The sequence below is a fragment of the Edwardsiella piscicida genome (assembly GCF_001896205.1).
In the GTDB taxonomy this organism is placed as follows: domain Bacteria; phylum Pseudomonadota; class Gammaproteobacteria; order Enterobacterales; family Enterobacteriaceae; genus Edwardsiella; species Edwardsiella piscicida.
Genome location: NZ_MPNU01000001.1, coordinates 1 through 49018, shown reverse-complemented (window position 1 = coordinate 49018; position 49018 = coordinate 1). Strand labels below are relative to the sequence as shown.

44 protein-coding genes, 1 tRNA gene and 1 rRNA gene are annotated in these 49018 nt (G+C 57.6%); 27 read left to right on the top strand and 19 right to left on the bottom strand.

The genetic code is table 11. The annotated features are described in order from the left end of the window. Positions 1-8: 8 nt before the first annotated feature. Positions 9-84, top strand: a tRNA-Thr gene (locus tag BRD58_RS00225). Positions 85-118: 34 nt separating this feature from the next. Next, positions 119-234 (top strand): 5S ribosomal RNA (gene rrf / locus BRD58_RS00220). A 118-nt stretch (positions 235-352) separates the two neighbouring features. Here the strand turns inward: rrf and mobB are convergent. Together mobB and mobA are read right to left on the bottom strand one after the other, a co-directional pair. Beyond that, positions 353-877 (bottom strand): molybdopterin-guanine dinucleotide biosynthesis protein MobB, encoded by a 525-nt coding sequence (gene mobB / locus BRD58_RS00215; RefSeq protein ID WP_069579686.1) that lies wholly within the window; start codon positions 875-877, stop codon positions 353-355. Continuing rightward, entirely contained in the window at positions 868-1452 is a 585-nt protein-coding gene (gene mobA / locus BRD58_RS00210) for a molybdenum cofactor guanylyltransferase MobA (RefSeq protein ID WP_034168319.1), read from the bottom strand. The genes mobB and mobA overlap by 10 nt, the downstream gene beginning before the upstream one ends. A 172-nt stretch (positions 1453-1624) precedes the next feature. On the opposite strand from mobA, the gene BRD58_RS00205 reads away from it, so the two are divergent. Genes BRD58_RS00205 through dsbA form a run of 3 tightly spaced genes read left to right on the top strand, consistent with a single transcriptional unit; the run spans position 1625 to position 3539 of the window. Continuing rightward, on the top strand, positions 1625-1894 hold the full coding sequence (locus BRD58_RS00205) for a YihD family protein (protein WP_012850300.1): 270 nt from the start codon (positions 1625-1627) through the stop codon (positions 1892-1894). Positions 1895-1898: 4 nt separating this feature from the next. After that, on the top strand, positions 1899-2885 hold the full coding sequence (locus BRD58_RS00200) for a serine/threonine protein kinase (RefSeq protein WP_012850299.1): 987 nt from the start codon (positions 1899-1901) through the stop codon (positions 2883-2885). 30 nt (positions 2886-2915) lie between these two features. After that, complete coding sequence (dsbA, locus tag BRD58_RS00195; protein ID WP_015462577.1) at positions 2916-3539, top strand: thiol:disulfide interchange protein DsbA; 624 nt, start codon at positions 2916-2918, stop codon at positions 3537-3539. Positions 3540-3598: 59 nt separating this feature from the next. Here the strand turns inward: dsbA and BRD58_RS00190 are convergent, their stop codons facing one another. Then, positions 3599-4516: an acyltransferase gene (locus BRD58_RS00190; protein ID WP_012850297.1), complete on the bottom strand. Its 918-nt coding sequence runs from the start codon at positions 4514-4516 to the stop codon at positions 3599-3601. Between the two features lie 450 nt (positions 4517-4966). Between BRD58_RS00190 and polA the strand changes: the two genes are divergently transcribed. Both polA and BRD58_RS18395 read left to right on the top strand, forming a co-directional pair. Next, positions 4967-7759: a DNA polymerase I gene (polA, locus tag BRD58_RS00185; protein WP_073381354.1), complete on the top strand. Its 2793-nt coding sequence runs from the start codon at positions 4967-4969 to the stop codon at positions 7757-7759. Positions 7760-7920: 161 nt separating this feature from the next. Then, a complete protein-coding gene (locus BRD58_RS18395) occupies positions 7921-7968 on the top strand; it encodes a spot 42 RNA, inhibition of DNA synthesis (RefSeq protein WP_071892919.1) in 48 nt (15 codons plus the stop codon). A gap of 210 nt (positions 7969-8178) precedes the next feature. On the opposite strand, the gene yihA is transcribed toward BRD58_RS18395, so the two are convergent. Continuing rightward, the gene (gene yihA / locus BRD58_RS00180) at positions 8179-8832 is read right to left on the bottom strand and encodes a ribosome biogenesis GTP-binding protein YihA/YsxC (RefSeq protein ID WP_012850295.1); all 654 of its coding nucleotides are present in this window, start codon (positions 8830-8832) and stop codon (positions 8179-8181) included. 669 nt (positions 8833-9501) lie between these two features. Here yihA and yihI point away from each other — a divergent pair. Genes yihI through hemN form a run of 3 tightly spaced genes read left to right on the top strand, consistent with a single transcriptional unit; the run spans position 9502 to position 11592 of the window. Next, positions 9502-10032, top strand: coding sequence for a Der GTPase-activating protein YihI (gene yihI / locus BRD58_RS00175; RefSeq protein ID WP_015462574.1), 531 nt, complete (start codon positions 9502-9504; stop codon positions 10030-10032). A gap of 6 nt (positions 10033-10038) precedes the next feature. After that, positions 10039-10212 carry a hypothetical protein gene (locus BRD58_RS18145; RefSeq protein ID WP_012850293.1) on the top strand — a complete coding sequence of 58 codons (174 nt, stop codon included), beginning with the start codon at positions 10039-10041 and terminating at the stop codon, positions 10210-10212. Between the two features lie 6 nt (positions 10213-10218). Further along, the gene (hemN, locus tag BRD58_RS00165) at positions 10219-11592 is read left to right on the top strand and encodes an oxygen-independent coproporphyrinogen III oxidase (protein ID WP_015462573.1); all 1374 of its coding nucleotides are present in this window, start codon (positions 10219-10221) and stop codon (positions 11590-11592) included. Between the two features lie 64 nt (positions 11593-11656). Here the strand turns inward: hemN and BRD58_RS00160 are convergent, their stop codons facing one another. The 5 genes from BRD58_RS00160 to glnA all read right to left on the bottom strand — a co-directional run bounded on the left by BRD58_RS00160 (position 11657) and on the right by glnA (position 17944). Next, positions 11657-13315, bottom strand: coding sequence for a putative transporter (locus BRD58_RS00160; protein WP_012850291.1), 1659 nt, complete (start codon positions 13313-13315; stop codon positions 11657-11659). 221 nt (positions 13316-13536) lie between these two features. Continuing rightward, positions 13537-13665, bottom strand: a complete 129-nt coding sequence (locus tag BRD58_RS17770; RefSeq protein ID WP_139263908.1) for a YshB family small membrane protein — start codon at positions 13663-13665, stop codon at positions 13537-13539. 120 nt (positions 13666-13785) lie between these two features. Then, positions 13786-15201 (bottom strand): nitrogen regulation protein NR(I), encoded by a 1416-nt coding sequence (glnG, locus tag BRD58_RS00155; RefSeq protein WP_015462571.1) that lies wholly within the window; start codon positions 15199-15201, stop codon positions 13786-13788. Positions 15202-15238: 37 nt separating this feature from the next. After that, on the bottom strand, positions 15239-16306 hold the full coding sequence (gene glnL, locus BRD58_RS00150; protein ID WP_012850288.1) for a nitrogen regulation protein NR(II): 1068 nt from the start codon (positions 16304-16306) through the stop codon (positions 15239-15241). Between the two features lie 228 nt (positions 16307-16534). Beyond that, the gene (gene glnA / locus BRD58_RS00145) at positions 16535-17944 is read right to left on the bottom strand and encodes a glutamate--ammonia ligase (RefSeq protein WP_012850287.1); all 1410 of its coding nucleotides are present in this window, start codon (positions 17942-17944) and stop codon (positions 16535-16537) included. Positions 17945-18314: 370 nt separating this feature from the next. Here glnA and typA point away from each other — a divergent pair, with 370 nt between their 5' ends. From typA to dtd, 4 genes are all read left to right on the top strand, one after another. Then, positions 18315-20135 carry a ribosome-dependent GTPase TypA gene (gene typA / locus BRD58_RS00135; protein WP_012850286.1) on the top strand — a complete coding sequence of 607 codons (1821 nt, stop codon included), beginning with the start codon at positions 18315-18317 and terminating at the stop codon, positions 20133-20135. A 167-nt stretch (positions 20136-20302) separates the two neighbouring features. Further along, the gene (gene yihX, locus BRD58_RS00130) at positions 20303-20890 is read left to right on the top strand and encodes a glucose-1-phosphatase (RefSeq protein WP_012850285.1); all 588 of its coding nucleotides are present in this window, start codon (positions 20303-20305) and stop codon (positions 20888-20890) included. Positions 20891-21012: 122 nt separating this feature from the next. After that, the gene (locus tag BRD58_RS00125; RefSeq protein ID WP_034168316.1) at positions 21013-21891 is read left to right on the top strand and encodes a virulence factor BrkB family protein; all 879 of its coding nucleotides are present in this window, start codon (positions 21013-21015) and stop codon (positions 21889-21891) included. A 15-nt stretch (positions 21892-21906) separates the two neighbouring features. Continuing rightward, complete coding sequence (gene dtd, locus BRD58_RS00120; RefSeq protein WP_012850283.1) at positions 21907-22344, top strand: D-aminoacyl-tRNA deacylase; 438 nt, start codon at positions 21907-21909, stop codon at positions 22342-22344. A 49-nt stretch (positions 22345-22393) separates the two neighbouring features. Here dtd and BRD58_RS00115 read toward each other — a convergent pair whose 3' ends face one another. After that, on the bottom strand, positions 22394-23626 hold the full coding sequence (locus BRD58_RS00115) for an MFS transporter (RefSeq protein WP_069579559.1): 1233 nt from the start codon (positions 23624-23626) through the stop codon (positions 22394-22396). Positions 23627-23813: 187 nt separating this feature from the next. Continuing rightward, positions 23814-24371, bottom strand: a complete 558-nt coding sequence (locus tag BRD58_RS00110) for a carboxymuconolactone decarboxylase family protein (protein ID WP_012850281.1) — start codon at positions 24369-24371, stop codon at positions 23814-23816. 219 nt (positions 24372-24590) lie between these two features. On the opposite strand from BRD58_RS00110, the gene BRD58_RS00105 reads away from it, so the two are divergent. Then, the gene (locus BRD58_RS00105; RefSeq protein WP_069579557.1) at positions 24591-25190 is read left to right on the top strand and encodes a TetR/AcrR family transcriptional regulator; all 600 of its coding nucleotides are present in this window, start codon (positions 24591-24593) and stop codon (positions 25188-25190) included. A gap of 229 nt (positions 25191-25419) precedes the next feature. Beyond that, entirely contained in the window at positions 25420-26319 is a 900-nt protein-coding gene (metF, locus tag BRD58_RS00100) for a methylenetetrahydrofolate reductase (protein WP_012850279.1), read from the top strand. Positions 26320-26367: 48 nt separating this feature from the next. Here metF and ppc read toward each other — a convergent pair whose 3' ends face one another. Both ppc and argE read right to left on the bottom strand, forming a co-directional pair. After that, complete coding sequence (gene ppc / locus BRD58_RS00095) at positions 26368-29001, bottom strand: phosphoenolpyruvate carboxylase (RefSeq protein WP_069579555.1); 2634 nt, start codon at positions 28999-29001, stop codon at positions 26368-26370. Positions 29002-29236: 235 nt separating this feature from the next. Further along, positions 29237-30388 (bottom strand): acetylornithine deacetylase, encoded by a 1152-nt coding sequence (argE, locus tag BRD58_RS00090; RefSeq protein ID WP_073381351.1) that lies wholly within the window; start codon positions 30386-30388, stop codon positions 29237-29239. A gap of 203 nt (positions 30389-30591) precedes the next feature. Here argE and argC point away from each other — a divergent pair, with 203 nt between their 5' ends. From argC to argH, 4 genes are all read left to right on the top strand, one after another. After that, positions 30592-31614, top strand: a complete 1023-nt coding sequence (gene argC, locus BRD58_RS00085; RefSeq protein ID WP_069579551.1) for an N-acetyl-gamma-glutamyl-phosphate reductase — start codon at positions 30592-30594, stop codon at positions 31612-31614. Positions 31615-31643: 29 nt separating this feature from the next. Then, entirely contained in the window at positions 31644-32417 is a 774-nt protein-coding gene (gene argB / locus BRD58_RS00080; protein WP_034168312.1) for an acetylglutamate kinase, read from the top strand. A gap of 38 nt (positions 32418-32455) precedes the next feature. Then, positions 32456-33673 carry an argininosuccinate synthase gene (locus BRD58_RS00075; protein ID WP_012850274.1) on the top strand — a complete coding sequence of 406 codons (1218 nt, stop codon included), beginning with the start codon at positions 32456-32458 and terminating at the stop codon, positions 33671-33673. Between the two features lie 71 nt (positions 33674-33744). Further along, entirely contained in the window at positions 33745-35127 is a 1383-nt protein-coding gene (gene argH, locus BRD58_RS00070) for an argininosuccinate lyase (RefSeq protein WP_069579550.1), read from the top strand. 26 nt (positions 35128-35153) lie between these two features. Here the strand turns inward: argH and BRD58_RS00065 are convergent, their stop codons facing one another. After that, positions 35154-36602 (bottom strand): dihydrolipoyl dehydrogenase, encoded by a 1449-nt coding sequence (locus BRD58_RS00065; protein ID WP_034168311.1) that lies wholly within the window; start codon positions 36600-36602, stop codon positions 35154-35156. A gap of 87 nt (positions 36603-36689) precedes the next feature. After that, a complete protein-coding gene (locus BRD58_RS00060) occupies positions 36690-37424 on the bottom strand; it encodes a glutathione peroxidase (protein ID WP_069579548.1) in 735 nt (244 codons plus the stop codon). A 146-nt stretch (positions 37425-37570) separates the two neighbouring features. On the opposite strand from BRD58_RS00060, the gene oxyR reads away from it, so the two are divergent. Further along, entirely contained in the window at positions 37571-38494 is a 924-nt protein-coding gene (oxyR, locus tag BRD58_RS00055; RefSeq protein WP_012850270.1) for a DNA-binding transcriptional regulator OxyR, read from the top strand. Here oxyR and sthA read toward each other — a convergent pair. Next, entirely contained in the window at positions 38477-39898 is a 1422-nt protein-coding gene (gene sthA / locus BRD58_RS00050) for a Si-specific NAD(P)(+) transhydrogenase (protein WP_257788778.1), read from the bottom strand. The genes oxyR and sthA overlap by 18 nt on opposite strands. A 225-nt stretch (positions 39899-40123) precedes the next feature. Here sthA and fabR point away from each other — a divergent pair, with 225 nt between their 5' ends. After that, the gene (gene fabR, locus BRD58_RS00045; protein ID WP_012850268.1) at positions 40124-40795 is read left to right on the top strand and encodes an HTH-type transcriptional repressor FabR; all 672 of its coding nucleotides are present in this window, start codon (positions 40124-40126) and stop codon (positions 40793-40795) included. An 8-nt stretch (positions 40796-40803) separates the two neighbouring features. Further along, positions 40804-41214 (top strand): YijD family membrane protein, encoded by a 411-nt coding sequence (locus tag BRD58_RS00040; RefSeq protein ID WP_012850267.1) that lies wholly within the window; start codon positions 40804-40806, stop codon positions 41212-41214. A gap of 49 nt (positions 41215-41263) precedes the next feature. On the opposite strand, the gene trmA is transcribed toward BRD58_RS00040, so the two are convergent. The 3 genes from trmA to BRD58_RS00025 form a co-directional block, all read right to left on the bottom strand. Continuing rightward, positions 41264-42364: a tRNA (uridine(54)-C5)-methyltransferase TrmA gene (gene trmA / locus BRD58_RS00035; protein ID WP_012850266.1), complete on the bottom strand. Its 1101-nt coding sequence runs from the start codon at positions 42362-42364 to the stop codon at positions 41264-41266. Positions 42365-42554: 190 nt separating this feature from the next. Further along, positions 42555-42824 carry a hypothetical protein gene (locus BRD58_RS00030; RefSeq protein ID WP_012850265.1) on the bottom strand — a complete coding sequence of 90 codons (270 nt, stop codon included), beginning with the start codon at positions 42822-42824 and terminating at the stop codon, positions 42555-42557. 31 nt (positions 42825-42855) lie between these two features. Next, on the bottom strand, positions 42856-43989 hold the full coding sequence (locus tag BRD58_RS00025) for a porin (protein ID WP_012850264.1): 1134 nt from the start codon (positions 43987-43989) through the stop codon (positions 42856-42858). A 236-nt stretch (positions 43990-44225) separates the two neighbouring features. On the opposite strand from BRD58_RS00025, the gene aphA reads away from it, so the two are divergent. The 4 genes from aphA to murI all read left to right on the top strand — a co-directional run bounded on the left by aphA (position 44226) and on the right by murI (position 48786). After that, complete coding sequence (gene aphA / locus BRD58_RS00020; protein WP_069579546.1) at positions 44226-44951, top strand: acid phosphatase AphA; 726 nt, start codon at positions 44226-44228, stop codon at positions 44949-44951. Between the two features lie 26 nt (positions 44952-44977). Continuing rightward, entirely contained in the window at positions 44978-45790 is an 813-nt protein-coding gene (locus BRD58_RS00015) for a 5'-nucleotidase, lipoprotein e(P4) family (RefSeq protein ID WP_015462559.1), read from the top strand. Between the two features lie 340 nt (positions 45791-46130). Then, on the top strand, positions 46131-47978 hold the full coding sequence (btuB, locus tag BRD58_RS00010) for a TonB-dependent vitamin B12 receptor BtuB (protein WP_012850261.1): 1848 nt from the start codon (positions 46131-46133) through the stop codon (positions 47976-47978). Further along, the gene (gene murI, locus BRD58_RS00005) at positions 47923-48786 is read left to right on the top strand and encodes a glutamate racemase (protein ID WP_034168310.1); all 864 of its coding nucleotides are present in this window, start codon (positions 47923-47925) and stop codon (positions 48784-48786) included. The genes btuB and murI overlap by 56 nt, the downstream gene beginning before the upstream one ends. The last annotated feature ends 232 nt before the right edge of the window (positions 48787-49018 follow it).

Genomic DNA, 49018 nt, shown 5'->3' with positions numbered 1-49018 from the left:
TTTAGCGTGCTGATATGGCTCAGTCGGTAGAGCGCACCCTTGGTAAGGGTGAGGTCCCCAGTTCGATTCTGGGTATCAGCACCAATTTTTCGGGGTTTTGTTCGGCAAAAAGAATTTGCTTGGCGGCGATAGCGCGGTGGTCCCACCTGACCCCATGCCGAACTCAGAAGTGAAACGCCGTAGCGCCGATGGTAGTGTGGGGTCTCCCCATGCGAGAGTAGGGAACTGCCAAGCATTAAATAAAGCAAAAAAGCCGCTCAATGAGCGGCTTTTTTGCGTCTTGAGTCCAGCCAGATGCTGTGAAAAACCGCCGTTGGCGGTCTTTTTATACACAGACTATTTATTCTTATTCTTATTCTTTAGCTTGTTGCTCTAGCCAACGCTGGATAAAGGCCGCAATTTCATCGGGATCATTAATATCCAAGAACGGAACGGCGCAGTCATGACGACTGTCGCTGGCCAGCGCAATAACGTACTCGTCGATAAGCCCGCCAAAGGGCTTGCCAACCGCATGGCGATAGAGCGCTATTTTGGCAATGTGCTCATGCTTAAATCCTTCGACCAGAATTAAATCACAGCGCCTGGCGTCGATGCGTGAGGCCAGAAAGTGTAAGTCTAGCGGCTGCCTCTCCGGCGTTTCGCTCATCAATGCCCAGCGTAGATCGCTGGCGACCAGCGTTTGATCTGCCCCGGCCTTACGCAGCTCATAGCTGTCTTTACCCGGGGTATCGACATCCATATCGTGATGGGTGTGCTTGATCAGGGCGATGCGGATCCCTCGGGCTTTTAGGCTGGGAATCAGCTGTTTCAGCAGCGTGGTTTTTCCGGTGCCGCTGTAGGCGGCAATGCCCAAGAGTGGTGGGGTCGTCACGGTGATGTGTGCTCCTGTTGTTGCGCCTGCAGGCACTCTTGCAGACTGTTAATATTGATAAAGAGCGCGGGATTGGCATAGCGTACGGGCTGCGCGTCTACCCATTGCATGAAGAGCATGAGCTTACGCTCTCCCCGCTGCAGAAAGGTGCGTAGCTGCGGCAGCAGGCTGCGGTGCCATAGGGCGAGCGTCGGGTGACGGTGCTCGCCATCGTCGATATAGGCTAGGAGAGCGTCGCCTTTGCCTTGCCAGAGTACGTTGACCAGATCGGTGGGAATAAAAGGGACGTCGCAGGGAACAGAGATAAGCCATGGGGTTCGGCACTGCTCCAGCGCCGTTAGCACGCCGGCCAATGGGCCTGGAAAGTCTGCCATGCTGTCGCTGAGCACCTCGCAGCCGCTTTGCCGGTAGGTCTGCTGATTTCGATTGGCGCTAATGACGACCCGGGAAACCTGGGGCGCTAGACGCTGCAAAACCTGCTGATACAGGGGAATGGCGTTGAGCGTAACCAGTCCTTTATCTCTCCCCTGCATCCTGGTTGCCCGCCCGCCCGCTAAAATAACCCCCTCAATATCCTGCATTGTGAAAGTGCTCCTGTCGGCTGTAGAGGTCGAACGATGGTCTATCATAGCGCCCCTTTAATGACGATGTAATAGTTTGTAAATAGTGAGTGTTACACGGTAAACGACTATCTTTGTTAAATTAGGATTGCTAGCTTTAGCAGCCCTGTGAATAGACAAGAGAGCGTACTCTATGAAATGCCATCGCGTTAATGAGCTTATTGAGTTAATCCATCCGGCCTGGCAGCAGGAACCGGATTTGAACCTGATTCAGTTTTTACAGAAGCTGGCCGATGAGGCGGGCTATGAGGGCGCACTGTCCGACCTTACCGATGATATTCTGATCTATCACCTGAAAATGCGCGACAGCGATAAGCGTGCGGTGATCCCCGGTCTGCAAAAAGACTATGAAGAGGATTTCAAAACGGCCCTACTGCGTGCGCGCGGTGTTATTAAAGATTGATGCTATGACGACGTCGGCCTTTAATTTTCAGACTCTGACACCGGATCTCATCCTGGATGCGCTGGAGAGTACGGGGATCCGCGTTGATTCCGGTCTTAGTGAGCTGAACAGCTATGAAAACCGTGTCTATCAGCTGATGGATGAGGATAGACGACGCTATGTGGTGAAATTCTATCGCCCCGAGCGTTGGAGTGATGCCCAGATAGCAGAGGAGCATGCTTTCTCTGCCGAGCTGACCGCGCAGGAGATCCCGCTAGCGGCCCCGCTGCCCCTGAATGGCGCCACGCTGCATCATTACCATGGATATGCCTTTGCGGTATTTCCCAGCCTGGGGGGCCGTGAATATGAGGTCGACAGCCTCGACCAGCTGGAGTGGGTTGGACGCTATCTGGGACGACTCCATCAGGTAGGCCGACGCCAGCTGTTTAGCAGCCGGCCGACCATTGGGCTGGACGAATATGTCTACCAGCCGCGAGCGCTGCTGGCGGAGAGTCCCCTGGTGCCTGAAGCGCAGCGATCTGCGCTGCTCTCGGCGTTAGATACGCTGATTGCGGCGTTGCTTCCGTGCTGGCGGGATGATTTGCCGCAGCTGCGTCTGCACGGTGACTGCCACCCGGGAAATATACTGTGGCGCGATGGTCCACTGTTCGTGGATCTGGACGATGCGCGCAATGGCCCGGCGATCCAGGATTTGTGGATGCTACTGAATGGAGATGACGCAGAGAAGCGTATACAGCTGGATGTATTGCTGGAGGCCTACGGCGAATTCAGTGATTTCGACCTGCGCGAGCTGGCGCTGATTGAACCGCTGCGCGCCATGCGGATGATCCACTATGTGGCCTGGATCTGCCGCCGCTGGCAGGATCCCGCGTTTCCGCGCAGTTTTCCCTGGGTGGGGGAGACCCAGTTCTGGCTGCGCCAGATCCAGGTATTTCAAGAGCAGGTCCGTCTGTTACAGGCCGCCCCGCTACAGTTAACGCCGATGTATTGACGACAGATTCCGAATAATGGAGAAGCGATAATGAAAAAGATGTGGCTGGCCCTGCTGGGCATGGTTATGGCGTTTGGCGTATCGGCCGCGCAGTTTACTAATGGGGAGCAATATACCACGCTGGATAAACCGGTAAACGGTGCGCCGCAGGTATTGGAGTTCTTCTCGTTTTATTGCCCGCATTGCTATGAGTTTGCTGAGGTTTACCATATTCCCCAGGCCATTGAAGGTAAACTTCCGCAGGGGGTAAAGCTGACTAAATATCACGTAGAGTTTCTTGGTCCATTAGGGAAACAGTTAACTCAGGCATGGGCTGTCGCGATGGCGCTGGGCGTTGAGGATAAGATCACCCAGCCTATGTTTGATGCGGTACAGAAAACGCAGAGTATTAAAAGCGAGGCGGATATTCGCAATGTCTTTATTCAGGCCGGGGTGAAACCGCAAGAGTATGACGCTGCGCTGGATAGCTTCGTGGTTAAATCTTTAGTGGTACAGCAGGAGAAGGCCGCAGAGGATTTCCAACTGCGCGGCGTTCCGGCGGTATTTGTAAACGGTAAGTACATGGTGAAAAGCGATGGATTGGATACCAGCTCCATGGCGAACTATGTGGCGCAGTTTGCCAATGTGGTGCACTTCTTGGTGAGCCAGCCGTAATCGGCGTGCTGACTCTGAGTAACACGCCGGATATCGTTTCTCCGGCGTTTTTTTTGACGTTAGACGGTAGGACGGTAACGCTCGCGCAGCTGCGTTATCAGCAGATCCTTACGCTGCCAAAGCGTATTCAGCCATAGCTGAAACTGGCGTTTGAAGCGCTTATTATTGAAATAATCGCCGCGAATTTCATCGCTGATAGGCAGTGTTTCAACGTGTACGACGATGCTTTGCATGCGTCCGCAGAGGAGGTCGAGGAAAGGGTGTCGCTCATTCTGCGGGTAAATCAGCGTGACGTTAAGTACTCGCTCAAACTGGCTGCCAAGGGTACTGAGGGTAAACGCGATGCCGGCGGCCTTGGGCTGTAATAGATTCTGATAGGGTGAATTTTGGCTGCGGCGTTTCTCCTCCGTGCAGCGTGAGCCTTCGACGAAGTTAACGATAGTGGTTGGACGCAGGCGAAACTTCTCGCATGAACGGCGGGTTGTTTCAATATCCTTACCGCGCCGTTCCGGGTGTTTAAGGAGATAGCTGCGAGAATAGCGCCGCATGAAAGGCATATCCAACGCCCAACAGGCTAGGCCGATAAAAGGCACCCAGGCCAGCTGCTGCTTAAGGAAATACTTATTCATTGGAATATGATTCCGTAGCAATACACATAGCACTACAATATCCGTCCAGCTTTTATGATTGCTGATCAGCAGATACCAGTTTTGTTTACTTAATCCCTCTAGGCCGCTGACGTGCCATTGTAGCCGTGGATTCAGGGACATTAAGCCAGCCAAGCCTTGGCACCAGCACCACATCAACCTATCGGAATAGCGGGAAATAGCGCGGCGTATCCCAGGCAGCGGCAGCAGCAGTTTTACGATGCCTAAGAGCGTGATAGGCAGCGAGCAGGCCACGGTGACTACGATGGTCAACAGCGTTGTTAATACGAAGATAAAAGGAGACAACACCGTGGCAATCAGGGTAGGCATTAGGAAATCGCACCGCACTCGGAAGAATTAGGAGCTGCAATGTTAGCAGATAGGGGCGTAAGTCGGCACATTTTGTCCCGCTCAAAGATATTTTGGTAAAAAAGCCTGCGCCGTTTTAATCGTTGGTCATACTATAACGATGCTTATCGAAGGCGCGGACAGCGTCGATAACATCTGTCGAGTTATACACAGCTCAACCATTATGCTTTTCATATTAACCTTTCTCTTGTTATAAATGCATTATATTGATTTTAATTGATTATATTTATTAAATTTCTATAAGCACGCTTCTGCGTATTAAACGTTCGATATTTTGCTCACAAAGTTATCCACAGATAGATCCGGTGCGATCGTATGTCGCCAAGCGCGATAAAACACCCCGAATATTCGTCAGCGCACCCGAGGTGTGGCATTCTTACACTCTGATAACCACCACGACAAAGACAGATTATGGCCCAGATAGCTGAAAATCCCCTGATCCTGGTTGATGGATCCTCATACCTTTACCGTGCCTATCATGCGTTTCCACCGCTGACCAATAGCGCCGGGGAGCCTACCGGGGCTATGTATGGTGTGCTGAATATGCTGCGTAGCCTGATCATGCAGTATCAGCCGAGCCATGTTGCCGTGGTGTTTGACGCCAAGGGTAAAACGTTTCGCGATGAGCTGTTTGCTGAATATAAGTCACATCGTCCTCCGATGCCGGACGATCTGCGTGAGCAGATAGCGCCGCTGCACCAGATGGTTGAGGCGATGGGGCTGCCGCTGCTGGTCGTACCGGGGGTGGAGGCGGACGATGTGATCGGTACGCTGGCGCGCCGCGCTGAGCTGGCGGGGCGGCATGTTCTGATCAGCACCGGCGATAAGGATATGGCGCAGCTGGTCACGCCGAATATCACGCTGATTAATACGATGACCAACACCGTTCTGGGGCCTCAGGAAGTGTGCGACAAATACGGTGTACCGCCGTCGCTGATCATCGACTTTTTAGCGCTGATGGGCGATGCCTCAGACAATATTCCCGGCGTCCCCGGCGTTGGTGAGAAGACGGCGCAGGCGCTGTTGCAAGGTATTGGCAGCCTGAAGACGATTTATGATGATCTCGATCGGGTGGCGACCCTGAGCTTTCGTGGCGCGAAGACCATGGGAGCCAAGTTACTGTTGAATAAAGAAAAAGCTGATCTTTCCTATCTGTTGGCGACCATTAAGACCGACGTTGATCTGGCGCAGGACTGCGACGATTTAGCCATTAAACCGCTGGATAGCGAGACGCTGCATCGGCTGTTCAGCCGCTATGAGTTTAAGCGTTGGTTGACCGATGCGCAGGAGGGATCCTGGCTCACGTGGGCGAAAGGCGGCCGTAAAACGCGGGTGGAGAAGAGCGCTGACGCACCTGCGGCACCTGCGTCGGAGGTTTCCGTGACGCTGACGCGCGAGGGTTACCAAACGATCCTCGATGAGGCCGCGCTGGAGGCATTGATTGCGCGCCTGCGCCAGGCCGGGTGCTTTGCCTTTGATACCGAGACCGATTCGCTGGATGTGCTATCGGCTAATCTGGTGGGGATCTCCTGTGCCGATGCTCCGGGGCAGGCATGTTACATCCCGTTGGCTCATGATTACCTGGATGCGCCGCGTCAGCTCGATCGTCAGTATGTTCTGGCGCGGCTACAGCCGCTGCTGGAGGATGAAGGGGTAGCCAAGATTGGCCAGAACCTGAAGTATGACATCGGCGTTATGGCGCGCTATGGCATCACGCTGCGCGGCGTGGCGTTTGATACCATGCTGGAGTCCTACGTGCTCAATAGCGTTGCCGGACGCCATGATATGGACAGTCTGGCAGCCCGTCATCTCGACCATAAAACGATTACGTTTGAAGAGATTGCCGGTAAAGGCAAAGGTCAGCTGACCTTTAATCAAATCCCGCTGGAGCAGGCGGCGGAGTATGCCGCAGAGGATGCCGATGTTACCCTGCAGCTGCATCAGCGTTTATGGCCGACGCTGGAGGGCGAGTCTGGTCCGAGCCATATTTTCCGCGATATCGATATGCCGTTGATTCCGGTGCTGTCGCGGATGGAGCGCACCGGGGTTTTGATCGACAGCGCGATTCTGGGTCAACACTCGCAGGAGCTGGCGGTACGGCTGGAGGCGCTGGAGCAGCAGGCACATAGCGAGGCTGGAGAGCCGTTTAATCTGTCATCGACAAAACAGCTGCAGGCTATTCTGTTTGAAAAGCAGCAGCTGCCGGTATTAAAGAAAACGCCGGGCGGAGCGCCATCAACGAATGAAGAGGTGCTGGCTGAGCTGGCCGATCAGGGATATGCGCTGCCGCAGGTAATCCTGGAGTACCGCACGCTGGCCAAACTGAAGAGTACCTACACCGATAAGCTGCCGCAGATGGTGAATCCACTGACGGGTCGGGTACATACCTCCTATCATCAGGCCGTCACCGCGACGGGCCGACTCTCATCCAGCGATCCTAATCTGCAGAATATCCCCGTGCGTAGCGATGAAGGGCGGCGCATTCGTCAGGCTTTCATCGCGCCGGCCGGCAGTCGGATTGTGGCGGCGGACTACTCACAGATTGAGCTGCGTATCATGGCGCACTTATCGGGAGACAAAGGGCTGCTGGCAGCGTTTGCGGCAGGGAAAGATATCCATCGCGCTACGGCGGCAGAGGTCTTTGGCCTGCCGTTAGAGGCGGTGAGCGCCGATCAGCGTCGCAGCGCTAAGGCGATTAACTTTGGCCTTATTTATGGCATGAGCGCGTTTGGTCTGGCTCGCCAGCTGAACATTGGCCGCGGCGAAGCCCAGCGCTATATGGATCTCTACTTTGAGCGCTATCCGGGCGTGCTGGCCTATATGGAGCGCACCCGCCAGCTGGCATCGGATCAGGGCTATGTTGAAACGCTGGATGGCCGCCGACTCTATCTGCCCGAGATCAACGCGCGCAATGGCATGCGCCGTAAAGCGGCGGAGCGTGCCGCGATTAACGCACCGATGCAGGGAACGGCGGCCGATATCATTAAACGGGCCATGATTGCCGTTGATGGCTGGCTGCAGGAGGCTCAGCCGGAGGTGCGCATGATTATGCAGGTGCACGATGAACTGGTGTTTGAGGTACCGGAGTCTCAGGTCGAGGCGGTGGTATGTCAGGTGCGTGCGCTGATGGAGAATAGCCTGTCGCTGGCTGTCCCATTAAAAGTTGATATTGGTTGTGGTGAAAACTGGGATCAAGCTCACTAAATTGCGGCGTTTTAATCTATTTATGTAATTTAACTACATAAAAACGCGTTAATGGATGAGGTTTGCGGATTTAAACGGCATATTTTTGTAAGTAAACAACAAAAAAGGTTGATCGATACATAAAATGTTGTACAGTTATCAACGTAGGGTACAGAGGTAAGATGTTCTATCTTTCAGACCTTTTACTTCACGTAATCGGATTTGGCTGATTATTAGCCGCCCCAGTCTTTATGACTGGGGCGTTTTTTTTGTATAAAGAAAACGTTAGCTGAAATGTCGCCGCACATATCTCGACGATGGCGCCGGGCGTTTGTCGACGCGTAATGCGCTGGTTGCGGATGTGCTTATTTTTCTATTTTGTTGAAAAATGACATGAAAAAGCCGCTTGCGCGGCTAATGGTATAGTGGGTCAGGGACTCTTACTCGCCGATGCTGGGATCGTCGTCCTCGTCCGCCGGCTGAGGTGCAATCTCGCTGAACCAGGTATCCAGCTTATCTCTCAGTTTATCGACGCCGAACTTTTTGAGGGAGGAGAATGCGTCGACCTGAATGTCGCCCATAAACGGCAGAACCGCCTCTCGAACCATGTTCAGCTGGGCCTTACGGGCGCCAGAGGCCAATTTATCGGCCTTGGTTAACAGCAGCAGTACCGGCAGACCGGCCTCTACCGCCCAGGCGATCATCTGCTGATCGAGATCCTTTAGCGGGTGGCGGATATCCATCAGCACGACTAATCCCTTCAGACACTGCCGTTTTTGCAGATACTCCCCCAGCGCCTGCTGCCATTTACGCTTCATCTCTTCTGGGACTTCGGCATAGCCATAGCCCGGCAGGTCGACCAGGCGAATGCCATCCTCAACCTCGAACAGGTTAATCAGCTGGGTACGCCCCGGTGTTTTACTGGTACGCGCCAGGCTTTTCTGGTTGGTTAGCGTATTGAGGGCGCTGGATTTCCCGGCGTTGGAGCGCCCGGCAAACGCCACTTCAATGCCGGTATCTGCCGGCAGGTGGCGAATATCGGGGGCGCTGGTGACGAAGTGCGTCACATGGTAGTTATAAGTTTGACGGGCCAAGAGGGTCGTCTCCCTGTTGCTGGAGGAATAATGGCAGGAATTATAACCATAATGACGGGAAAGGGCGCGTAAATCCGTATTTTGCTGGCATGGATAGCGTAAGCCATTCGCCCGTCTCTGCGTAAGCGATCGACTATAGCACCATCAGATAATGGCGTATCGTTCTGTAAGGCTTTGATTTTTTAATTATTGATATTCAGCTAATTACATTACTTGTGTGATATCGATCGGCTATCGAAGCACTGTTTCGCGTATTGTTCTTTACCATCAGTAAGATAGATTAACTCCAGCGCAGGGATGCCGCGTAAAACGGACTCTTCGTCAGGATGACGATGCCCAGGGAGCGTTAAGGATAATGCGTCGGGGTAAGGAGACCGGCCACAGGATGTGGCGCGACAAACAGGAGGTTTGTCACAGGGATGTATCTGGCTCGGGAGTGGGCTACCGTCTTCGGACGGAGAGGAAGTTTGCCTTAGGGATGAGGGCAGGGAGCATCACCGCAAAGGGATAAACCGGGACGTTGTTTGCCGTTAGGGATGATTAGTGTGAATATCCTTCTGCAGAAGGTATAAAATTAAGGCGACAGTTTAGGCTGTCGCCTTTTTTCTTTGCGGCCTTTCTGATAGATTTCGCCGCAGTTTTCGACATCTCTGATCAAGAGTATAAGTTATGAGTCCGGTGAATAAATCAAAGGCCGTTAAAGCCAAAAAAACACGTAAAACCCGTCAGGAGCTGGATCTGGAAGGACGCGAGCGTAAACGCCAGAAAAAGCACCGCGGCCATAAGCCGGGCGCTCGCAATAGTGACAGTGCGGCCCAGGGTGGGAAGGGAAGTAGCCGCGCAGGGCGCGATCCGCGTCTCGGTAGCAAGACGCCGGTTACGCTGGTGGTCGATAGCCAAGCGACAGCGCAGCGCCGTCCGCAGCCGCCGGTACAGCCAGAGGTGAAGAAGGCGCTCTCTCCGGAAGCGGAGCTGGCGCGTCTGGAAAACGATCCGCGTTTGGATGCCCTGCTGGAGCGTCTGGAAGATGGCGCGACGCTGAATGGCGAAGAGCAGCGCTATGTGGACGAGATGCTGGATCGCATCGATGCGCTGATGGAAGAGCTGGGTATCGAGCTGGAAGAGGATGAAGACGAGGCTGAGGAGCAGGAAGACATCATGCAGCTGCTGCGCCGCGGTAGCCCAAAAGATGCTATCTGATGCTGGATGAGCCTGATTCTGGCCATCGGTCTGATGCTCACATGTTATCTGCTGTGGTTATTGGCTAAACTATGGCGGCTGTCGCAGCGCAAAGCGCGCTGGCAACGGGCCGCCATGCGTTACGGCAGGCCGCCGGCTTCTCCACTGCGCGCAGGCAGGAGAAAACAGAATAAGGAGTGAGCATCCATGTCAGAACAGACTATCGTCTGGGATTTGGCCCTGATCCAGAAATATAACTATTCCGGGCCGCGCTATACCTCGTACCCCACCGCGCTAGAGTTTAACGAAGGCTTTGATGAGGCGGCCTTTCTGCGTGCCGTAGCCCGCTACCCCGATCGGGCGCTTTCCCTTTACGTGCATATCCCGTTCTGCCATAAGCTGTGCTACTTCTGCGGCTGCAATAAGATAGTGACCCGCCAGTCTCACAAGGCCGACGAGTATTTGGATAAGCTGGCGCTGGAGATCGCCGCTCGCGCGCCGCTGTTTGCCGGGCGGACGGTGAGCCAGCTGCATTGGGGCGGCGGTACGCCGACCTTTCTCAATAAGGCGCAGATTAGCCGCCTCATGACGCTGCTGCGTCGCCATTTTACCTTTGCGCCTCAGGCGGAGATTTCGATAGAGATCGATCCGCGGGAGATTGCGTTGGATGTGTTGGATCACCTGCGCCAAGAAGGGTTTAACCGCCTGAGCATGGGGGTTCAGGACTTCAATAAGACCGTGCAGACGTTGGTCAACCGCGAGCAGGATGAGGCGTTTATCTTTTCCCTGCTGCGCCATGCGCGGGAAATCGGCTTTACCTCTACCAATATCGATCTGATTTATGGTCTGCCTCGCCAGACGCCGGAGAGCTTCGATTTTACGCTGCAAAAGGTGATCGAGCTGAATCCCGATCGACTCAGCATTTTTAACTATGCACACATGCCTAAGCTGTTTGCCGCTCAGCGTAAGATCAAAGATGCCGATCTGCCCAGCGCAGACCATAAGCTGGCCATTCTACAGCAGAGCATCGCGACGCTGACCGGTGTGGGATACCAGTTTATCGGGATGGATCACTTTGCCCACCGTGACGATGAGCTGGCGGTGGCCCAGCGCGCCGGTAAGCTGCATCGCAACTTTCAGGGGTATACCACGCAGGGCGACAGCGATTTGCTGGGGCTGGGCGTATCGGCGATTAGCATGATCGGGGATAGCTATGCCCAAAACCGCAAGGTGCTGAAGGAGTACTATGCCGCGGTTGAGGCGCAGGGCAACGCGCTGTGGCGCGGGCTGGCTATGAGCCGAGATGACTGTATTCGCCGCGATGTGATTAAAGGGCTTATCTGTAATTTCCGCCTGGATTTCGCGCCGATAGAACAGCAGTACGGCATTCGCTTTGTGGATTATTTCATCGAAGATCTGCTGCTGCTGCGTCCGCTGGCGCAGGATGGGCTGGTCGAGCTGGGTGAGACGGCGATTAACGTTACGCCACGCGGCCGTCTGCTGATCCGGAATATCTGCATGTGCTTTGATGTGTATCTGCGTCATCAGGCCCGAATGCAGCAGTTTTCGCGCGTTATCTGACGCCCGTCGATAAAACAATCCCCGGCACGCCGGGGATTGTTGTTTTTGTTTTAGGCTTAGCTGTTCAGACGCTCCAGAACAGCAGCGCCAGCAGCTGGGGCGACATAATGCGCAGGAACATCGCCAGAGGGTAGACCGTGGCGTAGGAGAGCGCTGCGGCCCCGCTGGTGGCGTGTAGGCCGTTGGCGAAGGCCAACGCCGGGGGATCGGTCATCGCCCCCGCCAGCATGCCGCAGAGGGTCAGATAGTTCATCTTGATCATCAGACGCGCCAGGAGCGCTGCCGTGAGCAGCGGAATGGCGGTGATCAGGATCCCGTAGCCAATCCAGGTGACCCCTTCGCCGTTGAGCAGCGTGTCGATGAAGTTACCGCCGGACTTCAGCCCGACGACCGCCAGAAACAGCACGATCCCCAGTTCGCGTAGCGCCAGGTTGGCGCTGGGCGGCATAAACCAGTACAGCTTCCCGATGCTGCCGATACGGCCCAGGATCAGCGCGACCACCAGCGGCCCGCCGGCCAGTCCCAGCTTGAGCGCCGCCGGGAAGCCCGGAATGAACAGGGGCACCGATCCCAGCAGAACGCCCAGCCCGATACCGATAAAGACCGGCAGCATCTGCACCTGCTGCAGCTTTTGCTGAGCGTTACCGACGATGGCGGCGACGGCGTCGATCGCCTGCGGCCGGCCGACCAGATTGAGAATATCGCCGAACTGCAGCGTCGCATTGTTACCAGCTACCAGCTCGACGCCGGCGCGGTTAAGCCGCGAGATCACGACATCGTACTTTTGCTTCAGGTTGAGATCGCGGATCTTTTTTCCCAGCACCTTTTCGTTGGTGACCACGACGCGGCTGACCTGCAGCTCGGTTCCGCGGGTGGACAGCGAGGTATCAACCTGTTCGCCGATCACCAGCCGGGCGTTTTCCAGCTCCTGCTTTTGCCCCACCAGATGGAGCAGATCGCCGATTTCGATCTGGGTGGTGGGCAGCGGTACCATGAGGAAATCGCCGCGCTTGAGGCGCGAGCAGACGATGGTGTCGCTATTCAGGATCGGCACCTCCTGCATGGACAGCCCGCTCAGGTTGGGGTTGCGCACCATGATGTTCATGGTTTGCAGCAGCTCGTGGCTATGGCCGTTGCGCGAGTCGAAGTCACGCGCCTCGGCGTCGATATTGATGCGGAACAGCAGGCGTACCAGCCACATCACCAGCAGAATGCCGCAGATGCCGAAGGGATAGGCCATGGCGTAGCCCATCCCCATCAGATCTATCTGGGATGGATTGGACCCCAGATCGGTCAATATCTGCTGCCCGGCACCCAGCGCCGGCGTGTTGGTGACGGCGCCGGAGAAAATGCCCAGAATGATCGGCAGAGGAACGGCAAACAGCTTGTGAATGGCGGCGGTAATCAGCCCGCTTATCAGCACCATTAGGACGGCAAAGGCGTTGAGGCGTAGGCCGGAAACGCGCAGCGAGGAGAAAAAGCCGGGCCCCACCTGAATACCGATACTGTAGACAAACAGGATCAGGCCAAACTCCTGAATAAAATGCAGCATATCGCTGTTGAGATCCAGCTGGTAGCGCTGGGCAAAATGGCCGACGATGATCCCGCCGAACAGGACGCCGCCGATCCCCAGGCCAACGCCATAGATCCGCCAGTTACCAATCCACAACCCAAGCACTGCGACCAGTGACAGCATACTGACCGTAAGGGCGATATCGCTCATGATACATCCTTGATGATTAAACGACTCCGGTGAAACGCGCACGACCGGATGATCCGCTGGGGTAACGGAAAACCCACCTGTACATTGTTACAGAGCGTCGGTAAATGGACTGTGTCACACGGCACAGCCCGGGTATTTAATGGATATCCTAGCAGAGATTCTTCCGGGGACGCTGGGGGCTCAAGGCGCGCCATGATGGTCACGCCTTGAGCGTAGAGAGGTTATCCCAACAGGTGGAGCAGCGCGGCGCACAGCACGGCGGCAACGGCGGCATGCGATGATGGCCCGCCGCTGGCGCTGGCGCTGAGTTCGGCGCCGTGGGAAACCATGGCGTACAGCGAATCGATCATCATTATTCTCCCGTTAAAACGCAGCCGATCATACTCGCCCGCGCGGGGGTGTAAAGATCGCAAGTGGCGTTTTTTTGTGCACCAAGCAGCGTTTTTGACCGAGGGTATCCTCTCCCGCCATTACTCCATTCCCAGCTCTTTCAGCTTGCGGGTCAGGGTATTGCGGCCCCATCCCAGCAGCCTGGCTGCCTCTTGCTTATGGCCCTGGGTGTGGCGCAGGGCACAGTTCAGCAGCGTACGCTCCATTTCCGGCAGGGCTTCCGCCAGCAGATCCTGCTGGCCGCTCTGCAGGGCATGCTCCGCCCACTGGCTCAGCAGCCGTGGCCAGCTGTCCGGCGAAAGCGCCGCCGGCTGACGCTCATCGCGCGCGCTGTCAAACAGCTCCGCCGGCAGATCCTGCGTCAACACCTCTTGGCCTGCGGCCATAACCGTCAGCCAGCGGCAGGTATTCTCCAGCTGGCGAACGTTGCCAGGCCACGGCAGACGGGTCAGCGCCGCCTCGGCCTCCGGGCTGAGCACTTTGGCCTCGACGCCCAGCTCCTGCGCCGCCACTTTGAGAAAGTGGCGGGCTAGACGCGGAATATCCTCGCGCCGCTCACGCAGCGGCGGAAGATGCACGCGGATCACGTTAAGGCGGTGGAAGAGATCTTCGCGGAACATCCCCTCTTGCACCCGCTGCTCCAGATTCTGGTGGGTGGCGGCGATGATGCGTACATCGACCCTGACCGGCGCATAGCCGCCGATGCGATAAAACTGTCCGTCGGCCAGCACGCGCAGCAGGCGGGTCTGAACGTCCAGCGGCATGTCGCCGATTTCATCGAGAAACAGTGTCCCGCCGTCCGCCTGCTCAAAGCGCCCCTGGCGGATCTGGCTGGCGCCGGTAAAGGCGCCTTTTTCATGGCCGAACAGCTCGGATTCGATCAGATCGCGTGGAATCGCCGCCATATTCAGGGCGATAAACGGCGCCTTGGCGCGCGGGCTGTGGCGGTGCAGCGCATGGGCGACCAGCTCTTTCCCGGTGCCCGACTCCCCATTGATCAGCACGCTGATGGAGGAGCGTGACAGGCGTCCGATAATGCGAAAGACATCCTGCATCGCCGCCGCCTCTCCGATGATATCGGCGCTGGGATCGCTCCCCGGCACCTGGCGCGCGGGCTGCTGCTGCTCCTGATAGTGGCTGATGGCGCGTTCGACGAGCGCGACGGCTTCGTCAATATCGAACGGCTTGGGCAGATAATCAAAGGCGCCCTGCTGGTAGGCGCTGACCGCGGCATCCAGATCGGAGTGGGCCGTCATAATGATGACCGGCAGCAGCGGATGACGTACTTTTATCTGCTGCAGCAGCGCCAGTCCGTCCATACCGGGCATACGGATGTCTGACAGCAAAACGTCCGGCGTCTGAGCGCTCATCGCCGTCAGCACCGCCTGACCATTTTCAAACGTGGCACAGCGCAAACCTGCGCCGGTCAGCGCGCGCTCTAAGACCCAGCGGATGGCACTGTCGTCGTCGACTATCCAGACGAGACCCGGTTGCATTGTCATGGTGACCACCTGTTGCGTAAAGGGGCGTGGGCTATTTGCGGATTGGCAAATACACCGAAAACTCGGTGTGGCCCGGCCAGCTGTTAAACTCGATTTTGCCCTGATGCTGATCGATCAGGCTCCTTGCAATCGACAGGCCAAGCCCGGTGCCTCCGCTGCGTCCGCTCACCATCGGGTAGAACAGCGTATCCTGCAGCTGGGCGGGGATCCCTGGCCCATCGTCTTCAATGTCTATGCGCGCCGCCAGGCGATAGCGCTCGCCGTGCAGGGTGACCTGTAGCGCGGTACGGGTACGCAGGGTGATGGTGCCACCCTGTTCACCCAGCGCCTGCAGGGCGTTCCGCGTGATGTTCAGCAGCACCTGCTCTATCTGCTCCGGATCGTGATTCAGCTCCGGCAGGCTGGGATCATAGTCGCGCAGCAGGGTGATGTTCCCCGGGCACTCCAGGGTGACCAGCTGACAGACCCGCTCGGCGACCTGATGAATGCTCTGGGTGACGCGCTGCCCCGGTCTCTGGGGGCCCAGCAGACGATCGACCAGGTTGCGCAGGCGATCGGCCTGCTCAATGATCACCTGAGTGTATTCGGTCAGGGCCGGATCCGGTAATGCCCTGGCCAACAGCTGCGCTGCCCCGCGTAGCCCGCCTAGGGGGTTCTTGATCTCATGGGCCAGCCCGCGCACCAGATCGCGGGCGGCGACCTGCTGGGAGTGCTGGAGCTGCTCCTGGCTCAGGCGACGCTGGCTGTCCAGGGTTGAAAGCTCCAGCAGGATCTGCCCTTCGCTCAGGGGCTGGGCCGTCAGCGCCATGATGTGCGGCTGGCTGTCGACGACCAGCATCACCTCGTTGTCGGTAAAACCCTGCCCGGCGTGCAGGCTGATGCGCATCATCGCGATATCCAGGGAGAGATAGCTCAGCAGATCCGGCAGCGGTGTGCCAAACAGCTTGCGCGGACTCTGCGCCAGCAGCTGCTGCGCGGCCGGATTGGCATAGCGAATGACCAGATCGTCGTCCAGAACCAGGATGCAGGTCATCAGGGCATTCAGCAGCGGTCCGGCATCGGGTAAGTCACGGTGGGGCGGCGTAGGGTGTTCAGCCATTTGCGCACTCCTGCACTATTTTGGTGCAATAGGATGCCTTGCACTGTAGCATGCTTTCGCTGTCCGTGCGGGGGCGCGGAGAATTTTTTCTCTGTCCTGCGGCGTACGGCGAAAAAAACCCATCCGAAGATGGGCTGAAAGTTTCCACGGCAACAAAAACGGATCTCTCCAGCGTGGAGCGTTCGGCAAGGACCCGGTACGGCGCCGGGTCGCCTGGCGCGCGTCGCGTTATACGCTGTAGTAGAGTTCAAACTCGACCGGGTGCGGCGTCATGCGTACGCGCTCCATTTCTGACTGGCGCAGCTCGATGTAGGCATCGATGGCATCGTCGGTAAAGACGCCGCCGCGGGTCAGGAACTCGCGATCGCTGTCCAGCGCGGCCAGGGCCTCATCCAGAGAGCCGGCTACGGTCGGGATCTCTTTAGCCTCTTCCGGCGGCAGGTCATACAGGTTTTTATCCATGGCGTCGCCGGGGTGGATTTTGTTGATGACGCCATCCAGGCCGGCCATCAGCAGGGCGGCGAAGCACAGGTACGGGTTGGCCGCCGGGTCAGGGAAACGGACCTCGATGCGGCGAGCCTTCGGCGACGCCACCACCGGGATACGAATGGAGGCGGAGCGGTTGCGGGCAGAGTAGGCCAGCATCACCGGCGCTTCATAGCCCGGCACCAGACGCTTGTAAGAGTTGGTGGTCGGGTTGGCCAGGGCGTTGATGGCCTTGGCGTGCTTGATCACCCCGCCGATATAGTACAGCGCGGTTTCAGACAGGCCGCCGTACTTGTCGCCGGCAAACAGGTTGCTGCCGTTTTTAGACAGAGACATATGGCAGTGCATGCCGGAGCCGTTGTCACCGAACATCGGCTTGGGCATAAAGGTGGCGGTTTTACCGAAGGCGTGGGCGACGTTGTGCACCACATATTTGTAGATCTGGATTTCGTCCGCTTTCTTGGTCATGGTGTTGAAGCGGGTGGCGACTTCATTCTGCCCGGCGGTGGCCACCTCATGGTGGTGAGCTTCTACCACCAGTCCCATTTCTTCCATGGTCAGGCACATGGTCGAGCGGATATCCTGAGCCGAATCAACCGGTGGAACCGGGAAGTAGCCGCCTTTAACCGCCGGACGGTGCCCTTTGTTACCGCCCTCGTATTTGGTTGAGGAGTTCCATGCGCCTTCGATGTCGTCAATGGCAACGTGGCTGCCGTTGATGCTGCTGCCGAAGCGGATATCGTCGAACAGGAAGAACTCTGGCTCCGGCCCGAACAGTACGGTGTCGGCGATGCCGGAGGCGCGCAAGAAGTCTTCGGCGCGCTTGGAGATGGAGCGCGGGTCGCGGTCGTAGCCCTGCAGGGTGCCCGGTTCCAGAATATCGCAGCGAATGATCAGCGTTGGCTCTTCATAGAACGGGTCGAGTACCGCGGTGGTGGGATCCGGCATCAGCACCATGTCTGACTCATTGATGCCTTTCCAGCCGCCGATGGAGGAGCCGTCAAACATCTTGCCTTCTTCGAAGAAGTCGGCGTCAACCTGATGAGCCGGAATGGTGACGTGCTGCTCTTTACCCTTGGTATCGGTAAAGCGCAGATCGACAAATTTAACTTCGTGCTCATTCAGCATCGCTAAGATATGTTCAGCGGACATACTCTACTCCCGGTTTCTTTGGTCGCCGTGCAACGGATCACGGATGATAGAAAGTGGTTTTAGCCATCGTGCTGTAGCATTAGCGAGAAACGTGCCAACTTTACAAATTGCCCGGATGGCGCATAATTACCTTACTCTGACGCTGTGTCAGGCGGCACTGATGGAGCCAAGTGCTCCATAATGGTGCAAAACACTTCAGCAAACGCACAATCTTGGTGCAAGCTGTTTATTCCCGCGCCGTTTAGCATCGTGAATAGGATCACAAACCGCCATTCGTAGCATTGTTTCTGCGAGAAGCTTGTGATCCTGTTTAGTCCCTCGCTTAATACGTGTACAATAGCGCGCTATTTCTAATGCCTGAGGCAAAGCTGTGATCGAAAATCTGCGTAACATCGCCATTATTGCGCACGTTGACCATGGGAAAACCACCCTGGTCGACAAACTGTTGCAACAATCCGGAACCCTGGGTGAACGTAACGACGCGACTGAGCGCGTAATGGACTCCAACGATTTGGAGAAAGAGCGTGGGATTACCATCCTCGCGAAAAACACCGCCATTAATTGGAATGGCTATCGCATCAACATCGTGGATACCCCGGGGCACGCCGACTTCGGCGGCGAGGTAGAGCGTGTGATGTCTATGGTTGACTCGGTTCTGCTGCTGGTCGACGCAATGGATGGCCCGATGCCGCAGACCCGCTTCGTAACCCAGAAGGCGTTCGCCAACGGGCTGAAGCCGATCGTGGTTATCAACAAGGTTGACCGTCCTGGCGCGCGTCCGGACTGGGTTGTCGATCAGGTCTTCGATCTGTTCGTCAATCTGGGCGCGACCGATGAGCAGCTGGACTTCCCGATCGTCTACGCTTCTGCTCTGCAGGGGATCGCCGGCCTGGACCACGCCGACATGGCCGAGGATATGACTCCGCTGTTTGAAGCTATCGTCGAGCATGTAGCTGCGCCGGACGTTGATCTGGACAGCCCGTTCCAGATGCAGATCTCCCAGCTGGACTATAACAGCTACGTTGGGGTTATCGGCATCGGCCGTATCAAGCGCGGTAAGGTGAAGCCGAACCAGCAGATCACCATTATCGACAGCGAAGGTAAGCGTCGTAACGGTAAAATGGGCCAGGTTCTGGGCCATCTGGGTCTGCAGCGTATCGAGACCGACCTGGCGGAAGCCGGCGACATCGTCGCGGTAACCGGCCTGGGCGATCTGAACATCTCCGATACCCTGTGCGATCCGAGCGCCGTTGAGGCCCTGCCGCCGCTGACCGTCGATGAGCCGACCGTCAGCATGTACTTCTGCGTTAACACCTCTCCGTTCTGCGGTAAAGAAGGCAAGTTTGTGACTTCTCGCCAGATCCTAGAGCGTCTGCAGAAAGAGCTGGTGCACAACGTCGCCCTGCGCGTTGAAGAAACGCCGGACCCGGATGCGTTCCGCGTTTCCGGTCGTGGCGAACTGCACCTGTCCGTGCTGATCGAAAACATGCGTCGTGAAGGCTATGAGCTGGCGGTATCCCGTCCGAAGGTTATCTATCGTGAGATCGATGGCCGCATGCAGGAGCCGTTTGAGCAGGTCACGCTGGATATCGAAGAACAGCACCAGGGCTCCGTGATGGAAGCGCTGGGTATCCGTAAGGGTGAGATCCGCGATATGTCTCCGGATGGTAAGGGTCGCGTACGCCTGGATTACATCATCCCGAGCCGTGGCCTGATCGGCTTCCGTACCGATTTCATGACCATGACCTCCGGTACCGGTCTGCTGTACTCTACCTTCAGTCACTATGATGACGTGCGTCCGGGTGAAATCGGCCAGCGTCAGAACGGCGTGCTGATCTCTAACGGCCAGGGTAAAGCGGTTGCCTACGCGCTGTATAGCCTGCAGGATCGCGGCAAGCTGTTCCTGGGTCACGGTGCTGAAGTCTATGAAGGCCAGATCATCGGTATTCATAGCCGCTCCAACGACCTGACGGTTAACTGCCTGACCGGTAAGAAGCTGACCAACATGCGCGCTTCCGGTACCGATGAAGCGACCACCCTGTCTCCGCCGGTTAAAATGACCCTGGAGCAGGCGCTGGAGTTCATCGATGATGACGAGCTGGTTGAAGTTACGCCGCACTCCGTGCGTCTGCGTAAGCGTCATCTGACCGAGAACGATCGCCGCCGCGCCAACCGCGGTCCGCGCGACTAATCGCGTCGATGTGATACCACGGGGTGCCTTAGGCACCCCGATTTTTTTTTTTGCGGGCGCTATCTGCGCGCGACCTCCCGCTTTTCTTGCGTCCCTTCTGTTCGCTGCCGTTTTTTCCGTCTACAGTGGAGTATCTCACGCCAATAAGCTGAAATCGGGAGCTGCGCATGCTGTACATCTTTGATTTAGGTAACGTGATTGTAGACATCGATTTTCACCGTGTGCTGGGGGTCTGGAGCCGGTACAGCGGCGCCCCGCTGGCCACCTTAAGCAAGCGTTTTACGATGGGCGACACCTTTCGTCAGCATGAGCGCGGGGCGATAGACGATGAAACCTTTGCCCAGCGTCTGTGCGATGAGATGGGGATCTCCCTCAGCTTTGCCCAGTTCGAACTGGGCTGGCAGGCGATTTTCGTCGCGCTGCGCCCGGAGGTAATCGATATCATGCAGCGCCTGCGTCGTCAGGGGGAGCGGGTCGTGGTGCTCTCCAATACCAATCGGCTGCACACTCACTTTTGGCCTAAGCACTACCCGGAGATCGCGGCCGCCTGCGATAAAATGTACCTGTCGCAGGAGCTGGGTATGCGCAAGCCCGATGCCGAAATCTATCGCTATGTCCTGGAGCAGGAGCGGGCGGCGGCCGGGGAGTCGGTCTTCTTTGACGATAACGCCGACAATGTGGCGGCGGCGAAGGCGTTGGGGATCCAGGCGGTACAGGTGTGTGACCGTCAGGTGATCCCCGCCTATTTTGCATAACGAGACCGGTTTTTTCTTTTATCTTGCGTCTGCGCTACCCTGAACATCACAGTAGGATCGAAAGCCCCCCTTCGCGGGGGCCGATATGACCCGCGATGCGGGCGTAACTGACAGGAGCAAGCATGACGCCATTTTCCCTAAAACGTATTAAAGGTTGGGCCTACTTTGCCAAGGTTCTGTGGCAGCGGGTGGATGACGATCGTATGACCATGGTGGCCGGTTCGCTGGCCTACGTCTCCCTGCTCTCTCTGGTGCCGCTGATCACGGTGGTCTTCTCTCTGTTTACCGCGTTCCCGATGTTCGCCAGCGTCTCTTTTCAGCTAAAACACTTTATCTTCACCAACTTCGTACCGGCCGCCGGTGACGTAGTGCAGTCCTATCTGGAGCAGTTTGTCGCCAACTCCAGCAAGATGACGGCGCTGGGAACCATTGGCCTTATCGTGACCGCCCTGCTGCTGATCTCCTCGGTCGATGGGGCGCTGAACCACATTTGGCGCAGCGAGCGTAAGCGCGCCGTGGTGTACTCGTTCGCCGTCTACTGGATGATCCTGACGCTGGGACCGCTGCTGGTGGGCGCCAGCATGGCGATCAGTACCTATCTGCTGTCGCTGCGTTGGCTGGCGGACAGTGCGGTTTACTCCATGGTGGATCAGCTGCTGCGTCTGTTCCCGCTGCTGCTGTCGTGCGTCAGCTTCTGGCTGCTGTATTGCATTGTGCCGACCCAGCGAGTGCCGATGCGCGATGCGCTGATCGGCGCCGTGGTTGCCGGCGGGCTGTTTGAGCTGGGGAAGAAGGCCTTTGCGCTGTACATCACCGCGTTTCCGTCGTATCAGCTGATTTACGGCGTGCTGGCGGTGATCCCGATGCTGTTTGTCTGGGTGTACTGGAGCTGGTGTATCGTACTGCTTGGCGCAGAGGTGACCGTGGCTATCGGTGATTTTCGGGCGCACCGCCGGCAGGAGCAGGGTCTGCAGCAGGCGTTGACATCACATCATGAGTAAGGAGTAAAAGGTTCGATGATCGCATTAATTCAGCGAGTTACCCACGCCAGCGTGACGGTAGAGGATCAGGTTATCGGAGAGATCGGCGCGGGGCTGCTGGTGTTGCTGGGCGTGGAGAAAGATGACGATGAGCAGAAGGCAAAGCGCCTGTGTGACAAGGTATTGGGCTACCGCGTCTTTAGCGACGACGAGGGTAAAATGAACCTCAACGTGCGCCAGTCCGGCGGCAGCGTGCTGGTGGTCTCTCAGTTTACCCTGGCGGCGGATACCCAAAAGGGGATGCGCCCTGGGTTTTCCCGCGGCGCGGCGCCGGATGAGGCTGAGCGCCTGTATACCTATTTTTCCGACGCCTGCCGCGCCAGCGGTATCACCACCGAGACCGGGTGCTTTGCCGCCGATATGCAGGTTTCCCTGCTCAATGACGGTCCGGTCACCTTCTGGCTGCAGGTTTAAGCCGACAGCGGCGCAGGCGTACGGCCTGTCGTACGCCTGCGCCGCTGTCTCAGCGCTCCGTCGCCCCGCCCACCTGCTTATCGCGCAGCATCAGCGCAACCAGCGCCAGCCACAGCAGACCGCTTATCAGGTTGAACAGGTTGAAGGCGCCGTTTCCACCCAGCAGCCAGGCGTGTTTGCCTACCTCAATGCCAAGGGTATAGATAAACATACTGATCATGCCCATCGCCGCGGAGACGGTGCCCTTGCTCATCGTGCTGGAAAACAGCGTCAGGCGATAGAGGCCAGCGTTGGCCAGACCGATGCCAAAGGCATACAGGCTCAGTCCCGCCGTCATCCACAGATAGGCATGGGCGCTGTATAGCGTAGAGACGGCGGCGATCGCCAGTCCGCCGACCATTGGCCAGGCGCCCAGCTGAATCAGACGGCGAACCGGACGGCGGCCGCTCAGGCGAGCCAGGGTAAAGTTCCCCAGGATCAGCATGCCGAAAATCGGTACCTGTAGCATGCCGTAGTCGTAGCTGCTGAGGCCTTCGCCGCTGATGATGATCACCGGCGACTGGGCAATCCAGGCCAGCAGGGGCAGGCTGGCGAAGCCGCAGGCCAGCGCGCCGCCCAGAAAGCGTTTATTTTTTAGCACCAGCGCATAGTCGTGCCCCAGCGCCGACAGCGACAGCGTCTCCCCCCGCCGGGTCGCGGTTTCCGGCATGGCCTTATACAGACCAAGGAAGGCGAGCAGCGACAGCGCGGCAAACAGGATAAACATCCCCTCCCAGGGAAACAGATGTACCCAGGCGGCACCGGCTAGCGGCCCGAGCAGCGGCGCGATCAGCGCAACGTTGGCCATCAGCGCGGTGATCTTGATACACACGGACTCCTCAAAGGACTCCTGGATCGCGGCATAGCCGACGGCGCCGATAAAGCACAGGCTGATCCCTTGCAAAAAGCGCATCAGGGTGAACTGTTCGATGCTGTTGGTCAGCAAAATCGCCAGGCAGGTTACGGCAAAGTAGAGCGTGCCGGTCAACATCACCGGTCGCCGTCCGATACGATCGGAGATCGGGCCGAGCAGCCACTGTAGAAACATGCCGCCGGCCAGATAGGCGGTCATGGAGGTCGGTACCCAGCTTTCGTCGACGCCAAAGGTTTGCACTACCGACAGCATGCCCGGTTGAATCATATCGTTGCCGATATAAGTGGCAAACTCATACAGCACCAGACAGAGGGGAAATAACAATGCACGCCGGCCAAGTCGGCGAGTAGAAGATAAACGGTTTTGCATAATGTATGGTCGCTAAAAGGAAAAACAGTCAGACCCAGCGGGATCGCCTGTGAAATAGCGGCTGGTGGGGTTGGCTATTCTGCCGTCAGCGGCCGGGCTTGGCAACTGCCGTTCGTGCGGTCGGTAAGGCGAACCCGCTCCCTTCGGCGCAGGAGCGCCGCGGAGAGCGGAGATGCACCGTCGACGGTTAAACCGCCCGCTTTTGCCAAGCAACGGGCTGTAGACGGGGATCCAGCGCCGTATGAGCCACATGATTGGTATAGTTGCTCATGACCTTTTGCGCCAGGCATAGAATGACGTCGAGGATATGGCGGCGCTCAAAACCGGCGGCGATAAACGCCTGCAGGGTTGCATCATCCACCTCGCCGCGCTGGCGTACCATCGCCAGCGTAAAGGTGCGCAGCGCCTCTAAACGCGCATTAGGCAGCGGGGTTTCGTCGCGCAGGGCGTCGCTGATCTCATCGCTGACCTTCATGGCGCGAGCGATCAGCGTATGGGCGGGTACGCAGTAGTGGCAGCGGTGCTCAACGTTAATGGTCTGCCAGACGACGGTTTTTTCGTCATTATCGAAGCTACTGTGCAGAAACAGGCTATGCAGAGCCTGGTATCCCGCCAGCAGCTGCGGCGACTCCGCCATGATCGCGTGTAGCCCTGGGATCCCCCCGTTGCTGCGCTTGCTCTGCAGCAGTAAGTCGCGGCTTTCTTGGGGCGCCGTGTGCTCATCGTACTTTTCAAAAGTCAGCATGTTATTTCCCTGGGGTTGGCGTTTAACGAATCGGATAAGGCGGCGTTGAGGCCGTCGTGCTGCGCGGGCGTCTCTGTAAACCGCGCTCTGCCTCCCGGCATTAACCGGTGAAATTTCACTCTAGATATTTTTGAATGATCATTCAATAACTTTTTTGAACGGTTGTTCAAAAAAGTGCGTTACAATGAAATCCGTTAAACTCCTCAGCAGGCTTGTAGCATGGCAAGACCCCTCCAACACGATCGCGACGCGGCGCTGCAGCAGGCTGTCGCTCTGTTTTGGCGGCGTGGCTACTTTGCGACGTCGATGAAAGAGATTGAGCAGGCGCTGAATATGCGCCCTGGCAGTATCTACGCCGCATTTGGCAATAAAGCTGCGCTGTTTTCCAGCGCGTTGACGCGCTATACCCAGTGCCAGGTAGAGGCGTTTTTCGCGCTGATGGCGGACTATCCCGATCCGTTTTCCGGCGCCGAGGCCTTTTTGCGCCATTTTGGCGCCCCGTGTTCGACGGGGCTTCCCTCCAGCGTCTGTTTCTTGGTTAAAAGCCTGCTTGAGCTTGAGGGGAGAGCGGAGGATGCGCCGCTATCAGTGGTGCGGGAGAGCCTGGCGACGATGGAGGCGGCCTTTTACCGGGCTTTTCGGCAAGGTACGCTATCGTTAACCGAGGCCGAGGCCCGGCAAATGGCGCGTTGGCTGCAAAAAGAGGTGATCGGTATTCGCATTATGGCGCTGCAGATCGGCAATTCCCCTGCGCTGGCGACGCTGGTGGATGACAGCTGCGCCGCGCTGCGTCGCTGGCGCGCCAGCACGCTATCCTAATTCCCTGCGCCGACGGGCTCTCCGACACGGATCGCAGGATCGGTGTCCGGGCTGCGCAGGAGCCCACCTGACGCTTTCTCATCATCTCCTGACATTTCTTCATCGCTCGGCGGCAATTTGCTGTTGACGAATCCATCAACTTGCGGCAATTTCTATTTAGACGTCTAAACGTATGGATGTTTAAAATGGGGTGGGCGGAGATCCGCGCAGAGCATAAGGATGATGGGGTATGAGTTTTTTTCACGCAAGCCAGCATGATGCGCTAAACCAGAGCCTGGCCGAGCTGCAGGGGCGGATCCAGGTGTCCTTTGAGTTTTTTCCGCCGCGCAGCCAGGAAATGGAGCAAACGCTGTGGCGATCCATCGATCGGCTCAGCACCCTGAGGCCGTCGTTCATCTCGGTGACCTACGGCGCTAACTCCGGCGAGCGCGACCGTACCCACGGCGTGATTAAGGGAATAAAAGAGCGTACTGGGCTGGAGGCGGCGCCGCACCTGACCTGCGTTGATGTCAGCCGGGAGGCGCTGCGGGGAATCGCTCGAGATTACTGGAATAGCGGTATCCGCCATATTGTTGCGCTGCGCGGCGATCTGCCGGCGGAGGGCGGGCGTCCTGAAATGTACGCCAGCGATTTGGTGGCGCTGCTGCGCGAGGAGGCTGACTTTGATATTTCGGTCGCCGCCTATCCGGAGGTCCACCCGGAGGCCAAGAGCGCCCAGGCCGACCTGCTAAACCTAAAGCGTAAGATCGACGCCGGCGCCAGTCGGGCAATCACCCAGTTTTTCTTTGACGTGGAGAGCTATCTGCGCTTTCGCGATCGCTGTGCGGCGGCTGGCATTGACGCGGAGATTGTGCCGGGGATCCTGCCGGTGTCCAACTTTCGCCAGCTGCAGCGCTTTGCCGCGCTGACCAATGTCCGCGTGCCTCAGTGGATGCTGGCCATGTTTGACGGGCTGGATGCGGATGCGGAGACGCGCAAGCTGGTCGGCGCCAACATTGCGATGGACATGGTGAAACTGCTCAGCCGCGAGGGGGTGAAAGACTTCCATTTTTATACCCTGAATCGAGCCGAGCTGAGCTACGCCATTTGCCATACGCTGGGCGTGCGGCCGCAGGGGAGCGTGGCGTGATAGGCGTAAAAAAGCCCGCTGCCGCGGGCTTTTTCCTCTGCGCCATCGCTAGCCGGTATTGCGCATTCCGGCAGCGACCCCGGCGATGGTGACCATCAGCGCCTGTTCGACGTTGGCATCCGGCTGTTCCTGGTGGCGCGAGCGGTAGAGCAGCTCAGCCTGCAGGACGTTGAGCGGATCGGTATAGACGTTACGCAGGGCGATAGACTCTGCGGCCCAGGGCAGATCGGCCATCAGGTGATCGGTGTTGGCGATGGCCAGCACCGCCTGAATATCTCGCTGTACCTGCTGGCGTAGCTCCGTACCCAGCGGCCATAGGGCGGGATCGACCAGGCGCTGATCGTAGTATTCGGCCAGCCACAGATCGGACTTGGCGAACACCATTTCCAGCATATCGATACGGGTGGTGAAGAATGGCCAGCTGCGGTACATGCTTTCCAGCGTGTCGCGGCGTCCCTCTGCCATGGCCTCCTCCAGCGCGGCCCCGGCGCCCAGCCAGGCCGGTAGCATCAGGCGATTTTGGGTCCAGGCAAAGATCCAAGGGATCGCGCGCAGGCTCTCTACGCCGCCGCTGGGGCGGCGTTTGGCCGGACGCGAGCCTAGCGGCAGTTTACCCAGCTCCAATTCGGGCGTCGCCGAGCGGAAGTAAGGAACAAAATCTGGATTTTCGCGGACATAGCGTCGATAAAGCGCGCAGGATGTCTGTGAGAGCTCGTCCATGACATCGCGCCACTCTTGCTTCGGCGCCGGCGGCGGCAGCAGATTGGCTTCCAGAATGGCGCTGGTGTAGAGCGTCAGGCTGCTGACGGCGATCTCCGGCAGGCCGAGCTTGAAGCGGATCATCTCCCCCTGCTCCGTTACGCGCAGGCCGCCCTTCAGGCTTCCCGGCGGCTGGGAGAGCAGAGCATCGTGCGCTGGCGCGCCGCCGCGGCCGATGGAGCCGCCGCGACCGTGGAACAGGGTCAGGGCGATCCCGGCGCCGTCACAGACGCGTACCAGCGCCTCCTGCGCCCGGTATTGAGCCCAAGAGGCCGCCATTACGCCGGCGTCTTTGGCGGAGTCAGAGTAGCCGATCATCACCATCTGTTTACCCTGGATAAAGCCACGGTACCAGTCGATGCTCAGCAGCTGCGTCATCACCGCCTCGGCATTGTTCAGATCGTCGAGGGTTTCGAACAGCGGAGCAACCGGCAGATTGTACGGGCAGCCCGCCTCTTTCAGTAGCAGGTGGACCGCCAGAACATCGGATGGGGTTCGCGCCATCGAGATGACATAGGCGGCGATAGCGCCGGCAGGCGCCTCGGCGATCACCTGACAGGTGTCAAACACCTCTTTGGTTTCCGGCGACGGCGTCCAGTGACGCGGCACCAGCGGACGCTTGGAGTTCAGCTCGCGCAGCAGGAACGTCTGCTTATCCTCTTCAGCCCAGGTCTCATAGTCACCCAGCCCCAGATAGCGGGTCAGCTCGGCCAGCGCCTCGGTATGGCGGGTGCTTTCCTGGCGAATGTCGATGCGTACCAGCGGCACGCCGAAGCAGTGAACCCGGCGCAGGGTGTCTAGCAGCTGACCGTTGGCGATGATCCCCATACCGCAGGCCTTCAGCGAGCGGTAGCAGGTATGCAGCGGCTGCCACAGCTGATCATTGCTGACCAGCAGATCGGTGGGGCGCGGCAGGCGCTCCCCCCGCAGACGCGCGTCCAGATAGGTCAGCGTATTGTTCAACTGCTGGCGCAGGCGTTTTAACACCTCGCGGTAGGGCTCCTGGGCATGTTCGCCCGCCAGCGCCCGTAGCTCCGGTGTACAGACGGTCATGGAGAGCTCTGATACCAGCACCTGGACATCGCGCAGGAACAGCTCCGCGGCCTTCCAGCGGCTGAGCAGCAGGGCGCGGCGGGTCACCTCGGCGGTGACGTTTGGGTTACCGTCGCGATCGCCGCCCATCCAGGCGGTGAAGCGCACCGGCACCGCTTCGACCGGCAGCTGGTAGCCAAGGGATTTTTCCAGCTGTTCATTAAACTCACGCAGGAAGGCGGGAACTCCTTCCCACAGGCTGTTTTCGACCACGGCATAGCCCCATTTGGCTTCGTCGATGGGCGTAGGGCGATTTTTACGGATCTCGTCGGTGTGCCAGGATTGGGCAACCAGCTGGCGCAGACGGCGCATGATCTGGTGACGCTCATAGTCGGCCAGATCGTCATGATCGAGCTGACTGAGGCAGGTGTTTACCTCCACCAGTTTATGGATCAGCGTACGGCGAGCGATCTCGGTGGGGTGCGCGGTCAGTACCAGCTCGATGGAGAGGTTGTCGACGGCCTGACGGATTTGCGCCTCGTCCAGATTTTTATTCTTCAGCCGGGTGAACAGGTGAGATAGGGCATCGGGATTGCTGGCGGCCTCGCCGTGCGGGGAGATTCGGTGATATTGCTCCGCGACGTTGGCCAGATTGAGGAACTGGCTGAAGGCGCGCGCCACCGGCAGCAGCTCGTCATTGGAAAGATTTTGCAGTGTGTTCAGCAGCGCCTGTCGGCTGGCTTCATTGCCTGCGCGTGACGACTTGGACAGCCTGCGGATAGTTTCAACGCGATCCAGGATATCTTCTCCCAGCGCGTCCTTGATGGTATCGCCCAGCAGCTTGCCCAACATGCTGACATTGCCACGCATCGCCGAATATTGCTCATTCATAGAACCACTGCCCCTCCCAATACGTAAATTTCTTTCACTCGGAAATTGTAGAGTGCCTCTTTATAAAGCCACGTTCCGTCCTCTGCGTCAATTGACACAATTTCTTGCCAAAACACACAATTTAGCGCTGTTAACTGAAATTTAATTACGCAATGACCTGAAGAGGTCTAACTGATAACAGTTACATTGCAAACGCCGCCGCGTCATCGTTTGCCCAGGGCGGCGCCTGCCGCGATCAGCGCTGACAAAAATGGTGGATTATCTGCGTCAGCAGGGTGCGCGTCGGCACAATAAAGTCGGTGGACAGATACTCATCCGGCTGGTGCGCCTGCTCAATGGAGCCTGGGCCGAGTACCAGCGTTGGGCAGATCTCTTGCAGGAACGGCGCCTCGGTACAGTAGTTGACGACCTCTGCTCGTTCCCCCAAGAGTTGTTCTATTGCCTGTACCAGCGGCGCGTGGCGCGGACATTCATAGCCGGGGATCGGCGGATGCAGGTGCTCAATACGCAGACGTCCCGGCCACTGCGTCGCGATGGGCGCCAGCGCCTGGTTCAGCAGCTCGCTGAGATCGTTCAGCGTCATTCCCGGCAGCGGGCGCATATCCAGGTGCAGTTCGCAGCAGGCGCAGATGCGGTTGGCCGCATCGCCCCCGTGGATATGCCCTAGGTTCATGGTGGGGTAAGGGATATTAAAGGCCGGATTGTGGTAACGCTGCTGCAGCGTATTGCGCAGGGTGAGCAGGTGGCCGATGGCATCGTGCATGATCTCAATCGCGTTAACGCCGCGCGCCGGATCGCTGGAGTGTCCTGACTGACCGGTGATGCGGATGGCCTCGGAGAGATGGCCTTTATGGGCCCGGATCGGCTTAAGGGAGGTGGGCTCGCCGATGATGCAGCAGTCGGGGCGTAGCGCGGTGCTGGCGGCAAAATAGCGCGCGCCCGCCATCGAGGTCTCCTCATCCGCCGTCGCCAAAATGTAGAGCGGTTTATTCAGTTTATGCAGTTCGATATCGCGTAGGGTATCGATGATAAAAGCGAAGAATCCTTTCATGTCTGCGGTGCCAAGACCGTACAGGCGATTATCTTGTTCGCTGAGGGTGAAGGGATCTCGGGTCCAGCGTCCCTCGTCAAAGGGGACCGTATCGGTGTGCCCCGCCAGCATCAGTCCGCCGGATCCCTCGCCATAGCTCGCCAATAAATTGAATTTATTCCGTGTCTTAGGTATTGGCTGTACCTCAACACGCAGCCCGAGATCGCTCAGCCATCCTGCCAGCAGCGTGATTAACCGTTCATTGCTCTGATCCAGTGCGCCGTCGTTGGCGCTGATGGAGGGGGTTGCGATCAGCGCACGGTACAACGCGATAAATGAGGGTAATTGCGTATTCATGGTTGACAGCCTCAAGTTTGGATAGTATCAATATTCATGCAATAATTATGAATAAAAATACAATAAAGCATCATCAAATGGAACAGACAGGGACGCCCGAGTATTGGCAGCAGCGGTGGGGCTAACTGGATGTGTGGTCAGGGGCTGAGGCATCTCAGCGCACGGCCGGTATCCACGGTTAACCAAGAGGAGCGATCGCAGCGATGTCCAGTATTCAGAGGCCGTTAAATGGGTTAATCGTTGGCGCCAGCGGCTATACCGGTGCTGAGCTCGCCGCTTATCTGCAGCGCCATCCCCACATCACCATAGCGGGTTTGACCGTGTCTGCGCAAAGCGTTGATGGCGGAAAATTGTTGTCAGATATTCACCCGCGGCTGAAAGGGGTGGTCGATCTCCCGTTGATTGCCAGCGACGACAGTGCGGCGCTGACCGATCTGGCCGATGTGGTCTTTCTGGCGACCGATCATGCGGTTAGCCATCTTCTGGCGCCTAAGTTTCTGGCGGCCGGGTGCACCGTGTTCGATCTCTCCGGCGCCTATCGGCTCCGCTGCAGCAAGGTCTACCCGCAGTATTACGGCTTTACGCATCAACACTCAGAGTGGCTTGAGCAGGCCGTATATGGTTTGGCGGAGTGGCAGGGCGTGGCGCTGCGCGCGGCGCAGCTGATCGCGTTGCCGGGGTGCTACCCAACGGCGGCGCTGCTGGCGTTAAAACCGCTGCTGGATGCTGGGCTTATCGATACGGCGCAGTGGCCGGTTATCAACGCCGTCAGCGGCGTTAGCGGCGCCGGGCGTAAGGCCAGCCTCGGCAGCAGCTTTTGCGAGGTGAGCCTGCAGCCCTATGGGCTGTTTACTCATCGTCATCAGCCGGAGATCGCCACGCATCTGGGCATTCCGGTGATTTTTACCCCCCACTTAGGCAATTTTCCTCGCGGCATACTGGAGACGATCCATCTGCGGGTAAAACGCGGCGTGGATGCGGCCGAGGTGGCGACGGCTTTTTATCGGGCCTACCAAGATAAGCCTTTGATCCGCCTGTGTCAGGGAACGCTGCCGTCCATCGGCGCGGTGGCGGGTACGCCGTTTTGCGACATCGGCTTCTCCCTGCAGGGGCAGCATCTGATCGTGGTTGCCGCAGAGGACAATCTGCTGAAAGGGGCGGCGGCCCAGGCGGTGCAGTGTATGAACCTGCGCTTTGGCTTTCATGAGACGTGCGCTCTTCTTTAACTATCTATCCCGGACAGACAGAGGCAGCTATGGATCCGTTAATCATCAAACTCGGCGGCGTATTACTCGATAACCCACAGGCGATGGAGCGTTTATTTCAGGCGCTGCTGGCCTACCGACATCACGATCGCCGTCCGATCGTCATCGTACACGGCGGCGGGTGTCTGGTGGATGAGCTGATGGCGCGCCTGCAGCTGCCGGTGGTGAAGCGGCAGGGTCTGCGAGTCACGCCGGCCGACCAGATAGGCATCATCAGCGGTGCGCTGGCGGGGACGGCGAACAAGACGCTACAGGCCTGTGCTATTGCGCACGGGTTGGCGGCGATCGGCCTGTCGCTGGCCGACGGCGGGGCGGTGCAGGTGAGTCAGTTGGATGCGTCTCTGGGGCACGTTGGCCAGGCGCAGCCGGGATCGCCGAGGCTGCTGCGTCAGCTGCTGGCGGCGGACTTTCTGCCGATCGTCAGCTCCATCGGCATCAACGCTGACGGGATGTTATTGAATGTTAATGCCGACCAGGCGGCGACGGCGCTGGCGGCGACCCTGGGCGCGGATCTGCTGATGCTGTCTGACGTCAGCGGCATCCTCGATGGTAAGGGACAGCGCATTGCGGAGATGACGGCGCAGAAGGCGCAGCGCCTGATCGAGCAGGGCATCATCACCGATGGGATGGTGGTAAAGGTGAATGCGGCCTTGGAAGCCGCACGGACGCTGGGGCGCCCGGTGGATATCGCCGGTTGGCGTCACGCCGAAAAGCTGCCGGCGCTGTTTAACGGCGAAGCCGTCGGCACGCGTATTCATGCATAACACAACGACACGATTCGGTTAAGAATAAGGAAACCCGTATGGCAACCCAAAGCATCAGCAAAATCGTTCTGGCCTACTCCGGCGGCCTGGATACCTCCGCCATCATTCCATGGCTTAAGGAAAACTACGGCGACTGTGAGGTTATCGCCTTTGTGGCGGACATCGGCCAGGAGCGTGAAGATCTGGTGGGCATCGAGCAGAAGGCGCTCCGCTCTGGCGCCACCTCCTGCTATGTCGTGGATCTGCGCGAAACCTTTATCAAAGATTACGTCTATCCGGTGCTGAAGAGCGGCGCGCTCTATGAGGGCAGCTATCTGCTGGGGACGTCGATGGCCCGCCCGCTGATCGCGAAGGCGCAGGTTGAGCTGGCGCTGACGCTGGGGGCCGACGCCCTGTGCCACGGCGCGACCGGGAAAGGCAACGATCAGGTGCGCTTTGAAACCACCTATACCGCGCTGGCGCCGCAGCTGCAGGTCGTGGCGCCGTGGCGTGAGTGGGATCTGCGTTCGCGTGAGGCGCTGCTCGACTATCTGAAGGGGCGCGATATCCCCACCACCGCAACGCTGGAGAAGATCTACAGCCGTGACGCCAACGCCTGGCATATCTCTACCGAGGGGGGCGTACTGGAGAGCCCGTGGAGCCCGGCTAACCAAGACTGCTGGGTGTGGACCTGTGCTCCCGAGGAGGCACCGGATCAGCCAGAGCTGGTGACCGTGGGCGTGGAGAAGGGTGAGGTCGTTTCGGTCAACGGGGTGGCGATGACGCCCTTTGGCTGCCTGCAGGCGCTGAATGCGCTGGGCGCCCGCCACGGCGTAGGGCGTATTGATATCGTCGAAAACCGCCTGGTGGGCATTAAATCGCGCGGCTGCTATGAGACGCCGGGGGGCACCATCATGATGGCGGCGCTGCGCGGCGTGGAGCAGCTCGTACTGGATCGCGACAGCTTCCAGTGGCGTGAGAAGCTGGGCCAGGAGATGTCCTACGTCGTGTACGACGGCCGCTGGTTCGCGCCGCTGCGTCAGTCGCTGCAGGCGGCGGCCGATGCGTTGGCCGAGGCGGTGAGCGGCGAGGTGGTGATTAAGCTGTATAAAGGGCAGGCTACCGCCATTCAGAAGACGTCGGCCAACAGTCTGTATAACGAAGCTTTCGCCACCTTTGGTGAGGATGATGTGTACGATCACAGCCACGCCGGCGGCTTTATTCGCCTGTTCTCCCTCTCTTCGCGCATTCGTGCGCTGAACAGCGCAAAGCAGTAGTACGCACAGGGCAGAACGCGGGCCGCGCTGCGGCCCGCCGATCATTTTATTCTGAGTACGGAGCAGTCACTATGGCACTTTGGGGCGGGCGTTTTTCCCAGGCGGCAGATCGTCGTTTTAAACAGTTTAATGATTCCCTGCGCTTTGACTATCGGCTGGCGGAGCAGGATATCATCGGGTCCGTCGCCTGGTCCCGGGCGCTGGTGACCGTCGGCGTACTGACGGTACAGGAGCAGCAGCAGCTGGCGCAGGCGCTCGCGGCGCTGTTGGAGGAGGTCCGCGCCGATCCCCACGCTATTCTGGACAGCGATGCGGAGGATATTCACAGCTGGGTGGAGCAGCAGCTGATTAGGCGGGTCGGCGACCTGGGTAAAAAGCTGCATACCGGGCGCAGCCGCAACGATCAGGTGGCGACCGATCTGAAGCTATGGTGCAAGGCGCAGGGCGAGATGCTGCGCCAGGCGCTGATAGCGCTGCAGCAGGCGCTGACGGATTGCGCCCGCCAGAATCAGGATGCGGTGATGCCCGGCTATACCCATTTGCAGCGGGCGCAGCCGATCACCTTTGCCCATTGGTGTCTGGCCTATGTCGAGATGCTGGCCCGTGATGAGAGCCGACTGGATGATGCCCTGCGGCGTCTGAATACCAGCCCGCTGGGCAGCGGCGCACTGGCCGGTACCGCCTATCCTATCGATCGCGATCGGCTGGCCGACTGGCTGGGGTTCTCTGCCGCAACCCGTAACAGCCTGGACAGCGTGTCCGATCGCGATCATGTCCTGGAGCTGCTGTCGGCGGCCGCCATCGGCATGGTGCATCTGTCGCGCTTCGCCGAGGATCTGATCTTCTTTAACAGCGGAGAAGCCGGCTTTATCGAGCTATCGGAGCGGGTCACCTCCGGATCGTCGCTGATGCCGCAGAAAAAGAACCCGGATGCGCTGGAGCTGATCCGCGGTAAGTGTGGACGGGTGCAGGGGGCGCTCAGCGGCATGCTGATGACGTTAAAAGGGCTTCCGCTGGCCTACAATAAGGATATGCAGGAAGACAAAGAGGGGCTGTTTGATGCCCTGGACACCTGGCTGGACTGTTTACAGATGGCGGCGCTGGCGCTGGATGGATTGGCGGTGAGGCGCCCGCGCTGTGCCGAAGCGGCGCAGCAGGGATACGCGAATGCCACGGAGCTGGCGGATTATCTGGTGGCCAAAGGGATCCCGTTTAGGGAGGCGCATCATATTGTCGGAGAGGCGGTCGTGGCCGCGTTGGCGCAGGGTAAACCGCTGGAGGCGCTGCCGCTGGAGACGCTGCAGTCATTCAGCCCGGCGATCGGCGCCGATGTCTATCCGCTGCTGGCGCTGGACTCCTGTCTGGTAAAACGCAGCGCCCGCGGCGGCGTAGCGCCGCAGCAGGTCGCACAGGCGATTGATGATGCCCAGCGGCGGCTGGGTAACATTCTCTGATGCGCAGCGCGCCGGCGCGGGCGGGATTAATCCCCCGGACAGCGCAGGCAGCGCTCGATTTCGTCGCTGCCCAAACGCAGTTTGCTTTGCAGATCGCGTAGGGCGGTACGCACCCCTTCCTCGATGACCGGATGGTAAAACGGCATATCCAGCATCTGGTCTACGGTCATCTGCTGTTGATGGGCCCAAGAGAGCAGGTGGGCAAGGTGCTCGGCGTCCGGCCCGATCATCTCTGCGCCGAGGAAGCGGCCGCTTCCCTGCTCAGCATAGACATGCAGCAGGCCCAGGTTGCGCAGCATGACGCGGGATCGTCCCTGGTTTTCAAATGAGACCTCCCCGACGGCGAAGCAGCCGCAGGCGCCATATTTCTCATTCAGCTCGCGGAAGGTGGATCCCACCATCGCGATCTGTGGGTCGGAAAAGACCACCGAGAGGGGGCTGCGGCGCAGTCCCGGGGCTATGTGGGGATAGCGACCGGCGTTCTCACCGGCAATGCGCGCCTGATCGCTGGCCTCGTGCAGCAGCGGCAGCTGGTTGCTGGCGTCGCCGGCAATAAAGATATGCTCGACGTTGGTCTGCATCGTCAGGCGATCCGCCAGCGGTACGCCGCGGGCATCTCGCTGTAGGGTGGTGTTTTCCAGCCCCAGGCGGTCGACGTTGGGACGCCGGCCGGTGGCGGCCAGAACGTAGTCCACCAGGATATCCTGCGTCTGACCATCCAGATCGCGATAGCGAATGAAGACCTGCTCCCCCTCACGCTGTAGGATCTCTACCTGTGCGTCGGGATCGAGATAAAACTCTGCGCCCAGTTTATCCGCGGCATAGCGGCGGACCTCGGCATCCGTCAGCGGCCCGACGGCGCCGCCGACGCCGAAGACCTTGACCTCGACACCGAGCCGGTGCAGGGCTTGCCCCAGTTCAAGGCCGATGACGCCGGGGCCGAAGACGGCAACGGCGCGCGGCAGCGTATCCCAGGCGAACAGATCGTCGTTGACGATCAGGCGATCGCCCAGAGCATCCCAAGCGGCAGGCCATACCGGGCGTGAGCCGCTGGCGATGACGATGCGTTTGGCATGGATACGGGTATGTTCAGCAACCTGCAGGGTGTGATCGTCCAGAAAGCGGGCATAGCCAAGGATTTTGTCATCCGCGGGAATGCTGTCGACGCCCTCCATGACGAAGCCGACGAAGCGATCGCGTTCGCGCTTCACGCGGTCCATCACCTCTCGACCGTCAATGCGGACCTCACCCTGGGGGTGGATACCGAAGGCGGGTGCGCGGGCGATCTGATGCACGGATTCGGCCGCGGCGATCAGCAGCTTAGAGGGCATGCAGCCCACGCGGGCGCAGGTGGTGCCAAAGGGACCGCCTTCAATCATCACTACGCTGGGGGTATGGCGTTTGGCCGCGCGATAGGCGCCCAGACCGGCGGTGCCGCCACCGATCACGGCAACGTCGACGTGTAATTCTTTCATTGCATGATTCCTGGAATACCGAAAAAAAAGGCGGGACAAGCCCGCCAATACGTTGGCTTTGATGGGCCATGGGTGGCCCTATTGTTGTTAAGCCGATTGCAGGTAGTGCTCCAAATCATCGCTGCCGCCGATATGCTGGCCGCCGATGTAAACCTGAGGCACCGTCGCTCGGCCGCTGATGGCGCGCAGGCTGACGGTGGTCGCGTCTTTACCCAGGATGATCTCTTCATACTGGATGCCGCGATCCTGCAGCATCTGTTTGGCCTTGGCGCAGTAGGGGCAGCCGGGTTTGGTAAACAGGGAAACCGAGGCCTGCAGCTTGTGCTCCGGCGCGAGGTATTTCAGCATGGTATCGGCATCGGAAACCTGGAACGGGTCGCCCGGCAGGTTCGGCTCGACAAACATCTTCTCGACCACGCCGTTGCGTACCAGCATCGAGTAACGCCAGGAGCGCGGCCCAAAGCCCAGCTCCGCTTTTTCGACCAGCATGTTCATCCCACGGGTGAACTCACCATTTCCGTCTGGAATAAAGGTGATATGTTCGGCTTTTTGATCGTTTTTCCAGGCATTCATAACGAAGGTGTCGTTTACCGATACACACAGAATGCTGTCCACACCGTGCTGGTGGAATATCGGCGCCAGTTCGTTGTAGCGTGGCAAGTGGCTAGAAGAGCAAGTCGGCGTGAAGGCACCCGGCAGTGAAAAGACGATGACGGTTTTGTCGCGGAACAGCGCGTCGCTGGTGACATCGAGCCATTTATCCCCTTGGCGGGTATGAAAGGTAACCGGTGGAACGTTTCTGCCTTCTTGACTGCTAAACATGTAATACAACCTTCCTTTCTGATCTGATGCGAAATTTGCGATGGGACCTTTATTTAGGATTTATTATTGTGGCTCTCACTTGATAGTTCTAATCGTTCATTGCTATCTTATTCATCGATATTTACTATCGCTTGCGGGAGAAAAACATGAATATCCGGGATTTAGAATATCTGGTGGCGCTGGCGGAGCACCGTCACTTCCGTCGGGCGGCGGATTCGTGCCATGTCAGCCAGCCCACCCTGAGCGGGCAGATCCGCAAGCTAGAGGATGAGCTGGGGGTGATGCTACTGGAGCGCACCAGCCGTAAGGTTCTGTTTACCCAGGCGGGCCTATTGCTTGTGGAGCAGGCGCGTACGGTGCTGCGCGAGGTGAAAGTGCTCAAGGAGATGGCCAGCCAGCAGGGTGAGGCGATGTCCGGCCCGCTGCATATTGGGCTGATCCCCACCGTTGGTCCCTATCTGCTGCCGCAGATCGTACCGATGCTGCACCAGGCATTCCCCAAGCTGGAGATGTACCTGCATGAAGCGCAGACCGCGCAGCTGCTGGCCCAGTTGGACAGCGGAAAGCTGGACTGCGCCATTCTGGCGTTGGTGAAGGAGACGGAGGCGTTCATTGAGATCCCGCTGTTTGATGAGCCGATGACGCTGGCGGTGTATAGCGATCATCCCTGGGCGGAAAAAGAGCGTATCGCGATGCCGGAGCTGGCGGGGGAGCATCTTTTAATGCTGGAAGATGGGCACTGTCTGCGCGATCAGGCGATGGGCTTTTGCTTTGAGGCCGGCGCCGATGAAGACACTCACTTCCGGGCGACCAGCCTGGAGACCCTGCGCAACATGGTCGCGGCTGGCAGCGGGATTACGCTGTTGCCCGATCTGGCTGTACCTTCCCAGCGCCAGCGCGACGGCGTCTGTTACCTGCCTTGCTATAAGCCGGAGCCTAAGCGAACCATTGCTCTGGTCTATCGTCCCGGTTCGCCGCTGCGCGCCCGCTATGAGCAGCTCGCGGAGGCTATCCGCGAGCATATGCAGCAGGTTATGATCCAGCGAGAGGCGTTAAAACAGGCGGTTTAGGCCGTTAAGCGCCGCCACGCGGTAGGCTTCTGCCATCGTGGGGTAGTTGAAGGTGGTATTGACGAAGTATTCGATAGTATTGCCTTCCCCCTTCTGCTCCATGATCGCCTGCCCGATATGAATGATCTCTGCGGCGCGCTCGCCAAAGCAGTGGATTCCCAGGATCTGCTTGGTTTCGCGGTGGAACAGGATCTTCAGCCCTCCGACGTTCATTCCAGCAATCTGCGCCCGGGCCAGATGTTTGAACTGCGAGCGACCCACTTCATACGGAATTTTCATCGCGGTCAGCTCCTGCTCGGTTTTTCCGACGGAGCTGATCTCCGGAATGGTGTAGATCCCGGTTGGAATATCTTCGATGAGGTGTGTATGGGCTTCCCCGCGGGTGATGACCTGCGCGGCGATGCGCCCTTGGTCATATGCGGCAGAGGCCAGGCTGGGGTAGCCGATGACATCTCCGACGGCGTAAATATGCGGCACTGCGGTCTGATAGCGGGCGTTGACCTTCAGCTGACCGCGCTTGTCTGCCTCTAGGCCGACCGCCTCAAGACACAGCCCGTCGGTATTCCCGGTGCGACCGTTGGCAAACAGCAGGCAGTCTGCCTTGACCTTTTTCCCGGAGCGTAGGTGAACGATAACGCCGTCCTCCAGCCCCTCAATCTGCTCAAACTCTTCGTTGTGGCGGATCACTACGCCGTTATTCCAGAAGTGGTAAGAGAGCGAGTCCGACATCTCCTGATCCAGGAAAGAGAGCAGCCTATCGCGCGTATTAATCAGATCGACCTTAACGTTAAGGCCGCGGAAGATAGAGGCATACTCACAGCCGATAACGCCGGCGCCATAGATGATGATGTGGCTGGGCTCATGGTGCAGATTAAGGATAGAGTCGCTGTCATAAATTCGGGGATGGCTAAAGTCGACATCCTGCGGGTGGTAAGGGCGGGAGCCGCAGGCGATAACAATGTTATCGGCCGTTAGGGTATCGCTGCTGCCGTCCGGGTAGGTCACGCTCAGCGTATGGGGATCGACAAAACGGGCTTCGCCGTAAAACAGCTGGCAGTGATTGCGTTCATAGAAGCCCTGGCGCATTCGGGTTTGTTGATTAATTACGCTGTCGGCGTGACGCAGGATATCGGGAAAGGTTGCGCTGATGAGGCGGGTATTATCACTGTAGAGCGGGTTTTGGTTAAATTCGATAATGCGGCTGACGGCGTGGCGGAGGGCTTTCGAGGGGATGGTTCCCCAGTGGGTACATCCGCCGCCGACGCTGAATTGTCGTTCGATGACGGCAACCCGCGCCCCCTGTTTAACCAGTCCCATGGCGGCACCTTCACCCCCGGGTCCTGAACCAATAACGATGGCGTCAAAATGGAAATGCTGTTGCATGTTAGAGTAGGCCTTTTTTATACAAAACCACAACGCTATATTAACATGAAATGCTGTGCAGCCCAATCATCCTTATTATTTATATGGAAAATAGTTATGATTGGCAGATAATTACGTAATATAACGCCATTTGCTGCCATGATGGTTAATTCAGCGGGATCGGGCTAAGTTTGGTATAGTGACGCGGTGATAGCCAATAAAGGCGCCGGCCGTAAAGCCGAACATGAAGAGAATAACGGATAGAATATGGGCGTCAGGGCACAGCAAAAGGAACGGACTCGCCGTTCACTGATTGAGGCGGCATTTAATCAGCTCAGCGCCGAGCGCAGCTTCGCCAGCCTGAGCCTGCGAGAGGTTTCGCGCGAGGCGGGGATCGCGCCCACGTCGTTTTATCGCCATTTTCGCGATGTGGATGAGCTGGGGCTCACCATGGTGGACGAAAGCGGCCTGATGCTGCGTCAGCTGATGCGTCAGGCGCGCCAGCGTATCGCGAAGGGCGGTAGCGTGATCCGTACCTCGGTCGCGACCTTCATGGAGTTTATTGGTAATAATCCCAATGCGTTTCGTTTGCTGCTGCGTGAGCGTTCGGGCACCTCGGCGGCCTTTCGCGCCGCGGTACAGCGTGAAATTCAGCATTTTATTGCGGAACTTGCCGACTATCTGGAAATCGAAAATCACATGCCGCGCAGTTTTACAGAAGCGCAGGCCGAGGCGATGGTCACCATTGTGTTCAGCGCGGGCGCCGAGGCGTTGGATATCGACAGTGAGCAACGCCGTCAGCTAGAGGAGCGCCTGGTGCTGCAGCTGCGGATGATTTCCAAAGGCGTGTACTACTGGTATCGTCGCGAACAGGAGAAAGCGCACCTTGCGCAGGTCGCCGCGTCGGCCATCGACGGCGGACACCATCAAAAGTCATAGGGGAGGAGATGCGTAAACATCGTCTTGATATCGGAACGCTGGTCCTGTCAGCCGTGGCAGGATTATCCATCAGCGGATCGTTTTCTGCGCTGTTCAGCAGCGTCGTGCCGTTTTCCGTTTTTCCGCTGATCGCCCTCGTGCTGTCAGCCTATTGTTTACACCAGCGTTATCTTCACGTCGCCATGCCGGAAGGCATGCCGATGCTCTCATCCTCCTGTTTTCTGCTCGGCCTCCTGTTTTACAGCACGCTGATCCGCGTTGAATATCCCGCCATTGGCTCCAACTTTCTGCCCTCTTTACTGTGTGTGGCGCTGGTGCTGTGGATCGGCGTACGGATTAAAAGGCAGCGCGGTCGCGCTGCGCAGGCGCGGGATGAGGCCGATGACGACGACGATGATAACGATGAGAGACATCGTTGAGTCGCACCACCGCCTCGGGCAGCCAGAGAGCTGCCCGTTTTTTTAGGGATCAGCGCCGTTCCAGCAGTACCCCGCACTCCATATGGTGGGTATAGGGAAATTGATCGAACAGCGCCAGGCGCGTGATCCGATGGCTTTGGGTAAGCGTGTGAAGATTATCGCATAGCGTCAGTGGATTGCAGGAGATGTACAGGATGTTCTGATATCCCTGCACCATGCTCAGGGTGTCTGTATCCAGACCGCTGCGTGGGGGATCGACGAAGATGGTATTGCACTCATAGCTGTGCAGGTCGATGCCCTGCAGGCGGTTAAACGCCCGAACGCCCTGCATGGCCTGAGTAAACTCCTCGGCCGACATCCGAATAATTTGCACGTTATCTATCTGATTGGCGGAAATATTGTACTGCGCCGCCGCGACGGACGGTTTGGCTATCTCGGTGGCCAGTACCCGACGAAAGTTGCGCGCCAGCGCCAGCGAGAAGTTGCCGTTGCCGCAGTACAGCTCCAGTAAATCCCCTACAGCGCCGCGCGTGGCGTCCAGCGCCCACTCCAGCATCTGAATATTGATGGCCGCGTTGGGCTGGGTGAAGCTGTTTTCGACCTGGCGATAGATCATCTGGCGTCCCGCGACCGGCAATACCTCATCGACCCAGTCTTGGTCCAGGCAGATCTTGGTCTTACTGGCCCGTCCGATCAGCTGGATAGCGAACCCTTGGCCGCGTAGCGCATCGCGCAGAGCCTCTGCGGCTTGCTTCCAGGCATCATCCAGCGCGCGGTGATACAGCAGAGAGACGATGATCTGCCCGCTGCGGGTGGACAGGTAGTCTATCTGAAATAGTTTATGGCGTAGGGTTGGGTTGGGGCGCAGAGCGTCGAGCAGCAGCGGCATCAGGCGGTTGATCAGCTCGCTGGCGGCCGGGAACCGATCCACTCGGATACGCTGTTTGCTCTGGGGATCAAACATAATATGGTAGAGGTCATCGCCATCGTGCCAGATCCGGAACTCGGCACGCATGCGGTAATGGCTAGCCGGAGAGCGGAATGCCTGTACCGCAGGAGCGCCGAACGGCTGCATCATTTGCTCCAGACGGTGGATTTTTTCACTGAGCTGGTCGTCATAGTGTTCGGTTGGCAGCATGCTTGGCGTCATATCGGTTCTCATCGGCACGGGGAAGTTACGGCAGGTATGTTCAGTTCATCCCGCCGCACGGGGCGTCGGCGGGACGGGCAGTCAACGGTCGAGCAGATGGCCATCGGCCTGACTGCGTTTTGGTCCGCGATAGGTATCCCAAAGGATGCGATTGTAGGCGATGGACGTATGATGTCCAGTCCCACGTGCGTTACTCTTCGCTCAGCGTGCCCTTGTAATAATAGCGGCAGCTGGCGCCGAAATGCTCAACGCGTTTGCTGACCAGTGCCATGGTTTCAAATTCGGATAGGATATGTTCAGTTCTATAGCGGCTGATTCCAGTGAAGTGGGTTATATCGGTGATCGTAAAGTAATAATCCGTGTTTTTCTTTAGCAGGGAAAGTATCTTGTAGCTATTAATTAGCTCTGTTTTCTTTTTTTCCATAAAGCAGAGGATATCAATTGAAGAGGGGACCGCCATTAGCGTTAGGCGATCCCGGCAGGCGAAAATATTAGAACTTATAGTTCAGCATGGTGACAAATACATCGTCGGTGCTGATACCGTTATTTCGCGTGAAGGTGTTGTCATCCAGCAGGTTGATCTTATATTCAAAGATGAGCGCCAGATTCTTGTTAAAGGAGTAGGTCGTCGCCAAATCGATGAATTTTACATAGGTTTGGTTACTGCCTGCGTTACCCTTGAGGTCTTTTGCCGTCCCGTTGAGATAGGCAATAGAGGGTTTCAGACCGCAGTCGAACTGATACTGGGCCAACAGTTCATAGCCACGCGCCTTCGGCGCAAATCCATCCTGTTTGCCAATGTAGTGCATATTCTTGACTTCACCATAGATGGCAGCCAGATAGACATTATGGTTGTCATAGCGGGCGCCAACGTTCCAGCCATCCGCCCGTTTACCCAGATCATCCTGACGCTGCTCCAGCGTACGCGCTGAGTTAGCGTATGCGCCACCGACGCTGAGACCGTTCTCGAAGCGGTAGACCAGCGAGGTCCCAACCCCATTGCCGTTCTGGTGCGCGACGCCGCGAGGGTTACTGCTGAGCGGCCCCGTCTGATTTTCCGGGTCGTTCCAGCCGTCGTTTTTACCCTGGACCTGTAGGCCAAAATCCAAGCCGTCAACCAGGTTAAAAATATTACGGTTACGATACGTGGCGACGTTATTGGTACGGTAGGTCATAAAGTTATCGACGCCGTCATAAGACACACCGCCGAAGACAGGAATAGGCGCCCCGGTCCAACCATTAATATCGTTCAGGATCCCGTAGTTCCGGCCATAATCGAAGCTTCCGTATTGTCCGAACCCTACGCCGGCATATCCTATACGCGTTGTGTTTTTCGTACTGCCAGCACTTTCCGGTTGGTTTAATTTTACATTGTATTCCCAGCGTGCATAGCCAATCATAAGATCATTGATTTTAGTTTCACCACGCAGAGTGAATTTTACCTTTGATTGGTCTCCTGCAATATATTTATCTTGAGAGAAATAGTGTCTTACCTTAAAAGAACCATCTAAATAAACGCGATTGCCGTTCTGGTTGTAAATCTCTGCTGCATGCGAAATGAGCGGAAAAATACCTATGCAGCCTATGGTGGACAGGGCCACAAGCGAGCGGATTTTATTCATCATTGATTCCTGCTGATAATTATTAGACGTTATTAAAAATAAGAGCAACGGCGTTGCTTTTTTTATGATTATACAAATGACCGATAGTTTTTTGTGATGAATGTCACGTATTTGCGTCTATTTGTAACATGAATGTCTTTAAACATAGATCATGATCACATTAATCACGCTGTTTGAGTCGATATAGTTTTATATATACAAATTGGACTCCCTCCATGCGAAATTAAGAGATTATCGCTATGTTTATAACCACAAAAAAATCACTGATTGCATTAGTCCTTGCTACTGCGGGTCTGATTTCCTCTCCTGCTTCCTTTGCCACTGAGACAGCCGCACAGCCGAACCTGGGCGCTACGCTGACACAGTTAACGCAGCAATATCCGATTCACTGGATCTCTATTGAGCAGGTCGCTGAAAGCCTCAAAGGGAAGGCACCGATTAGCGTTGGCTTTGATATCGACGATACACTGCTATTTTCTAGCCCTGCGTTTTTCTATGGGAAACAAAAATTTTCACCTGACAGCAACGCGTTTTTGAAAAACCAGAAGTTTTGGGATGAAGTCAGCAGCAGCGGTTGGGATCGCTTCTCGATCCCTAAAGATTCTGGTCATGCGCTGATGGAACTGCATTTAAAACGCGGTGACCATGTCTATTTTATCACTGGTCGTCCGATGCCGTCTAATGGCAAAGAGGATTTGACTCAGACGCTGAAAGACGATTTCAAAATTCCGGATAATCAGCTGAATAAAGTTATTTTCGCCGGAACCAAGCAAGATGCCAAAGTTGAATATATGCAGAAGCACCATATCACCATCTTCTACGGTGATTCTGACAATGATATTCAGGACGCCCGCAAGGCTGGCGCTGAAGGGATCCGGGTGCTGCGCCCGCTGAACTCCACCAATAAGCCGATGCCGAAGAACGGGGCATTTGGTGAAAAAGTCATCGTAAATTCCCAGTATTGATCGCGTCAATAGACAAGAAGGCATTGATGAAACATACGCTAAAACTGAGTCTGGCCGCGGCGGTGATGGTATTGGCCGGCTGTGCCACCCACCCGCAGAGCGCGCAGCAGCAGCTGTCATCGCAGGCAACGCTGGCCGTGAATTGGATGCAGCAGTCAGGCGAGTATCAGGCGCTGACCTGGCAGGCATTTAACGTTGCTAAAACGGCCTTTCTCAACAATCCCGCGCCTAAAGGCAGTAAGAAGGCCGTGATTGTCGATATCGATGAAACCATGGTCGATAACACGCCTTATGCCGCCTGGCAGATCAAGCAGTCACGCAGCTTCAGCGAGGCGGACTGGGATAAGTGGGTTGAGGCCCGTCAGGCTAAGGCATTACCGGGTGCGGTCTCCTTTGCCCGCTTTGTCCTAGACCACGGAGGCCGAGTCTTTTACATCTCCAATCGCTCGCAGCAGGGGCTGAGCAGCACGCTGGCCGATCTGAAGGCGCAGGGATTCCCGGATGTTAGCGCTGAGAACCTGCTGCTGAAAGACAGCAGCGGTAGCAATAAAGTCGCGCGTTTTAAACGTGTGACCGAGATGGGGTATTTCCCGGTGCTGTATGTCGGGGATAACCTGAATGACTTTACCGGGGCGACTTACCACCAGGACAATACGGTGCGTAAAGACTTCGTGGCCGAAAATCATCAGAAGTTTGGCACGCAGTTTATCATTCTGCCCAACCCCTCTTACGGTGATTGGGAAGGCGGAATGGCGAAGGCGTACTGGAAGCAGTCTGCGGCTGAAAAGCTGAAGATCCGCGACGCCAATCTGTCTGCCTGGACGCCGGCAGCCCAATAACGTTGTTTTAGAGAGCGCTTCGCGATATGAGGCGCTAGGTGTTTCATTTTACTCTCCGTTGCGCCGTCGGCCTCCGTTTCCCCTGCCGACGGCGCATTTTTTGCACACATAAACATGTGTGCGAAGCGGCTATTTTAGTTAAAACTGGGTCCAGTTTTAATGAACTGAGAATAATCTTCTAATCACCTTTCTTTTTCCCTTCATTCTCCCGTTATGAGAGCCACTCAGTACACGTGTCAGGGTATCCCTACGTCGATGCGCTGGGTAGAATATCCCGTTTTTTGTGCGAGGCAGCAGGGAGTTGGCCCGTTATCTTGGGTGGAGAGAGAAGGCAATTATAATGAATAAGAAACATATGGTTATCGCGCTGCTTCCGGTGGCGGCGTCTGTGTCAGCCGGGGTGCAGGCGGCGCAGAGTGAGATGGTAGTGACGGCCAGTCGCTTTGCACAGCCGGTGTCGACGGTACTGGCACCGATGGACATTGTGACCCGTGATGATATCGATCGCTGGCAGTCCAAGAGTCTAGACGAGGTCATGCGTCGCCTGCCCGGGGTCGATATCGTCCAGAACGGTGGTTTGGGGCAGAGCTCTTCGCTGTACCTGCGCGGTACAGAGGCGCGCCAGGCGCTGATTCTGGTCGATGGGATCCCCATGGCCCGCCCCGGCATCACCAACGTGGCAGCGCTGAATCAGATCCCGCTCGCCATGGTGCAGCGTATCGAATATATCCGCGGGCCGCGTTCGGCGGTCTATGGCTCCGGTGCCATCGGCGGCGTTATCAATATTATTACCCTGGGCGCCGAGCCTGGTGCGCAGCTGAGCGTGGGTACCGGTACCAATAATTACCAGCAGTATGATGCCGGGGTGCGTCAACAGCTGGGGAATACGACCCTATCGTTGGCAGGCTCTTTTCAGGCGACCCGCGGCTTTAATGTTCAGCCTGACTCGCCCTATGGGCCGGACGGCGATCGGGACGGGTTTCGTAATAAAGTGCTGTGGGGCGGGGTAGAGCACCGTTTCTCGGAGGCCTGGTCTGGCTTTGTCCGCGGCCATGGCTATAGCGAAGCCTCTGACTATGATGCGGGGAAGTACGGCAGCGATAGCAGCGGTACCCAGCGTCAGCTGTACAACCACAGCTACGATATGGGACTGCGCTATCACGCCGGCGCCTATGCGTCTCAGCTGATCGCTGCTTATCAAAAGATCAAGGATTACAACTACGGCGCTGTCTATGGTCGCTTTGGCACCGGCAGCTCCCTGGATGATCTACAGCAGTACAACCTGCAGTGGGGCAATACCTACCGTTTTGACAGCGGCATGATCAGCGCCGGAGCCGATTGGCAGCAGCAGCGTCTCACCTCGTCCGATAGCACGCGGACGCAGCGCTATCAGCGCTATGACGGCGGGCTCTACCTGAGCGGCCAGAAGCGCATGGGCGCAGTGACGCTAGAGGCCTCCGGTCGGGCCGATAACGATCAGCAGTTTGGCTGGCACGGTACCTGGCAGAGCGCCGCTGGCTGGGAGTTTATCCCCGGCTACCGTGCGACGCTCTCTTACGGCACTGGCTTTTTGGCACCATCGCTGGGGCAGCAGTTTGGCGCCGATCGTATGAATATCCAAAGCAACCCCAACCTGCGCCCGGAGGAGTCGCGCCAGTGGGAGCTGGGGCTGAGCGGCCTGAGCGGTCCACTGGACTGGCAGCTGTCGGCCTACCGTAATCAGGTTCGCAACCTGATCACCTACTTCAGCGATCCGATCACCCTGCACGGGCAGTACAGTAATATTGACGCAGCGACCATCAAAGGCGTCGAGTGGGTCGGCAGCGTGGATACCTGGGCACTGAGCCATCGCGTGACTCTGCAATATCTTGATCCTCGGGATGATAAAACCGGTGACCTGCTGCCACGTCGCTCCCGTCATCAGGGTAAGTACCAGTTGGATTGGAACCTTTGGGATCTCGAGATGGATCTGGCCTATCAGTATTTCGGCCGTCGTAGCGATAAAAGCGCGCCAGGCGGTAAGCTGCCCAGCTACAGTACGGTAGACATTTCGGCCTCTTATCCGGTTACATCCCAGCTCACGGTTCGTGGTAGAATTGGTAATCTGTTGGATAAAAATTATCAAACCGCTTATGGCTACCAAACCGCAGGACGGGAATATTATCTCTCCGGTAGCTACACCTTCTGATGATGTAGCCACTGCCAAGCCTACCGTGCTGGTGTTTGACTCCGGTGTCGGTGGGCTTTCTGTCTATCAGGAGATCCGCGCGTTACTACCGGATCTCCACTATATCTATGCCTTTGACAATCAGGGATTCCCCTACGGCGAGAAAGAGGCTGCGTTTATCACGGATCGCGTGCTGCGCATCGTGGCGTCGCTGCATCAGCGCCATACCCTATCGGCGATGGTCGTCGCCTGTAATACCGCCAGTACCATCGTGCTGCCTGCGCTGCGCGCGCGCTTTCCGTTTCCCGTTGTGGGGGTGGTTCCCGCGATTAAGCCGGCGGCCAAGCTAACCCGCAACGGCGTTGTGGGGTTGCTGGCGACCCGCGCGACGGTGCAGCGGGCCTATACCCATGAGCTGATCGCCCGCTTTGCGACAGACTGCCAGATAAAGATGTTGGGATCGGCGGAGCTGGTCGAGCTGGCGGAGGCTAAGCTGCACGGTGAGGCGCTGGATCTGCAGCGGCTGAGAACGATTTTGCGGCCCTGGCTGACGATGGCCGAGCCACCGGACACCGTGGTCTTGGGATGTACCCATTTCCCGCTGCTGCGCGATGAGCTGGCGCAGGTATTGCCCGCCGGTACGCGTTTGGTGGACTCCGGCGCGGCGATCGCCCGCCGGGTTGCCTGGCTGATCGCCAATCAGGTAACGCTGCCAGGGAAAGATATGCGTAATGTTGCCTATGCGACGCAGTGTGACGCACAGACAGCGGCCCTGCTGCCAGTATTGCGTCAGATGGGCTTTGAGACTCTGCGGGAACTGAGCATATAAGCGGCAAAACCGGCGCCGCTGCTGAAAAGTTATTCGGTTGGCTCATTTTTTTGAAATTAGGGCTTGTCACGTCGCGAGAAGTCCCTATAATGCGCCTCCACTGACCGGGAACAACGACCGATACGTCGCCCAGTCAGGCAGAGAAAGCGAAAATAAACGCTTGACTCTGCGGGCGAAAAGCGTAATATACGCAGCCCACGCCGGTGATAACTCAACGGGTTTTCACGGCGAT

Bases quoted from the DNA above. Each gene is read 5' to 3' on its own strand.
- mobA (WP_034168319.1), bottom strand. From the start codon at position 1,452: ATGCAGGATATTGAGGGGGTTATTTTAGCGGGCGGGCGGGCAACCAGG.
- BRD58_RS00205 (WP_012850300.1), top strand. From the start codon at position 1,625: ATGAAATGCCATCGCGTTAATGAGCTTATTGAGTTAATCCATCCGGCC.
- BRD58_RS00200 (WP_012850299.1), top strand. From the start codon at position 1,899: ATGACGACGTCGGCCTTTAATTTTCAGACTCTGACACCGGATCTCATC.
- dsbA (WP_015462577.1), top strand. From the start codon at position 2,916: ATGAAAAAGATGTGGCTGGCCCTGCTGGGCATGGTTATGGCGTTTGGC.
- BRD58_RS00190 (WP_012850297.1), bottom strand. From the start codon at position 4,516: ATGCCTACCCTGATTGCCACGGTGTTGTCTCCTTTTATCTTCGTATTA.
- polA (WP_073381354.1), top strand. From the start codon at position 4,967: ATGGCCCAGATAGCTGAAAATCCCCTGATCCTGGTTGATGGATCCTCA.
- yihI (WP_015462574.1), top strand. From the start codon at position 9,502: ATGAGTCCGGTGAATAAATCAAAGGCCGTTAAAGCCAAAAAAACACGT.
- BRD58_RS18145 (WP_012850293.1), top strand. From the start codon at position 10,039: ATGAGCCTGATTCTGGCCATCGGTCTGATGCTCACATGTTATCTGCTG.
- hemN (WP_015462573.1), top strand. From the start codon at position 10,219: ATGTCAGAACAGACTATCGTCTGGGATTTGGCCCTGATCCAGAAATAT.
- BRD58_RS00160 (WP_012850291.1), bottom strand. From the start codon at position 13,315: ATGAGCGATATCGCCCTTACGGTCAGTATGCTGTCACTGGTCGCAGTG.
- BRD58_RS17770 (WP_139263908.1), bottom strand. From the start codon at position 13,665: ATGATCGATTCGCTGTACGCCATGGTTTCCCACGGCGCCGAACTCAGC.
- glnG (WP_015462571.1), bottom strand. From the start codon at position 15,201: ATGCAACCGGGTCTCGTCTGGATAGTCGACGACGACAGTGCCATCCGC.
- glnL (WP_012850288.1), bottom strand. From the start codon at position 16,306: ATGGCTGAACACCCTACGCCGCCCCACCGTGACTTACCCGATGCCGGA.
- glnA (WP_012850287.1), bottom strand. From the start codon at position 17,944: ATGTCCGCTGAACATATCTTAGCGATGCTGAATGAGCACGAAGTTAAA.
- yihX (WP_012850285.1), top strand. From the start codon at position 20,303: ATGCTGTACATCTTTGATTTAGGTAACGTGATTGTAGACATCGATTTT.
- BRD58_RS00125 (WP_034168316.1), top strand. From the start codon at position 21,013: ATGACGCCATTTTCCCTAAAACGTATTAAAGGTTGGGCCTACTTTGCC.
- dtd (WP_012850283.1), top strand. From the start codon at position 21,907: ATGATCGCATTAATTCAGCGAGTTACCCACGCCAGCGTGACGGTAGAG.
- BRD58_RS00115 (WP_069579559.1), bottom strand. From the start codon at position 23,626: ATGCAAAACCGTTTATCTTCTACTCGCCGACTTGGCCGGCGTGCATTG.
- BRD58_RS00110 (WP_012850281.1), bottom strand. From the start codon at position 24,371: ATGCTGACTTTTGAAAAGTACGATGAGCACACGGCGCCCCAAGAAAGC.
- BRD58_RS00105 (WP_069579557.1), top strand. From the start codon at position 24,591: ATGGCAAGACCCCTCCAACACGATCGCGACGCGGCGCTGCAGCAGGCT.
- metF (WP_012850279.1), top strand. From the start codon at position 25,420: ATGAGTTTTTTTCACGCAAGCCAGCATGATGCGCTAAACCAGAGCCTG.
- ppc (WP_069579555.1), bottom strand. From the start codon at position 29,001: ATGAATGAGCAATATTCGGCGATGCGTGGCAATGTCAGCATGTTGGGC.
- argE (WP_073381351.1), bottom strand. From the start codon at position 30,388: ATGAATACGCAATTACCCTCATTTATCGCGTTGTACCGTGCGCTGATC.
- argC (WP_069579551.1), top strand. From the start codon at position 30,592: ATGTCCAGTATTCAGAGGCCGTTAAATGGGTTAATCGTTGGCGCCAGC.
- argB (WP_034168312.1), top strand. From the start codon at position 31,644: ATGGATCCGTTAATCATCAAACTCGGCGGCGTATTACTCGATAACCCA.
- BRD58_RS00075 (WP_012850274.1), top strand. From the start codon at position 32,456: ATGGCAACCCAAAGCATCAGCAAAATCGTTCTGGCCTACTCCGGCGGC.
- argH (WP_069579550.1), top strand. From the start codon at position 33,745: ATGGCACTTTGGGGCGGGCGTTTTTCCCAGGCGGCAGATCGTCGTTTT.
- BRD58_RS00065 (WP_034168311.1), bottom strand. From the start codon at position 36,602: ATGAAAGAATTACACGTCGACGTTGCCGTGATCGGTGGCGGCACCGCC.
- BRD58_RS00060 (WP_069579548.1), bottom strand. From the start codon at position 37,424: ATGTTTAGCAGTCAAGAAGGCAGAAACGTTCCACCGGTTACCTTTCAT.
- oxyR (WP_012850270.1), top strand. From the start codon at position 37,571: ATGAATATCCGGGATTTAGAATATCTGGTGGCGCTGGCGGAGCACCGT.
- fabR (WP_012850268.1), top strand. From the start codon at position 40,124: ATGGGCGTCAGGGCACAGCAAAAGGAACGGACTCGCCGTTCACTGATT.
- BRD58_RS00040 (WP_012850267.1), top strand. From the start codon at position 40,804: ATGCGTAAACATCGTCTTGATATCGGAACGCTGGTCCTGTCAGCCGTG.
- trmA (WP_012850266.1), bottom strand. From the start codon at position 42,364: ATGACGCCAAGCATGCTGCCAACCGAACACTATGACGACCAGCTCAGT.
- BRD58_RS00030 (WP_012850265.1), bottom strand. From the start codon at position 42,824: ATGGCGGTCCCCTCTTCAATTGATATCCTCTGCTTTATGGAAAAAAAG.
- BRD58_RS00025 (WP_012850264.1), bottom strand. From the start codon at position 43,989: ATGATGAATAAAATCCGCTCGCTTGTGGCCCTGTCCACCATAGGCTGC.
- aphA (WP_069579546.1), top strand. From the start codon at position 44,226: ATGTTTATAACCACAAAAAAATCACTGATTGCATTAGTCCTTGCTACT.
- BRD58_RS00015 (WP_015462559.1), top strand. From the start codon at position 44,978: ATGAAACATACGCTAAAACTGAGTCTGGCCGCGGCGGTGATGGTATTG.
- btuB (WP_012850261.1), top strand. From the start codon at position 46,131: ATGAATAAGAAACATATGGTTATCGCGCTGCTTCCGGTGGCGGCGTCT.
- murI (WP_034168310.1), top strand. From the start codon at position 47,923: ATGGCTACCAAACCGCAGGACGGGAATATTATCTCTCCGGTAGCTACA.